The following is a 56584-nucleotide window of genomic DNA, read 5'->3' on the forward strand; positions in this document are numbered from 1 at the left end:
GAATTCTTCAGTGAACGTTTTGACTGACATAAACACTCCTTCATTAGGCCTCCATTATGAGGCAAAAAAGTGTCTACGAAACCCGGGTCTATTCAGTGTGCCCTTTGAAGTACTGAGTATTACAGTCTCCCTGATATCCAGAATACTTTTTGAATACGGTTATTACTACAAGGTAATGAGAACCAAAGCAAACGAGCAAATTAACAATGATGCTCCTCTCCTGTTAGTTTATGAGGAGGCTCATAAATACGTCCCTAAAAGTGACCTTGCCAGGTTCCGGGCATCAAAATTTTCGATCGAGCGTATCGCTAAAGAGGGGCGAAAATACGGAGTCACGCTGTTACTTTCCAGTCAACGACCATCTGAGATATCCGAAACTATCTTCTCACAGTGCAGCAACTTCTTGGCAATGCGCCTAACAAACCCGAGTGACCAAAGCTACGTATCAAGGTTATTGCCCGATACTCTTGGAAATCTTTGCGAGAAGTTGCCAACTTTGGGTGCCGGAGAGGCGCTCCTCATCGGGGAAGCCGTAGTGATGCCATCACTAATCAAAGTCAAGCCCTGTAGTCCAACCCCATCTTCAACAGATATTCCATATTTCCAACTTTGGAAAGAGGAGTGGAAGGATCTTGATTTTGTGGGAATTAAGAAAACCTGGCTCAAAGAGTAGGGTAGTGCCACATTTTATGCAGGTTTAACATGTGCATAAAACGAAAGCAGTATTGACAATGGTCGGGTAATCATTATGCCAATGAGTGTTCATCGTGAGCACGGGTACAACCCCGTCTGGCGTTGTTACCAACGATGATCCAGAAGACTATTAAAAGCAATGCTAGAATGTTTGGTATACGACATTTGATGTTGATCCACTTCAGATAACACCGCTTTATGCTATGTTACAGGGGCATTGCTTCACTTGATAGCGAACTGGTTTACCCAGTGATTTTGGAAAACGGTATGACGATGATAAATCACATTCCCTTCGGACTCAGAATCGAAGATCAGGCATTTTTTGACGTTGCCGATGTGCCAAAAGGAAGGCAATGTGGCTGTATCTGTCCTTCATGCGAAATGCCTTTGATTGCAAGGCAAGGAAAAGCTAATCGCTGGCACTTTGCTCACGCCAGCCGGAACGTTGATGAAGTAGATAAAGAATGCTGGTACTCGTTCTTTGTCTCTGTCAGACAGATGGCGAAACAGATCCTTGAGACCCGAATTCCTATTATGTTACCCGGGTGGTATGAGAGATTGACTGAATTTAAGGGGGAGCGCGTTTTTAGAGGAAATGTCATAATTACGCACGCTAGTGAAATTATCCTGGACAATGTGAAAAAAGAAAGCTTTATTGAAGAGGTAATGGTGGATATCCTCGGTGAAGTGAATGGATACCCGTTTGTCATTTATTTTACGCATCCTGATCGTCCATTACCTTCAGAGTTATATTCACCATCCCAGAAAAACTGTGGAATACTCGAGATTAGACTTAACGAAACAAGTCAACTATTCCTAAGAAAGAATGTGACGGGTGTTAAATTTATTGATGAGTTGAAAGTATTTCTACAGCGTAACGATAGCGCTAAAAATTGGATATACCACCCACGAAAAAACAAAGCTAGCAACCAGGCAAAAGCACAACTGAAAAGGCAAGTGGAGAACTATCGACCCTCGGTAGTACACAATAAAAAGAAAGAAAAATATCACTTGTCTTTCCATGAAGGAAATAAGACCCAAAATTATCTGTGCACTATTTGCCGCATCAGATGGACGATCTTCGCGATAGAAAAGCCAGTATGCCCCGGCTGCAAGAATCATCTTTATGCCATGAAAATTTAAGAAAACAAACAAGAGAATTCAGAGCAGGTCAACGATCGTCTGCTGCACAAAAATAAAAAACGTGCCAATTTACCATTCCAGTTTTTCAGGTACGCTTCGGACTATATGGCGGTACGCCCCAGCTGATTGTACAAGTAGACAATCACAGATCCGGTTTTTACACCGCTGACATAGGCTTACAGATAACCTTTTCGAATTTTGCCACCCCAGTATCAGCAAGGGTGTTCCATTCGTGTGCAGCACGCCTCTCTTTGGCAATTCCAAGCGGATCAATGCAGCCAGTGCCATATTTTTATTGACTACGTTGAGTTTGGGAGAACACCACATGAACACGGTAAGATTTTTTGGCATTGACAATTATGTTATCCCTTTGTGTAAGTGCTTTATTTTTGTTCTTATTTGGTTGGAATATTGACCATTTAATTGGTCAGGGTAATATTGAGATTCAACAAAGGTAATTGTTGCAATGCTGGTGGGTGGCGCTTAGGAGAAAAACACATGTTTTTGAACGATCAGGAAACAGCAACAGACCTTTTATATTACGAAGCAATTGCTCGAACGGTGGTCAAGCTCATCGATCATACCCCTGATGCGCCTATCACTATCGGTGTGCATGGCGATTGGGGGGCAGGTAAGTCCAGTGTTCTGAAAATGCTGGAGGCATCGTACGAAGGAAAAGATAAAACACTTTGTCTTTGGTTTAACGGATGGACGTTTGAAGGGTTTGAGGATGCCAAGACGGTTATCATCGAAACCTTGGTTGAAGAGCTCATGCGGGCCCGTCCGGGATGTACCAAAGTGGCTGATGCAGCAAAAAAAGTGTTGCGACGGGTCGACTGGTTGAAAATGGCACGTAAGGCAGGGGGTTTAGCCTTCACTGCGTTTACCGGTATCCCGACAATGGAGCAACTTAAAAGTGTCTATGAGCTTACCACCGGTATCCTGAATAATCCTCAGGATAATATATCCGTAGACGATATGAAGAAGTTTACGGGCATGGCTGGTGATTTCATAAAAGAAGCGGATGCTGATGCGGAAACACTACCCAAACATATCCATGCGTTTCGCGAAGAATTTAAAGCCCTTCTCGAGGCAGCGAAGGTCGATAAGCTGGTGGTTATTGTCGACGATCTCGACCGCTGTTTGCCAAAAACGGCTATAGCAACACTTGAGGCGATACGTCTATTCCTCTTTGTCGAAAAAACGGCATTCGTTATCGGCGCAGATGAAGCAATGATCGAATATGCGGTGCGCGAGCATTTCCCCGACCTTCCGCAAAGCCCCGGACCTCTGACCTATGCCCGCAACTATCTGGAGAAGCTGATACAGGTACCATTTCGGATACCAGCGCTGGGTAGTGCTGAGACCCGGGTTTATACCACACTTCTTCTTGCCGAGAATGCACTCGGCTCAAAAAATAAGCATTTTGTCAGCCTGCTTGGCAAAGCACGAGAGGAAATGAAAAGACCCTGGATTAGTAGCGGGCTTGACAGGAAAGTGGTACTTGAGGCTCTGGGTGAACAGATACCAGATGAAATTGAGCAGGCCTTACAGATTAGCGCGCACGTAACGCCACTCCTCAGTAAAGGCACGAGAGGTAACCCACGCCAGATAAAACGCTTCCTCAACTCGATGATATTGCGTCAGGCTATCGCGGATGAACGTGGGTTTGGCGAAGACATTAAGCGTCCCGTACTGGCGAAGGTCATGCTGGCTGAGCGCTTCTACCCCACCTTTTATGAGCAAATTGTCAGACAGGCAAGCAGCCACAAGGAGGGTAAGCCGGAGGCGCTGGCACAGTTTGAAAAACGGGTAAGGGGAACAAAGTCAAAACAACAACATGATCCCGTTTCCGCTGGCAAGGAGGCTGTGGCCGAACATTCCGACATAGATGAATGGCTGAAAAATGAGTGGGTAGTGGGATGGGCTGGGATTGAACCGACGTTACCGACGTGGAAAGTTTTGATGCATTAACCGCCGAACAGCTACAGGAAATATTTATCGGCTTCGTGATTCACTCCATTGAGGGGCGGATCATGGCCGACATTGGTAAGAACGGTATCAAGTTACCTGATGATATCGATGCTATCGGGGAAATTCAGGAAACCCTGCACGATTTTGTTGATGGTGCCACCCGTGTTCAGTTGAGAGACGAGCTGAGGGATGTATCAGGGGTATCAGGGCGTGCAATGAACCACAAGGTCGAACAGATTTATGAGCTGGCATTCGAACTGATTGCCCGTGAAGGGGAGAGAGCAGAATGAGCCACCACACTATCATCGCGAGACTGGGCGATGGCGATACCATGCAGCCAGTGCTGAGCCGATTGCAGACCCAGACAACCCAGATTAACTTTCTAAAAGGTAACGGGCGGATGGGTTTTGGTCTCGGGCAGGCACTGAAAGGGTTAAGTGAGCTTGGACTCACTCCGTCGGAAACCTCCGTTGATCTCGCTCTGCTAGCTGCAACAGTCACCGCTGCGGATACGCGAATTTCACGCAACCGAAATGCTCAAGATCTGTGGACCCGGGAAATCGCCTTACACGTCCCCGTAGCTAATCCAGTATTATGGAACAGCCAGACAGGCTTACTCAGCAATCTCTTGGATTTCTTGACTGGCGATCGGTGGTCATTACAGTTCCACGAACGACCAGAAATTGAGGGAGGGCTCGTCAGCGAATCAACCAAAACGCGCACTATTAATCCAACTTCCGTTTGTCTTTTCTCTGGTGGACTGGACAGTTTTATTGGTGCAATTGATCTCCTTTCTCAGGGAAATGCTCCGCTATTTATCAGTCATTACTGGGATTCGATTACCAGTAAATATCAGAGAGCGTGCTCAGACCTTTTGTCTGGCAGGTTTAATCAGGAGTTCGGTCATGTTCGGGCACGCGTAGGATTTCGGAAAGAGACTATTGAAGGAGATAAGGGAGAGAATACATTACGTGGTCGATCGTTTCTCTTTTTCTCCCTTGCGGCCATGGCCGCAGACGCCGTTGGCGGAGCTATAGTGATAAACGTGCCGGAAAACGGCCTTATATCTCTCAACGTACCGCTTGATCCGTTACGTGTAGGTGCGCTAAGCACACGAACAACGCACCCATACTATATGGCCCGCTACAACGAGCTGCTCCATAACTTGGATATAGCAGCGCGTCTGGATAATCCTTATGCCTTTATGACTAAGGGGGAAATGGCTCAGCAGTGCCGCGATCAGACATTCCTTCGTCAACATGCTGAGAACACGATGTCATGTTCATCACCACAAAGTACTCGCTGGAATCCAGATTTAAATGAAGAACAGTCCATACATTGTGGTCGGTGCGTACCTTGCCTGATAAGACGTGCATCGTTATTTGCGGCTTTTGGCTCAGACGGCACATCTTACCGTATTCCGGACCTTAGGACACGAGTGCTCGACTGTAGCAAGGCTGAGGGGGAACATGTCCGGGCCTTCCAGTTCTCCCTGGAGCGGCTAGCGCGTTCGCCTGAACGCGCTAAATTCGATATCCATAAACCGGGGCCGCTAAGTGATTACCCTGAGTGTGCTGCCGACTATGAGGGCGTGTATATTCGGGGGATGGAAGAAGTTTCCCGTCTGCTGGACGGGGTAAGAACGAGACCACTGTCATGAATCCTGCTCAGCAGAAACGCTCCCCACGCTGGGTCGATTTTCACTGCCACCTTGATCTGTATCCCGATCATGAGGCTATCATCGCCGAATGTGAACAGGCTTGCGTGGCTACCCTTGCGGTGACGACAACGCCTAAGGCATGGCCAAGAAACTGTGAACTGACGGTGCGTTCGCAGTTCGTGCGTGTGGGGCTGGGTCTGCATCCGCAATTGGTCTCAGAACGGGAGGGAGAGATTGTACTGCTTGAGCGCTACTTACCTTCAGCGCGTTATGTGGGTGAAGTCGGGCTTGATGCCGGCCCCCGTTTTTACCAAAGCTTCGAAGCACAGGAGCGAGTGTTCACGCGCATTCTTCACGCCTGTGAGGAGCAGGGGGGTAAAATCCTGAGCATTCATAGTGTGCGTACGGCAGCAAAAGTTTTAGGCCATCTTGAGAAAAGCAATATTCTTGAAAGCTGTCAGGCTATTCTCCACTGGTTTACAGGGACTGCGGCAGAGGCCCGGCGGGCCGTTGAGCTTGGATGCTACTTCTCCGTTAATGAAGAGATGCTGCGATCAACTAAACACCGCAAACTCATCGGTAGCCTTCCGCTGAACAGGCTGCTCACAGAAACCGATGGGCCATTTGTCCAGAGTAAAGGCACTGCTGTGCGTCCTTTCGATGTCCATCGCGCTGTCCATGAAATCGCTCTACTCCATAGCATCTCTGACGAGGCTGCTGCATCAGTCATTCTCAGCAATCTCAAAAGTCTGGTAACTGTGGGTGGACCTGCGTAGCGACAGTTTACAGGAAGAGGACTGGGTTCGAGATTGCTGGGAAAATATTGCTTCAGTCAGGATATCTCACGAGGAAAAGTAGATGAATATAAAGCAGGCGGTAACGCTTTCCCTGGTCCAACGGGGTGTTGGCCGTGGACTATTATTCAGCAGTGCACTCTTTTATTTTGTTAGCCTGCTTATGGCAATTTATCGTACTGCACAGAGTGTGAGTGGTTCCGATATATTTTGGCGGTTGGGCTATATAGTCCAAAACTTTATTGCAACTTTATATGAGTTAAGCGCGCCTTACATCGGTTTCGTCTGGCGTAATGTCCCGACTATCAATCAGGCTGACCCATTTACCTACGGGAACCTACTTTTCTTGGGTTTTGTTGGTGTGATGATTGTAGGTAAACAACTGACGCTTGCTGGTCGACGACTTAAAGCTCGTATTCAGCGTCAGATCGAGCATGTTGAGGAAATTCGGTGGCGCGATTCAATGATGAAGAATCGGGCATCAGTTGGCACTGTGATTTCAACCAAGTCGGTTGGGCAGATCAACATTTTTCAGCAACCTATGCCATTGAACTCTGAGAGTAATTGGTGGACTCGCCCGTGGGGAGTCATCGGCCTTTCTATCATCAGCGGATACTTTGTAGCTGTTCTGGCTAAACTGACTGGGATGCTTTGAATGTAGTACAGATCGGATGATGGGTAGATGCCTGCTGTCACCACTTGAAGAAACTCTGCAGCAATATCTGCTAACTGATAGCACGCTTCATGTTGAATTGAATGTCAGGTTAATCAATCGGACATTACCCATAGAGAATTTTACAATAATAGTTTTATAGAATGTGAAATCATGCCTAACGCTTACATCCTGAAATGATGTCTTGCCGGAAGATTAACTTCCGGCTGAGATTATCTTTATGCTTTAGTAACGTTACGTGCCAGTAGCCACTGGTCGATCTCGGCTTCAAGCCAGCCAACAGACTGTTGCCCTAATCGCCGCTGCTTTGGAAAAGTCGCATCGTAGCGCACTGACTTAGGGTTGAGCCAGTCGTATATGGTGGAGCGGGCGATGCCTGTTTTGGCCGCAACTGCAGGTATGCGTAGGATTTTTACCGTTGGTGATGTCATCGTTGAATTTCCTCTAAATCTGGTTTGCTTTGGACGAGAGGAAAGATATTCTGTTGCACCACAATAAACCAGACGGCTGCTTTACATCATTTTTTACACATCTCAGGTTATTGATTTATGGATGATTTTAATCGTAATTCTTTTTTTGATGAGCTAAAAAGGTCATTCAACAATAAGAAAGGCCAACTGGTGTTGGCTCTACATGCGGTTGGCTGGGAAACCGATATTGCCTGGTTGAATGGGGACGATCCTGATATTGATGAAATAGTGGAAGGTGTTGTGCAAAGCGCCGCGAAGCGTCGGGACTTCGAGCAGAAGCAGGATCTGATGCTATTTGAAGAGGCCGATACTATACAGACGTCAGTAAATGATCGGATCTTTCTGGCGGCAATAAACTGGTATGCAGGGCTGCGTTTCTTGGCGTCGGATTGGCGCGATGGGGTCAGATTGTTACTGAAGGCATTTGAACTTCTCGATATGTGCCGTGGCATGATTGAATGTGAACTATGGCAACGGTTAGAAGCAGAGAAAAAAGGACGGGCGATTCATGGAGGTAAAGCAAAAGCTGCCCTGTTTTCCCCGCTCAAGGCCGAAGTTATTCGCTTGCTACTTGGCAAGCAGCCGGAGGGGGGCTGGAAAAGCAAAAATGCGGCTATGGATGCAATTAATGTCGATATACGTGTGTTTATCGAACAGCATGGTTTCCCTGGTTCCTCAGGAGGGCAGAATACGGGAAATGATCAGGCCGAACTGTGTTCCCGAATCCCTCGTCTGGTCTGTGACTGGTCCAGAGATGATGTGGATGTAAAAGCCGCTTTTGCGGCAGTAGTTAAGCAAAAAAAGAAAAGCGCCCCGAAAGGCGCGGAGTAGGTTATTTCACTGCTGAATAGACGTAATCAGCCCATGCCTGCATCATCGGGCGACGCTGTTCCAGCAGATCGGTACGGTGGTAGGCTGCTTCAACTTTATTCTGTACAGTATGAGCCAGTGCTCGCTCTGCAAGATCTCGTGGATATCCATTTTCACTACACCAGTCTCGAAAGCTTGAGCGAAAACCATGTGCAACCGCGCAACGCCCGAGAGTGTCGCTGACGGCATTTTTCTTACGTAAAAACATAGTCAGTACTGTATCGGAAAGAATGGTTTGCTTCCTTGGTGATGGGAAGACCAGTTCATCGTGAAGTCCCTTTATTCGGTCAAGAACCATAACTGCTTCTTCAGACAGGGGAACCCGGTGAATAACGCCAGATTTCATTCTGTTCTCGGGTACAGTCCAAATTTTGTGTTCACGATCGATCTCGGACCAGCGCATAGCCCTTGCTTCCCCGGAGCGACAGGCCGTCAGAACAACGAACAATAACAATGCTCGGGTTACGTTATAGCGTTCTTCACTGTATACGTTTGTTGCGAGAAATGAGGGAATGTCTCTCCATGGCATTGCTGGTTGGTGCTCGACACGTATATTAGCGCTTATCTGTTGAGGGAGCAGGTGTCCAACGACATCGACTGGGTTTGCAGTACAATAGCCATGAGCCCATGCCCACTGCATAACGGTATGAATTCGCTGCTTTACTCGACTGGCTGTTTCAGGGTGTGAAAGCCAGATCGGGCGAAGCATCTCTGCGATAATAGAAGGAGTCATGTTATCGAGAGGGAGTTTTCCTGCTTGCGGGAAAATGTATCGCTCTAGAGTGGAAATCCATTGTTTCCCATGTTTTTCATTTTTCCAGCCCGGCAGTAATTCCGTATGAACTTTTCGTGCAGCCTTTTCAAACGTTGGAATAGCCTCTTTTTCCGACTCTGCTTTTCGGGCGTCTAACGGGTCTATCCCATTAGCTATTTGTTCTCGCATTGGAAGTGCAAGCTTGCCCGCTTGGGCTATCCCAATGTCGGGATAAGCCCCCAAGCCAGCATTACGTCTCTTGCCAGTAATTGGGCTGGTGTAACGAAAAACCCACTTACCCAGGCCTTTTGTTGGAGACGAATGGAGAGTCAACCCTGTAATTCCACCGTGGGGTAAAGGGGGATCTCCGGGATTAATGTGCCGGGCTTTTGTATCTGTAAGAATTGCCATAAGATGATTGACCTACATTTTCAGTATGCCATCCAGTATGCCATGAATGTCAGGTTTACTTGATATTCGGTTATGCTGCATTGGACGGAGTTTATCATAGTTACTTGATAAATATGTAAATATTAATATGTATTGGCTTCGGTTAGATTTGAAATAGGCGGCCCCTCTCTCCGCCATTATTCAAGCACTTAGGTAGAATTCTTTCAACGATCCCCGTCACACATAGCATTTTCAGGTAGACCAGACCCTGGATTAACGCTTTTATCTATTCACACCTTGGGATATTACCTATCGGTTGTTTAACAACAATCCCCGATTGGGATATATTTTAATGTTGTTTATTAAATCGATGAACGAGCGCTAAAGATATCATCAACAATAAAATAGGTGGGGCAAGGGTCGTTAATTGAACGTTGAGGGAAAACAGCAATCCAAGGTTAAGAATTATCTGGTATATAATATACGTAAGCAGTCCAACAATGACACCAATAGCTAAACGACTACCCAACCCTGGCGCACGGGGAATACTGAAGGTGAATGGGATGGCTAATAAAATCATGGCCAAGACTAAAATTGGGCGGCCCAGTTTTTGCCATAAAGCGATCTGATATTCATTACTGGGTTGATCTGAATTTTGCAGATAATGAATGTACTGCTTCAGTTGTTTGATAGAGAAGCTATCAACAGGCAAGGTCAGTTCTTTCAGGTTCATCCCGGAAAACAGAGATTGCCAGGGCAAATCATCATAGGTTTGCACGACTTCTTTTTTGTTTTCCCATTGTTTCTGCATCACTTTATGCAGAGTCCACAGTCCGTTATTGCCGGTGGTGGCTTTTTCAGCGAAAACGTAGGATTCAAGGGCGAGGTCGGATTGGTAGCGAAATATCTCAATCCCGACGGGTTGGTTTTGCTTATCCAGGGATTTTACAGTAACAAATTCATTGCCACTTCTGGCCCACAAGGCATTGCCGGAGTCAGCGGTGTTATTGGTTTTAGCCAGGGCGGTGTCTTTAAGTTCCTGGGCTTGTTGCTGCATCGGTGAGGCTACCCACTCGTCGAGAGCACCTAATGACAGATTGATAAAAAGGCCGGCATAAAGAGTCACCAAAGCAATTTTGAATATTGAAAACCCAGCGGTACGCATTGCCGTCAATTCAAGCGTTTTTGACAGTTGGCCAAGTCCGACGATGCCACCCAGCAAGGCGATAAATGGGCCAAGGTCAACAAGGCTTCTCGGTAGGGTCATTAAGACTACTAGCAGGGCCTGTGTCCAATGGTATCCATTTGGGGTAACGTCCTCGAGTTCGTTGATCAGATTAAAAGTGGTAAATAATGGGATTAATAATCCGGCAGCGGCTGCAAATCCGATGAAGAGATTACGAATCAAATAACGACCGAATATGTTCATCGGGATAACTTCCGTAACAGTGAGAAGTCGCGCGCAATAAAAAACAACATTCCAATCGACATTAATATCGGGACTGACCAGACACCTGGAGTGATGGGGATACTCCCATTAGCTACTAACGTGCGGCAGATATTTCCTCCGTAAAAAATGGCAGCAAATAACAGAGTGAGAGGGAACAGCGTTGTATAACGGCCCTGGCGGGGTTTTATTCGGCTTAATGGAATTGCCAATAACACCATCAGTAGGGTACTGATACCGCGGCTTTCCCGCCATTGTAGCTCCGCCCTGTCTGCAGGGTCAGTGGAGCGTGATAATGCCGCCAAGGATGCTGACTTGCGCTTGACCTCTATGCTTTCGAGCAAGGGTTTAAGCGCTATTTTAAAATTATTATAATTCTGCATATTGTCATCTGTGCCTTTGCGCTCTAACACATAGGCGGTTCCTGACTTCAATATCACTGAGGGATTTGAAGGAGAGGGATCTATCACTTCAACTGAATGAGCCCGATATAAACTGGTATTGTTGGCCGAGCGTGAGTAAATCAATGCGTCTGTAAGATGATTTGACGTTGGGTCAATACGAGAGGCGAGGATCATTCTGCCGCTGCCATTAACGTTAAATTTATTTGCCTGCAGATGGCTAACGTCCAGCACGGATTGTGACTGTTGTTCCAACTGATAGATATTGGCGTACGCCCAGGGTCTGCCGTACATCGAAATAAGTGTTACAAACAGGGCCAGAGGAATGGCAAGTACCAATACCGCTTTGTATAACCGCCACGGGCTGGCGCCAGAGGCGTGAATGGCGGTTATTTCAGAATCGCTGTAGAGCTGCCCCAGCGCAACCGCGACGGAAACATATAGGCCTACCGGCAGCAGCATCTCTAATGCAATCAATATTTTATAACAGACAACGTCAAATACGATTTGCAGAGCCAATGTACCATTGGCAGCTTCTGTGAGATACCGTTGGGCTGAATAGCTGGCAAACATAAAGATGAGAAAACCCACGATGATCATCACTAATCGGCGGATTTCAACCATGATATAGCGCTCAATCAAAGCCATAAGCTAGTTATATCCCTTAATATCAAACGCATGTTTGCCGAGAAAAGGCGCGCTTCCAGTATGTTTTTCTTCGTGATTGGTCGCTGCCAATCAGCTTTTGCAGCAGGGCGATCACCTGATTAACTTCATCCGGGGTCAGAGCTCCATCTTTTGCCCATTGGACGCGCCCTTCTTTATCCAGCACCACAATTGTTGAACTTTCTTCTGGCAGCTTCCAGGCGTTACGGACCAGACCATAACTATCGACAATGAATTGCGCCCAGGGGTAATGCCTTTTGTTTTTCTCGATTTTACTCCGCACGAAAAAGCCTGAGCCCGGGATCGCGTCATCAGTATTGACGATAGTGGTAGGCTGAAAACGGTCGTTCGGAAAATTTGCTTCCTTGACGGCGGTAATCAGCATCGAATTTTTCTTCTTGGCAGAGGTGCGGCCGGCGATGCACTGGATGACTCGAACTTTTCCTGCCAGTTCTGAACTGCCCCATTTCTTATAGCGAAAATTGTCATTTTCAAGAAGTAACTCCCCGCGATCGGCTATGAATACCGGTGCGACAGGTTCACCCTGAACAAAATTATGCGCTGATGTTACCAGTGGGAACAGCAGCAGCGAGATTGTCAGTAATCTACGTAACGTCATGAAAATAACCATAATGTATAAGGATTGTTGCTGCGGAGGAGAGCGGTAATCTCCCCTTGCGGCTAAACTTGCATAGGATATCGCTCGAGAAGTAATTCCAGACGTTGGCGAATATCGACATCCAGCATCGTCGGCTCATCATAGGATTTTCCACCGGCCAGCTTATCCGCCACCATCACATCATGCCGATCTCCCATTAACCCATTAATAGCGGCCAAAAATCTGGAAATCTGACGGGCTTCCCGGTTGCTGGGATCTATAGATCTCAGCGTGTCGTAAAATGAGACTTGCTGGCTAATAATTTTCCGCACATCGTGGAACTGCTTTCCAGTGAGCTGAGGATCAGCAATTAGCCTCTGGAGTTCGCGCATTTGCTCCTGGCGATATGCAATAAAATTGCTCTCGGTTTCTAAGTGAATATGACGTAAAGCGTAATTCACCAGCGACCAAATCGGCTTGCTGAGGAGGATCCGGAGAATATTACCGTAGAGTTTAAGATTCTCTTGGTTGCCGTTGCGAAAAGCATCCTGAAAATGCCCAAGAACTACGGTTGTTAAGTGAAAAAGGTGACTGGAATTGTGCTTTTTGCTGTAAAGTCTCTGAGCAAAACGTAAATGCTTATAACGCGCACGAATATACTTATAGCGCATACGCGTTGCCGCAGATAACTCTACGTCTTTAAGAAAGTCATTGACTAAGCGTAATAGCTCCTGTCGGGTAAAACCGTCCTGCCAAAATTGCAGACACAAGGCATAATTATCTTGAATGCTCTCATCTGAACATTGCAAGTCAATATGCTGAGGTAAATTGATGTCCGCCTCAACGAGGTCATCTGTCTCTACCGCAGTAAACAGTAATTGGGTCGTTTCAGTTGAGAATTTTTTCCTGCTGCTGTTATCAATCATTGATTACTCTCTCTGGATACATTGAATCCCAGTAAATAGCGATTACGGTAAGCACTTATCGTCGGTATTAGCGTCAACAAAACGTCTAAACATTGGCCTGCCAAATAAGCGAACGCCGCGCCTTGGACTCCAAAGACATGAGACATCATGATTAAGAGCCCAATGTACGAGGCTGAGGCAATAGTCTGCACGATCAAGAAAGCCCGTTGTTTACCTGCCATAAACAATAAGGACTCCTGAGGAAAGCCCAGCATGGACACGATAATGGCACCCAGCATGATTTGAATTAAATCATAGGCTTGCAAGTACTGGTAACCGAAAACAACTGAGATTAATGGCTTACCAACGACGATGACGAGAAGGGCCACGGCGAGACCAATACCCCCGGCTAACAATGCCGATCTGAGGCCCAGCAGCCAGGGTTTTGTCGTGCGAGGGTCTAAGCGCATGATTTCAGGATAGAAGCTCTTTTCCAGTAACTTGGCCGGGGTGCCTGTGGCATCAAAGAAAGTCATCGCAATTTTGAACAACCCAGCCGCCGCCGGACCCAAAACGACGCCAACTAAAACGGTGCTGCATGAGTTACGCGTAGCCCAAATCGTATGGGCAAAATTGGTTGTCCATACGAAATTCCAGGCGCCCTCTATGCGGCGTGCGGTCTTAAATAGCCGTGGTTTCAGCGCATTATGAATATCCCTGCGGCGTAATTCACGCGCGGCAAACCACCAAAACAGGGTTCCTCCGATTAAGTTAGAGGCATACCATGTGATAATAAAACCCGGGAATCCCAAGTCAAAATAATAAGACAGGACACTTCCTATCGCCTGCAAAAAGGGTTTTATAGCCTGCTGAACTGCAATCAAATCGAAGCGGTCAAACGCCCGTAAAATCCCCGTAGGGGTTGACGACGTCATGGACGGGATTAATGTGCAGTAAAGAATGGCGAGCCAAAAACTTTCCGCATCCAAACCTAAAGCGTGAGAGAGGAAGGGGAGTAATAACATACCGCCAAGCACGGCAATGGTTCCGCTTGCGATATCCAGGCCGAACGAAAATGAAATGACGTCGCGAAAGCGTTGAATGTTTTGGCGTTCCAATGCGGGGGTGCCGAATTGAACAACGAATTGCCAGGTTTGAAACTTGATAAAATCACTGACCGCTTTCGTATAGGCTTGAATGACGACAAGGACACCGAACATTTCCGGCGACATGCCTTTACCGGCACAAGAAAGCGCAAGTAACCCGAGCAACGCGCTAGCCACACTGCCGGAGCCTAAGTAGGCGGCGTTACGTAAGATGGAACGAAAAGCGCCATCGGAAAACCAATGTTTCATGGTAAAACCAGCCATACTAACCACATGTACCCACACTGACTTGAGAATGAGTAATATTGTAGGGATCCCGGCATAGACGAGTGACTCCGTTATCCGAGAGTGGAATGGGGACGCGAAGGGAGCACGGCAACGGAAGATATTGCATTTAGTGCTTTTCCCAGTACTTCATCGTAGGGGGCTTTGGCATCCAGCTCGATAATTCTGGAGCCATTATACTGTAGCCGAACCATGGCAGAAATTTTGTCCTTCAGCTCTTCATAACTGTGATCGGGTTTACGTGAAAAAGCGGTATCGACATCAATATCAAGACGAATGATAAGTTCTGGGCGGCATAAGGCCATTTGTTGATATAAACGTTGTTCACGCTCCGCTAAACGAGTCATTAGCCAGCCTTTTGCGCGCTCCACGCCAATGCCCGGTCCGTCATAGTAAAAACCTGAAATCTCAGCCTGTGGAAAACGATCGCTGATCACCAACACGCCACTCTTGGCCAGACGCTGTACTTTGCGCAAATTAGCCGCGCGCCACAGTGAAAAACCGAACATAATCAATGCTGCCCAGAGTGCCGGTGGCTTATTGCCCATACGCTGAGTCTTGTCGGATTTTGCCGCCAGACGCCGTTCAAGCCATACGCCAACCAAAGGCAGGCGCTTAATTTTATCGCCATCCTCCCCAGAGATAAGCCCTAAATAACGACGCTCCGTGGCCCGATATTTTTGCAGTTTTTTGACCAGGTCGGCGGTTAGCGTGGACTTTCCGGTGCCATCACTGCCGACAACCGCAATAAGGCCGGCAACGCAAGCCGAGGGTAGATCGTTTTCTGTATTCGATTTATTTTTTTGCATTTTTTTTAGCATGAAAAGGTCATCAAAAGATTAAACCTCTGACGTCGTCAGCGAGGTTAGAATTGCGCGCAGGGACTCATCGAGAATTTTACTTGCCGGTTCTCGCCCATCTAAATCCAATATCTTTGCACCATTAAACGTAAGGTGAGGAATAACGGCAATTTTCTCACGCAGAGCCGAAAGCTTATGATCGGGTTTACGGGAGTACGCGGTTTGTTCATCAATATCGAGACGAATCAATAAAAATGGCGGATAGGATGCCATCCACTGATACAGTTTTTGCTCATGTGTTCTCAACCTTTGTACCCAGCGATTACCGCCGACCGTTTTTGCAAGTTGTGGACCATCGAAACGAAAACCTGCCACTTCCGCCTGAGGGTAACGATCCGTCACCAGCAATTTCCCTCTGCGACTTTTCGCCAACATTCGACGAAACTTATAAACTCGCCAATACGACAATAGAAAGATCACCAGCGTCGTCACATTTCCTGGGGGAGTGGAAGGGTGTTCATGAACATGCTCCGACTTGGTCAGTAAATAACGACCGAAGGGGGCACCAATAATCGGTAGGTCACTGATCCATTCACCTATACGTCCCGAAGACTGACCGAGATAAAGTAATTCTGTCGGCTCTTGTGATGACAGGTGATTGACCAGGCTGGTAGCTAAAGTCGATTTCCCTGAACCATCACAACCCGTTATTGCGATTACGCGTACGGGGGGGTGATTAGCAATAGATATTGTCTTTTGGCTCACAGTAATGGATCCAATATAAAGAAACCATTGTATTATAATCAGCTCTGGGTTCAAGGTTTTTATCGTGCGCTATTTCGATAATAATCAGATTTGTCTTTATTGAGAATTACACTCCGCTATACCCGTCTTGTTTTTTTGTGCTAATTTCTTGCCCGGATTTCCCCTATGGCTCTTATTGCTAATGAGATATCACCGCGCCAGGGAGTGAAACGGGTTCTTCCATTGGTTTCTTAATCATTCGTGTGTAATTGCATTAAGTTATGATATTTATTCATTGTTGAATGGGTAGCGGCTTTAAGCGACTTTTCGCCTCCGAAATGGTACATTTTATCAGGTGTCTTAGAAGAGAATCTTATTATGAATTCAAAACTCCCGCCGCTTATTGCGGTTATTGGCAGCGATGGCTCGGGTAAGTCTACTGTCTGTGAATATCTTATCGATTATGTAAAAAATTATGGTCCAGCAGTAAAGGTCCATCTGGGCAAACAGGCAGGAAATGTCGGACGTGCGGTTTCACAATTCCCGCTCATGGGGAACTCTTTTGGCAAGGCCATTGAACGTAATACTAAAAAAGTCAAATCCGCAAAGGCCAGGCTTGGTCTATTGCCGGCATTGGTGATCATCACTTTCGTTGTGCGCCGATTGATACGTTTTCGCCACATGTTGGCTTTTCGTCGGCAAGGGCTCATCGTATTAACCGACCGTTTTCCACAGGTGCAAATCCCCGGCGGATATGATGGCACCGTATTCCCCGTAAATGTAAAAGGCAGCCGCTTTGTCAAATGGCTGGCGGGACGTGAACGCTTAGCTTTTCAATGGATGGCGGATCATAAACCGGACTTGGTCATAAAGTTAAATGTTGATCTTGATGTCGCTTGTGCGCGCAAGCCCGACCATCAAAAAGAAGCGTTGGAAAAAAAGATTGCCTTAACACCGCTGCTGACTTTTGAAGGGGCGGAAATCGCTGATATCGATGCCAATAAGCCGCTTGATGAAGTGTTATCTTCCGCTGAAAAAGCCATCGCGGATTTTATGCAAGCAAATGGATATAGCACTGTCGAAGCTGATTCTGTCGCAACTCACTAATTATTTATTGCCTTTCTGTTAGAGAATCAAGAAAGGTTTGAGTCCAGTGCCGATAAGGTTATTTCGGCACTGGCAAGAAAGGCCGGTATGATTTTAAACACCAAGTGGAGGGCACCGTCTTTTGAATATTCCCCATGGTTATCCCAGGGAAATATGAAGGCAATTACTTTTTCAGTACGGCAAAAGCCTGAATGATCGTATCAATCTCTTCTTCACTGTGCGCGGCATTAACGCTGCAACGCAGGAGAGTCATTCCTGCCGGTGCCGCCGGCGGTAATACCAGATTGACATAAACACCCTTTGCAATCAGATCGCGCCAGAAACGCAGGCCATCTTCTTTCGAGCCGATCATGACCGGAACGACCGGGCTGATGCGCGGACCCAACTCGTAACCCAGTTTGGCAAGACCATGATAGAGCCGATGCGCGTTGCTCCAGAGTTTTTCCCGTAGCTCAGGATGTTGCGCGATCTTTTGCAAAGAAGAGCGCACTGAAGCAATACTTGATGGTGAAGGTGATGCGGTAAAAATATAGGGGCGGCTGCTGTAGCGCAGCACGTCCATGGCCTTGCTGCCGACGGCAAAGCCACCGATAGAGGCCAGACTTTTACTGAAGGTGCCCAAAATAATATCAACATCTTGTTCAACGCCCAGTGCTTCAGCAAGGCCACGTCCGTTAGCCCCCATCACGCCAAATGAGTGAGCTTCGTCTACCAATAAATAACCGCCAAGACGCCGTTTGATATCGACTATTTCGACCAGCGGAGCAACATCACCCAGCATGCTGTAAATGCCTTCAACGATAATTATTGCTTCTCGCGCGCGCTCACCAAGGCGCACCATGCGGCGTTCCAGATCTTTAGCGTCATTGTGGCGGAAACGAATGATTTCAGCGCCGCCCAAGGCACAGGCATCATAAATACTCGCGTGGCTGTCTGCGTCTATCAATACCACTGAGCCGGGGCCTGCTAGCGTGCTGATTACCCCGAGGTTCGCGGTATATCCCGTGGAAAATACGATGGCGGTAGGGCGGTCAAAGAAAGTCGCCAGCTCCTGCTCTAACATTAAGTGAGCGCCGTAGCTGCCATTGGCCATGCGAGAACCCGTGGTACCGGTGCCCTGGGTGGCTAATGCAGCCTGTCCATCGGCAATTGCCTGGGCATCGAAGGTCAGGCCAAGGTAGTTATTTGTTCCCGCCAGTACAATTTTCTGGTTGCCAATGCGTCCTTCGGTCGCTGAGTAAATCTCATCAATGCAGGTGCCAAAGGGGTTTAGGCCAGATGTCTGGAATTGCTCACGATCGTTCGCCAGCCGGGAAAATTTATCATACAGGCCCATTAGTTTTCTCCAAGCGAGGCAGTAGAGCGGCCAGTAGCTGCTCTGGCGTTCTAACATCAAGTAATATATTGATAGGTATGGAAATATCCAGTTCATCTTCTAACATCATCAGCAGATCCAGGACTCTGATGGATTCCAGGCCAAGATCATTGACGAGATCGCTATCAGGCTTGATTTCTACTCCGCCTTCGACGAGACCTTGTAAACAAGTAAGAATATAATCCATTACAGCGTCGCGATTTAGCATAAGAACTTTGGCAAACCTCTAAGTAAAATAATTAAAACAGACCTTCACGCAGTGCGCGCTCCAAACTAACCTTGGGAAACCAATTAATATTTTCGGATAAGCGTTGATTGCTCGCAGACCAGTCCGGATAGGTTAATTCACGTATTTTGTTGTGCGTCAGCATCGGTTCTTTCTTTGCCAGTCGACTCATAAGAATGCTGATGTCTGCAATGATGCTGAGCAGAGGCAAAGGGATCCCCAGCAGCCGCACGGGGCCATTACGCACTGCGGCACCGATTTCCCGTAAACGCAGCCAGCTATAACCCCCGGCTACCCCATCGCATAATTCATAGGTCTGCGCTTGCGGACGATCGACTAATAACCATTGGCTCACTGCTTGTGCTAAATCGCTTACATGCAGGAAAGTCAGCTTGGCTTCAGGCGAACCCAGTCGGGGGAGTACACCGCGCAGGAGCCAGCTAAATATGGGTTTAAGCTCTTTATCGCCGGGCCCGTAAACGGCGGTTGGACGAAAAATGCCCAGCGAAATGTCCGAGGCCATGGTCATTAGCCGTTGTTCGGCAATATGTTTTGAATTTGCGTACCAAGACAGCTCAGGATGGCGGGCCGCAAGGGAAGAGATAAACAAGAAACGCCTGCAGCTGCCGCTTTGTGTTGCCGCCTGCATCAGGTTTAGGCTGCCGCTAACATTGCAATGGATAAAGGTTTCTTCGGTCTGTCCCCGGACCTGCCCCGCACAATGAACCACGAATTCAGCGCCATGAACCAACTCGGTGAGAGAGCCCTGATCTTCCAGCGCCCCCTGGATCCAAACCAGGTTATCGGTTGAGGTTTTACCTGTGTGCCGGGTTAGGGCCCGTACGGTAAAACCCTGCGAGAGCAGATTCTGGACGACGTGTTGGCCAATAAAACCAGTGGCGCCAGTGACTGCGACGGTACCGTTCATTGCGCAAAACCTGCCAACTGATGCATTGGCGGGCAGATTGACGTAGTCAGCCAACGCTTTTTGGCTTCGGCGCGGGCAGGTTTCCCCGAGGATGTACGAGGAATGCTGTGCGGTGGCAGCAGTTCAATATCCACCGCAATACCGAATTCGCTTTGTATGCGTCCGCTCAGCGTATGGACGATTTGTTCCCGCCGCTCTTCCGCACTGACCCGGCACTGGATTTGCAGAATAATTCTGGCTCCGTCACCGTGCTCTTCCGTGACGAAGGCAATGGCATCCCCAGAGCGGATTTCAGGCTCAGACTCCGCGACATATTCGATATCCTGAGGCCAAATATTACGGCCCCGAATAATGATCAAATCTTTCTTACGGCCGGTGACGTACAGATACCCATCCAGCAAATACCCCAGGTCACCGGTATCCATCCAGCCCGTCGCCTGGATTTTTTGCTGTGATGCATCATCGCGAAAATACCCATTCATCAGGCTGGGGCCGGAAATAAAAATACGGCCGACCTGCCGCTCTGGCAGAGGCTGTCCGGTTTCACTTCGAATTTCGATACGATGGCCAGGGAGTGCCTTGCCGCAATTGACAAACGCCGACGTGACGCGCGTTTTTTTGCCAGGCGCTACCGCTTTACCCTCGTATTCCAAAATGTCGCGGTCGACTGCGTTGATGGGTGCGCCGGAGGTTTCATCATAGAAACTCACCGCAAGGGTATTCTCGGCTAAACCATAGCAGGGCATGAAAGCCTTACTGTCAAAGTTGAGGTGGCTGAAGTGTTCACCGAACTGATGGAGCAACTCTGCCGGGATAGGTTCCGCCCCTACGCCTGCAACGCGCCAGCTGGAAAGATCCAACTCGGTCAGCTCTTTGTTGTTGCTGTAGCGTAAGCATAAATCGTAACCAAACGGGGGGGCGACGGACACGGTACCGCGATTTTTAGCGATCAGTTTTAACCATTGCATCGGGCGCATTGCAAAATCTTGCGTGCGCAGATAGTCAACGGACAACTGGGTTGCCACAGGGGTAAGCAGGAAACCGACCAACCCCATATCGTGATAGAAGGGTAGCCAGGAGACGCAGCGATCGCCGGCTCGTAATTTGATCCCGTCATGACTAATGGCGTGCAGGTTAGCCATAGCGGCACGCTGGGTAATTATGACTCCGCGCGGAAAGCGGGTGCTACCCGAGGTATATTGGAGATAGGCAATGTCGTCGGGTGACGCGGCTTGCAGCTCGACATCCAACTCGGGCAACGCGTTAAAATCTTCGTTGCTGAGAATATGCGTTGGCGGTGTATCAAGGGTTGCAGAGCTAATCAACGGCACCCATTCCTCACTGCTGATGATGGCTGAAGGTTTACAGCTGTTGATCAGACCCTGAAGCTTGATGGTATAGGAATCACGCTGTCCCACACCCATAGGAATGGCCAGGGGCACAGCAACCAGGCCGGCATATTGGCAGGCAAAGAAAGCCTCGACGAAACCCGCGTTGGTTTCCGCGATAAGCGCAACGCGATCGCCTTTATTAAGATTCAGTGATAACAGGCGTCGCGCACCCACCACCGCACGTTGTTTTAGCGTGCGGTATTCCAGTACGGCCACGAGCTGATTACGACGATCGTAAAAGTTCATTCCTGTACTGCCTTGCGCTGCATAATCTAAGGCCTCCACCAACGTGGGGAAATCTGCATACCGCATGGGAAGAGAATGAGTTGAGCTTGTTTCAGACATAGACAAATTGGCCATAGATTAAAAACACCAAAAGAGGAAAACAACTATTGGCGAGAAAGTTAATGTTTTACGATGAAAATGTTTTGAATATATTTGCTATTCAAATATTTCCTTTCATCCCAGAAATAAGCTGTCCGGTGGTTAATAACCACCCTGTCTACTCTGAAATGGAGGTTGATGGATTAGCCTATATTTCACGTCAGGATCATGACCGAGGAACGGTAGATATACAGGCTGTCATCATTGGCTCCGGATATCGCGGCCCTTTGGTCGACAACCTTCATCCAATGCCTGTCGTCGACACATTTTCGGATGGGAATAATCGCCGATTTATATGATCTGACCTTGCGCATGGCTATCTCCGTACTTAAACATATCATAAACAATATCCGGAAGAGGGTGAAAAGTGAAAGCCTCATTTAGCCCTAAGGATAGAAAAAGCATTTAATGGTAAAATATGGCAATGCTTATCCAGACTAGAATTAGTAAACTAAAAACGGTAATTTTTTTCTAAAGAAATAGCACTAAAAAATAAAAGGCATAATTTGCTTAGCCTGTGCACGCCCCTATCTGGCATAACTTCTGATGATAAAGAATAGCAAGCGCCTAGGGGGAATCTGGTCGAATAACATTCTATTTATATTAGGTACTGGTTGATTTTCCTTATCTCTCAAGGTGGATGAGATAGGGGCAATAATGAATCCCCGCTCTGAAAGTATCACGGGTACTATAGTGATTAATTTTTAGTAGGCTATTAAATTTTAAGGTTATTTATGATTCATATCGAGAAAGTCCTGGATAAGCGGGATCTTAAAGAATTTATAGCTTTTCCCTCCTCACTTTATCGCGATGACCCTAGTTGGATTATTCCCTTGTTTTTAGAGCGTGAAGAGCATCTTTCCAAGAAAAATCCTGGCACTGAACATATAGAATGGCAGGCATGGGTAGCCAAAAAAGAGGGGAAGGTAGTCGGGCGAATAACTGCTCAAATTGACTCCTTACACCGCGAACGCTATGGCGAGGATACCGGCCACTTTGGCATGATTGATGCCATCGACGATCCGGCTGTGTTTAGTGCGTTATTTGCTGCAGCAGAAGGTTGGTTGAAGTCTAAAGGCGCATTAAAAATCACCGGCCCCTTTAGCCTTAATATCAATCAGGAAAGTGGCTTATTGGTTGAGGGTTTTGATACTCCGCCGTCAGCCATGATGACGCACGCCAAACCTTACTATGCCGCCAATATGGAGCTCCAGGGATACACACAAGGCATAGATTTACTGGCTTATTGGATGAAGAGGACTGACCTGACTTTCTCGCCTTCATTAACCAAAATGATGGCGCAGGTAGGTAAAAAAGTGACCCTTCGCCGCCTCAATCGCAAACGATTTAACGAGGAAATGCAGGTACTTCGCGAAATTTTCAACTCGGGCTGGCAAGATAACTGGGGCTTTGTCCCCTTTACCGAACATGAGTTTGCCACCATGGGGGACCAACTGAAATTTTTGGTTCCGGACGACATGATTTATATTGCAGAAGTCGATTCAGTTCCCTGTGCCTTCATCGTGGGGTTGCCCAATATCAATGAGGCTATCGCCGATCTGAACGGGCGCCTATTGCCTTTTGGCTGGGCGAAACTGTTGTGGCGACTGAAAGTGAGCGGCGTGCGAACGGCAAGAGTCCCTCTGATGGGGGTTCGCCAAGAGTATCAATTTAGTCGTATAGGGCCAATTATAGCGCTGTTACTTATTGAGGCGTTACGTGACCCCTTTGCGAAGCGCAATATTGATGCGTTAGAGATGTCGTGGATCCTGGAGTCCAATAGCGGTATGCGTACGATTCTGGAGCGAATTGGGGCAGTTCCTTATAAGCGTTATCGTTTATACGAAAAACAACTCTAATCCGTCTGATATAGGGCACCTTTAGATGCCCTAAGGATGATGTAAAACGTGCTTCGCATCAGATGATGCATATGACCGAAATTCCTTTTTGGCTGCTTGTGATTTAACGTTGTCGGATTAACCCTGTTACCAGGGGGAATGTTTAATTCTATTAATTAATTAGACGATAACTAACGGTGCGTTATTTGTTGGTTTTATAAATCACCCTGATTTTTAGAAGAGTAAATGCATGTCGTTTGAAAAGAAAAAAGGAATAAGGCGCTTAACCAGTAGCATAAGAAACTCATTGGAAGGTTTGGTTGATGCCGTTCTCACAGAAGATGCTTTCCGTCAGTTACTCTTTATTAACTCAATCTTACTGATAGTTACATTTCTTTTAGATATTACAAAAATAGAAAGAGTGTTATTGATTTCCAGTTGCTTCCTTTTACTGGTTGTTGAGTTGCTTAACACCGCGATTGAGAGTGTCGTCGATCGCATTTCTCTGGATATACACCCTTTATCTAAACGAGCCAAGGATTTGGGCGGTGCGGCGCAGTTGGTCACTGTCATGATGACCATAACTCTTTGGCTGGTGGTGTTATTTGGATGATTAATCGTGTCGGTAATCCATATTTTCCTGCTCAAAGCGCAAGAATTTGCAAGATCCCTGCAACGATGAAAAGCGATCTTTGTCGTTGAAGCGCTCTGCTCTCTGAGATGCCAGTTATCCGCCGGCTTGCAGTATTGCCAAGCTCGCCTAAGCTGATTTTAACCCTCTTTTATTTAAGGATAATCGCCATGATTAAGGTGTTACGCACTTCAGTTTTGGGCGCTGCGGCATTGTTATTTCTCGCAGGGTGTCAGCAAACGGTGCATAAGCCGCCACCGCCGCTGCAAACGCAACTAGACCAGCTTTCCACTCTGTTGGCGGGCAGCCATTTCCTGCGGCAAAACTGCAACCGTACGGACATTCCTGATGATGTCAAACTGCAACGCACCGCGATGCGCGTGGCGGAGCATCGCGGCTGGGATACTAAGGCGGCGGGCTACCAACAGTTGCCGGCGCTGGCCCAGGCACGCTACCTGGCCGTGCTGGAGGATCGTCAGTTGCTGACGGACAAATGCGCCGTGATGAACAATCGCACCGCAAACTTTATTGCCGCAGCCAAGTCCGATCAGGAAGACTATATGGAATAGTGGCTGACTGATTAAGCTGGGCGCGGCATGCTGCGCCCCCTGTCATTTTCCTAATCTGCAGCGCATTGGCAAAAATTCTTTGCAGGATAAGCATCCGTCGCTCATTATTTGAAATGTTGTTTCACTTCTATCCCATGAGCCAATCTTGAACTTATATGCTGCCCTGCGTCAGCGTGTGGAAAACACGCCCTGGTACCCCAAACGCAAAAGCCACCGCGTCCTGTTTTGGCGTGAGATTACGCCGCTGGCGGTGCCGATCTTTATGGAGAATGCCTGCGTCTTGTTGATGGGGGTGCTGAGTACTTTTCTGGTGAGTTGGATCGGTAAGGAAGCGATGGCCGGAGTGGGGCTGGCAGACAGCTTCAACATGGTAATTATCTCTTTCTTCGCCGCGGTGGATCTGGGCACTACGGTGGTGGTGGCCTTCAGCCTTGGCAAGCGGGATCGCAAAAGAGCACGTTCGGCGGCCCGCCAGTCGCTGGTGTTGATGACGCTGGTGGCTCTGGTGCTGGCAGTGGGTATCCATTTGGCGGGCGAGCAGATTATTGATGTGATCGCCGGTGCCGCCACGCCAGAGGTGAAAGCGCTGGCGCTTTCTTACCTGCAAACCACGGTCTGGAGCTACCCGGCGGCAGCCATTGCATTGATTGGTAGCGGGGCGCTACGGGGGGCCGGGAACACCAAAATCCCGCTGTTGATCAACGGCGGCATGAATATCCTGAATATCATCATCAGCAGCATCCTGATTTACGGCATGTTGGGCTGGCATGGGCTGGGCTTTGTCGGGGCCGGACTGGGGCTGACCATTTCCCGCTATATCGGCGCGATAGCGATCATTTACGTGCTGATGATCGGCTTTAACCCGGCGTTGCACATTACGCTGAAAAGTTACTTTAGCCCGTTAAAACTGTCGATTCTGTGGGAAGTGCTAGGGATAGGCATCCCTGCCAGCATCGAGTCGGTGCTGTTCAACGGCGGCAAGCTGCTGACCCAAATGTTTGTCGCCGGCATGGGTACCAACGTCATCGCCGGCAATTTTATCGCTTTCTCTATCGCCTCCTTGATTAACCTGCCGGGCAACGCCCTGGGGTCGGCGTCGACCATTATTGTCGGCAAACGTCTGGGGAAAGGGCAGATTGCCCAGGCGGAAAGGCAGTTGCGCCATATCTTCTGGCTGGCGACCTTTGGCCTGACGGCGATCGCCTGGGGTACCGCGCCGCTGGCTGGGGTGTTCGCCTCGTTTTATAGCCAACAGGATGACGTGAAGGAGGTAGTTAAGGTGCTGGTCTGGCTCAACGCCGCCTTTATGCCCATTTGGGCGGCTTCCTGGGTGCTGCCCGCCGGTTTGAAAGGCGCGCGCGACGCCCGTTTCGCCATGTGGGTATCGATGTTGGGCATGTGGGGTTGCCGCGTGGTGGCCGGCTATACGCTGGGCATCCTGTTGGGAATGGGCGTGGTCGGCGTCTGGCTGGGCATGTTTATGGATTGGGCGGTGCGCGGGGCGTTGTTCTACTGGCGGATGGTCAGCGGGCGCTGGCTGTGGAAGTACCCGCGGATAAAATCGAAATTCGCTGAGGAAAAGGATCGGGTGAAGTGATCATTCCGCGTCCACCGGCGTTAGCGGGTAGTTCTCCTGCCGCCATTGGGCCGGTGAGACACCGTGGACCTGTTTGAAGGCTTTGGAAAAGTGCAGTTGGTTTTCATAACCGACCGAAATTCCGACCACTTTGATCGCCGTCTGGCTGTTGCGTAACAGGCTGGTGGCGAGAGTCATGCGGAAGTTAAGCAGGTATTCCTTCGGGCCGATGCCGTATGCCCCTTTGAACAAGCGGCACAGATAACTACGGTTGATATTGCAGTAAGCGGCCAGGCGCTCAATGGTCAGGTGTTCGTGATAACGGTTTTCAATCAGTTTGACCGCTTTGTGCAGATGCTGCTCCTTGTCACTGGAGTGTGCGTCGCTGCCCTGTAATCTATGGTCGATCAGTGCCGAAAAAAACAGGTAGCTCAGGCCAAGCGTTTTCAGGCGGTGTTCATCGTCATGAGTGACCAGTCGCCGCAGGTAGCGCAGGGCCTGGGGCGTCTCATCCGAGGGGCGGGCGCGATAAATCGGGAACTGGCGACTCAGGTGGCACTCTTCGAAAAGCTTGCCGGCCATCAGCCCGTCGACTTCCAGCCACATGTAATGCCAGGGATCTTTTTTATCGGCGCGATAGGTGGTCACGTCGTGTGGATGGATCAAAAAGCCTTCTCCGGCCACCACCGGGAAATCGCCGTATTCGCTGTGCAGCACACCGGTTCCGCTTATCACATAATGAAATAAATAGTGCTGACGTACCGCGGGGCCAAAGCTATGCCCTTTGTCACAGTTCTCCTCACCATATTGGTACAGGTTCAGCTCAATATTGTCGGTGCGGCTTAGGGTAAAACTCTTGTGCATCAGTTGCTGTCCTGGTTTTATTACCCACTGTAGCAGTGTCGCTGTCGTAAGGGGGGCTGGGTGACACCAAATCCAGACCTGGCTCACAGTTTTTGTGCTGCGTCATTTTTCGCCATAATGAGGTCACATTCATCCATATCTCGCTTCGCCGTTGCAGGGTAATTTCAGCCTATCGAAAACCAGTGCAGCGGAGAAATACGATGATTAAAGTAACTTTTATGGGCGCGGGCAGCACCATCTTCGCCAAGAACGTCCTCGGCGATATCATGGCGACCCCGGCATTGAAAGAAGTGGATATCGCGCTGTACGACATAGACAGCGCCCGTCTCAACGAATCTTTCGCCATGCTGAGCAATATCAACCGCAATATTAACGCCGGCAGGGCGAAGATTACCCCCTATCTTGGGGTTGAAAATCGCCGTGCTGCATTGAAAAATGCTAATTATGTGGTGAATGCCATCCAGGTCGGCGGTTACGATCCTTGCACCATCACCGATTTCACCATTGCCAAAAAGTACGGTCTGCAGCAGACCATTGCCGATACCCTGGGAATAGGCGGGATCTTCCGCGCACTGCGCACCCTGCCGGTGATGTTTGATTTCGCCCGGGATATTGAAGCGGTATGCCCGGACGCCTGGTTGCTGAACTACACCAACCCGATGGCGGCCTTAACCGGCGGCATGCTGCGTCATACCGGCGTGAAAACCGTGGGGCTGTGTCACAGCGTTCAGGTTTGCGCGGAGACGCTGCTGAAAAGCGTGGATATGCCTACCGATGACGTGCAGTTCCATATTGCGGGCATCAATCATATGGCCTGGTTGCTGGACGTTCGCCGCCATGGCGAGGATCTGTACCCGGAAATCAAGCGCCGCGCCAACGCACTGCAGGGCAAGCATGATGATATGGTGCGCCATGAAATCATGAAAACCTTTGGCTATTACGTCACTGAGTCTTCCGAGCATAACGCCGAGTACATGCCTTACTGGATTAAGCGCAATTATCCGGAGCTGATTGAGCGCTTTAACATCCCGCTGGATGAGTATCCGCGCCGCTGCATTGAACAGATCGACCAATGGCAACAGCGCAAGCTGGCGTTGACGAATGACGCCAACCTGACGCATACCCGCACGCACGAGTATGCGTCCTACATTATCGAAGCGATGGAAACCGATCGTCCGTACAAGATTGGCGGCAATGTACTCAACACCGGTTTAATTACCAACTTGCCTGCCGAGGCCTGCGTTGAAGTGCCTTGTCTGGTGGATGGGCAGGGCATCTCGCCATGCTATGTCGGGCATTTACCTGAGCAACTGGCGGCGCTCAACCGCACCAATATCAATACCCAACTGCTGACCATTGAAGCGGCGGTAACCCATAAACGTGAGGCCATATACCATGCGGCGCTGTTGGATCCGCATACGTCTGCCGAGCTTTCGATTGATGATATCCGTAAACTCTGCGATGAACTGATTGAGGCTCACGGTAACTGGCTTCCCGCCTACCATTAATCGCCAAACTGACTGTATTACCTCCTCAAAACGCACAAGGCGCGGGGCATCCTGCGCCGTCATAAATGGGATGGTGAGCCATGTTTTATTTAAGAAACAAGAACTTTTGGATCTTCGGTGCCTTCTGTTTTTTCTATTTCTTTATCATGGGTGCGGTGCTGCCGTTCTTTCCGATTTGGTTGCATGACGTTAACCAGCTCGATCAGCAGCAAACCGGCCTGGTATTCGCCTGTATGGCGCTGTTTGCCCTGGTGTTCCAGCCGATCTTTGGTTTTGTCACCGATAAGTTTGGCCTGAAGAAACACCTGCTGTGGATGATCATTTTCCTGCTGCTGTTTCTGGCGCCGCTGTTTATTTATGTGTTCTCGCCGCTGCTGAAAACCAACTTTGTGCTCGGGGCGCTGCTGTGCGGTATTTATCTGGGACTGGTGTGCAGCGGAGGTTCGCCGGCGATTGAAGCTTATATCGAGAAGGTGAGCCGCCGCAGCCAATTTGAGTATGGCCGGGCACGTCTGTTTGGCTGTATCGGCTGGGCAATTTGCGCCTCGATCGTCGGTTATATGTTCACGATTAACAACCAGTTCGCCTTTTGGCTGGCGTCAAGCTTCGCGCTGGTGTTGGCCGGTCTGCTGTATATGTTCAAACCGGAGCAAAATAATACGCTGGCGGTAGCGGACGGATTAGCGCTGAACCATAAACCCGTCAAGTTGAAAGCTGCGCTGAGCCTGCTGAAAATGCGCAAATTTTGGTGTCTGGTGATGTATATCGTTGGGGTGGCCTGCGTATACGACGTGTTCGATCAGCAGTTTGCCAACTTCTTCACTTCGTTTTTCAGCGACCGACATGCGGGGACTCAGGCGTTTGGTTATGTGACTACGCTGGGTGAGTTTCTTAACGCTTTTATCATGTTTTTTGCGCCGTTGATCATCAACCGCATTGGCGGCAAGAACGCGCTGCTGATTGCCGGGGTGATCATGTCGGTGCGGATTATCGGTTCGTCCCAGGCAGACTCAGTGACGGCGGTCATTTTCCTCAAAACCCTGCATATGTTTGAAGTGCCGTTCCTGCTGGTGGGCATTTTCAAATACATTACCACCCAGTTTAACGTTAACCTCTCGGCATCAATCTACCTCTGGGGCTTCTGCTTCTTCAAGCAGCTATCAGCCATCGGCATGTCTTATGCGGCGGGCCTGATGTACGTCAACTACGGCTTCAAAACCTCGTACCTGATCCTCGGCTGCATTGCCTTGCTGTTTACCCTGATCTCGGCCTTCGCGCTGAGCGGCAAGGTTGCGGTGGTAAAACAGGAAGCCGTGCTGCCAGTGGCGGCGAGTTAATCAATACAATAACGTCATGAGGCCGAAGAACAGCAGGGTCAGGGTAATGATAAACCCGGTTTGCAGCGTTTTGCGAACCAGGCGGCCCTGGCCCCAGCGGGTGGTGCTCAGGCGGTTATCGATAGCGAACAATGCCGGTACCATCAGCAGCACATAAACCAGCATCAACATGGCGGTCAGGGGTTGTTGGCTCATATGAGATCCTCCGTACCGGTGTGGATAACTGGGGTGATAGGGGTTGTTTGCCTGCTGCGCTGTTTGGTCATGTGCCTCCGAATAGGGCCGCCCGAAGGCGGCCGCCAGTTTACTGCCTGTGATATTGAGATGATTGTCGGCCACTGCCGGGGCCAACGCAGTTATAATATTGCGAATGATAATCATTATCAATATGTAATGTGAAATTTATTGTGGGTGGTGCGATCTGGCAGGAAAGGGTCTGACGGGTATTTTGTGGTGACAGAGCACGCCGGGTGGCGTGCTCTGTGATAGGGCTATCCTCGACGATTATTTCTCATCTGGCAAGGCGTAAGCGACGATATAGTCGCCCAGCTTGGTGCCGAATGAGCCATGACCGCCGGCGGAAATGACCACGTACTGCTTGCCATTAACCTCATAGGTCATTGGCGTCGCCTGGCCACCGGCAGGCAACCGCGCTTCCCACAGTTTTTCACCGTTGGTCACGCTGAAGGCACGCAGATAGTTGTCCGCCGTTGCGCCAATGAAGAACACATTACCGGCGGTAGAGACCGGTCCGCCCAACATCGGCATACCCATTTTGAACGGTAACGGCAGCGGAGAGCTGTCGCGCACGGTACCGATGCGTTTTTTCCACACGATATCGTTGGTTTTCAGATCCACCGCGGAAATGTAACCCCAGGCCGGCTGTTTGCACGGCAGGCCAAGCGGTGACAGGAACGGGTTCAGGGTCACGCCGAACGGCACACCGTACTGTGGTTGCACACCGGCTTCGGTACCGCTGCCGCCTTTGTCATCGGCTGGCGGTTCAATCGGGTTGCCCGGGCCGCGTGGGATCAGTTTTGACACAAACGGCAGCGCGATAGGGTTGGCGATAGCCACCTGACGGTCAGTATCGACAGACAGACCGCCCCATTCGAACATGCCGAGGTTACCCGGGAATACCAACGTACCCTGTTCGGAAGGCGGGGTGAAAGTGCCTTCATAACGCAGGCTGTGGAACATCACCCGGCAAACCAGTTGGTCGTAAATGGTGGCGCCCCACATATCCGCGCCGGTCAGTTTTTTCTCCGGACGGAAAGTCAGCTCCGAGAAGGGCTGAGTGGGTGACAGGCGGTCGCCCTTGGCCGGGCCCTGCGGAACCGGTTTTTCCGGAGCCGGTACCACCAGCTCGCCGTTGGTACGGTTCAGTACAAAAATGTTACCGGTCTTGGTCGGCACATAAATCACCGGCACCTTGTTGCCACTCTTGTCGGTAATGTCCGCCAGCGTTGGCTGGGCCGGTACGTCCATATCCCACAGGTCATGGTGCACCGTTTGATAGAACCACACCAACTTGCCGGTAGAAGCGTTCAGCGCCAACAGGCCGCTGGCGTAGCGCTCCATATCTGGCGTACGGTTACCGCCCCAGATATCCGGTGTTGCCACGCCCATCGGCAGGTAGACAATGTCCAGCTTGGCGTCGTAAGCAGCAGGCGCCCAGGAGTTAGGCGAGTTCGGGGTAAAGTGATGCTCATCCGCCGGGATGGCGTTAGGGTCTTTGGCACCCGGATCAAACGCCCACAGCAGTTTGCCACTGTTGACATCAAATCCGCGGATCACACCGGACGGCTCGCGGGTTGAATAGTTGTCGGTTACCGCACCGCTGACCACGATCACATTGTCGGTAATCACTGGCGGAGACGTCGGCTCATAATGGCCAGGGGTGGCATACGGCATATTGCTTTGCAGGTTGAGTTCGCCGTTATTGGCGAAGTCGGCACAAGGCTTGCCGGTCTCGGCATCCAAAGCAAACAGACGGCCATCATTCACCGGCAGGATAATGCGGCGTGCGCACTGTGCCGGAGAGGCGTCGGTGGCGGTGCCTGCGGCGGCAGGAGTCTCATGATAAGAGACGCCACGGCAGGTGATATGTTGGAACGTTGGGTTGAAATTCAACTGAGGATCGAATTTCCATTTCTGTTTACCGGTGGCGGCATCCAGCGCGAACAGCTTCTGGTGTGGGGTACACAGATAGAGCGTGTCGCGGATTTTAATCGGGGTCACTTCGTTGGTGATTTCCCCCGGATCGTTAGCGGTTTTCAGATCGCCGGTCTGGAAGCTCCAGGCTTCCTTGAGCTGGCCGACGTTTTTGTCATTGATCTGGCTCAGTGGGGAATAGCGCGTGCCTTCCTGAGTACGGCCATAGGCCGGCCAGTCAGCGTCCGACGCCTGAGGAGCGACCTTCGCCTGTGCCGGTTCAAGGGTGCCGTTGATCTCTTGCGGATCGTTAAACACCGCGTAGGCCAGTGCCACCACGGTGACAACCAGTGCCAGGCTCAGTGCGCTATAGGCCAGCTTGCCATTGGCGTTAAGCTTGCGATAGATAAAGGGCAACACCAGCCACAGGCCGAAGAAGAAGGTGACATCCAGCCGCGGCGTCAGCGCCCAGAAGTCCGGGCCGACTTCCCATAGCGCCCACACCGTGGTGCCGAGTAAAAATACCGCGTACAGCAACAGCGCGGTAGCACGGCGGCGAACCAGCAGCCAGGCCGTCACTAACAGCACCAGACCGGCAATGATGTAATACAGTGAACCGCCGAGCTTGGCCAGCCAGATGCCGCCCCCCAGCAGATAGAGTCCGCTCAACGCGGCAAACAGCGCCGTGATGATGATGAGCGGCGACGATGATGCTTTATTTTGCATAGTATTATCCTTACCAAAATGAAAAGTCCCCGATTTAGAGATTAAGCCATATCCAAAAAAACACGCGGTTTCTCCCTAAAAATCCATCCCCTGTGTTCGGCAAAGCCTCGCTATCGCCAGGGCTAAAAGGCCGTGGCCGCTAAAAGTGGCGAGGTTGGTTTTGGGCTATTGAATAATCTCTGTCATTGGGGCGAAAGCAAAAAGGACTGAGTCAGACCTGGCTTTCTGCGCCGTCGTTGAAATGAACGCCAACGGGCGAGACAGCGCCGGCTGAAGCGCGGGCAGGTTACTCTAATTGTTATTATTTTATTACGTAGCTTGCGCTGTTTTTTCGATTATTTGTTGGTTTTATGAGTGTGACGCAACCGTTCAGGTTTGACGCGGGTAGCGCAATGCTTCAACAAACAGCGCGAAGGCGGTGGTGTGCTGCCTGCGGCTGGGATAATAGAGGTAATAGCCGGGGAAGCGCGGACACCATTCGTCAAGCACCTGCACTAAACGGCCGTCGGCCAGCTCCTGGGTGACGGTATCTTCCGGGACAAAGGCGACACCAAAGCCCAGCAGCGCTGCGTCAATGCGTTGGCGCAGGCTGTTAAAGGTTAGCTGACCCTCGACGCGCACCTTGATCTCGCGGCCGTCTTTTTCAAACTCCCAGGCGTAGAGACCGCCCATGGTCGGTAAGCGCATGTTGATGCAGCGATGGTTTTGCAATTCCTGCGGGGTGTTCGGCGTGCCGTATTGTTCAAAATAGGCGGGGGAGGCGATGGGCACCATGCGCATGTCCGGCGCAATGCGCACCGCAATCATGTCCTTGGCGACCTGTTCACCCAGACGGATTCCGGCATCAAAACGGCCGGCGACAATGTCGGTCAGGATATTATCCACCGTGATTTCGACCTTGATATCCGGGTAGTCCGCCAGAAATGACTTCAACACCGGCCACAGCACCGAATCGACGGCATGTTCACCGGCGGTGATGCGGATATTACCCGCCGGTCGCTCCCGCATTTCACTTAAGGCATCCAGTTCATTTTCAATTTCGGCAAAGCGCGGACCGATGCTGTTTAACAGTCTTTCACCGGCCTCGGTAGGTGCCACGCTGCGGGTGGTGCGGGTCAATAAACGCAGCTCCAGCCGTTCTTCCAGCCCCCTGATGGCATGGCTCAACGCCGATTGGGAAACGCCAAGTTTCGCCGCCGCTTTGGTAAAGCTGCGTTCGCGCGCCACCATCAGAAACGAAATCAAATCGTTAAAGTTTTCTTTTAACATCCCGGCCTCGCCGCAGGGCTGAATAATGGCGATATTCTAGCCGCTTACCACGACCACCGACAATTAATGAATTCAGTTCATAGCTCCTTGCGCATTTTACTATCTAGTCCTTATGCGGGTGTGACGCTATCTTTTGCCTATCACGTCACCATTATCGGGAGATAGATGAATGAATCACTTTGCAGCAACGGCCCTTTCTTTGTCGATGGCGATATCCGGCAGCGCCGGGGCAGAAACCCCGGAGTCGGAAGAGCGGCTGAAAAGCGTCTCACCGGCCTTGGCGAAATTTCAACGCGACACTTTACAGGGCGATCTTTGGTTGCGTCCGGCGCTTTCACCGCGCGACCGCAGCGTGATCACCGTCGCCGCAGTCATCGCCCGCAACCAAACGGCGCTGATGGCTGAGCAATTTAACCTGGCATTAGACCATGGCGTAACCGCCGCCGAGCTGTCGGAGATCATCACCCATCTGGCTTTCTATACCGGTTGGGGCAACGCCATGGCGGCGGTGGTGGCAGCGCGAGAGGTTTATCAACAGCGTGGCATCAGCGCTGCCGAATTGCCTGCGGCAGAGCCCCAACGGCTGCCGCTGGACGAGGTGGCGGAAGGGTTACGGGTCAGTGCGGTGGAAAACGCGGTCGGCAGTGAGCAATTCCCCGGGCTGGTGGCCTATACCACCGACGTGTTGTTTCACGACCTTTGGTTACGGCCGGCACTGGCACCCCGCGATCGCAGTTTGGTCACGGTGAGTGCGTTGGTGGCTAACGGGCAGGTGGCTCAAATCACCTTCCATCTCAACAAGGCAATGGACAACGGCCTGACCCAGCAACAGGCCGGCGAGGTGATGGCTCATTTGGCGTTCTATGTCGGTTGGCCCAACGCCATGTCCGCCGTTCCGGTGGCCAAAGAGGTGTTTGCCAAGCGTTCCTCTGCCTCCTCCGTCACCCGTTAGGAGTTATCCGGTGAAATTACTCGCAGCCTCTACAATTATTCTGTCCATGTTAGCCCCGGTCGCTTTGGCCGAAACGGAGAAACAAGTGAAAATTCAACGCAGCGGTTCCCAGCCTTCCCGTCCGGGCCCAGAAGACTATTTTACCGGTAAGGTGCGGATTGATGCGCCTTTTGCCGGCAGCGAACCGGCCCGCGTGGGCGGTGCTACCGTGACCTTTGAGCCCGGTGCCCGTACTGCCTGGCATACCCATCCGCTTGGCCAGACGTTGATCGTCACCCAGGGGCGCGGTTGGATCCAGGTGTGGGGCGATGAGATCCAGGAAATGAACCAGGGCGATATTGTCTGGATCCCGGAAGACGTCAAACACTGGCATGGTGCGACGCCGGACACCGCCATGACTCACATCGCTATCGCCGAGTCATTGAACGGCAGCCCGGTGGACTGGATGGAACAGGTCAGCGACGCGCAGTACCAAAAGTAATGCCTGCGTGGTTAACGCCTTAGAACGTCAGGCGTTGCCAATTTGCTGGCAAAAACGCAGCCGATTACCGAAGGGATCGGCAATGTTCAGCTCTTTTCCCCAGTCGACAGTGGTAACCCCCGGCCTGGCGTAGCGATACTGCTTGGCCGACAGCTCCTGGTGCAGTGCGTCGATGTTCTGGGTGGGAATGAAGACCGTAGAACCCGGCGTACTGTCACCGTGGTGCTCGCTGAGGTGCAAGGTCAGGCCTGAGCGAGTGACCTGCGCGTACAGCGGCAAATCCTCGCTGAAGCGGTGCTCCCAATCCAGCGTGAAACCGAGAAAATCCAGATAAAACTCCTTGGCCTTTTCAACCGAGAAGATGCGAAGAATGGGGATAGCGGGGGAGAACTCCATTGTGACCTCATTTAAGCGACTGTCGGAAGAGTCACTATAATGTCAGAGACATCGCGATAGATAATCGTTTTTCGGCTACAGACGGTTCAGCGCGTCGCGGTTTATCATTCAACCACATTATTGATAACAGGGAAGGGAATGACATGGCCGATTGGTTGGCAGTGACAAGGAAAAATGTACGTAACTATCGGGCGGCGCTGTTCGCCGGTTTTGTCGGCGGTAATGTTGCCAGCTTTGTGAAGTGGGGCACCGAAAACCCGTTGCCGCCGCGCACGGCAGACAGAGCCATTCCGCCCATGGAGATGTTGAACGATTTGGGCATCAAAACCGGCGATCTGGTCTATCAGTATTCCGGACATGCGGTCAATTGGGGCGTGGCCGGGGTTCATCATCTGTTTTCCATCTTTTTCGCCATGGCGTACTGTTTCCTGGCGGAGATTTTCCCCAAAATAAAACTCTGGCAAGGCGTGGCGTTCGGCCTGCTGGTTACGCTGATGTTCCATGGCGTGGTGCTGCCGTTAGGTGGTTGGGCGCCACCGGCCTGGGATCTGCCGGCGGATGAGATTTTTTCCGAGACGTTGGGCCATATCCTGTGGATGTGGACCATTGAAATCTTCCGCCGCGATATCCGCAACCGCATCACCGGCAAACCCGATCCTGAATTCCAATAACGCTTTACCGGCCCGCGCAGCGCGGGCCGTCTCCTGGGGCCTGGCGGTTAGCTCCCGAGCCCGCCAAGGCACAGGTACTTAATCTCAAGATAATCTTCGATACCGTACTTCGACCCTTCACGGCCCAACCCGGAGTTTTTAACCCCACCGAACGGGGCAACCTCGGTGGAGATTAGCCCTTCATTAATGCCGACGATGCCATATTCCAGCGCTTCGGCGACGCGCATCACCCGGCCGATATCCCGGCTGTAGAAGTACGAGGCCAGGCCAAACGGCGTATCATTGGCCAGCTCAATGGCTTCGGCTTCGCTGTTGAAACGGATCAGCGGCGCTACCGGGCCAAAGGTTTCCTCATGGAAGATTTTGGCCTGCCGTGGTACGTCGGTCAGAATGGTCGGCGTGAAGAAGTTATTGCCCAAGGCATGAGGTTTGCCTCCCAGCAGAATTGATGCGCCGCGTTGCACCGCGTCGGCGATATGCTCGCTGACTTTTTCCACCGCGGCCGGGTTAATCAACGGGCCGATAGTCACGCCGTCGTCCAGGCCGTTGCCCACTTTCAATTTCTCCACCGCCGCTTTCAGCTTTTCGGCAAAGGCGTCGTAGATGCCGTCCTGTACCAGAAAACGGTTGGTGCACACGCAGGTCTGGCCCGCGTTGCGGTATTTGGAGGCCACGGCACCGATCACCGCGGCGTCCAGATCGGCATCGTCAAACACGATAAACGGCGCATTGCCGCCCAGTTCCATACTGGTCTTTTTGATGGTCGGGGCACATTGCGCCAGCAGTTGCGCGCCCACCTCGGTGCTGCCGGTAAACGACAGCTTGCGTACGTCCGGGTTGGCGGTCAGTTCTGCGCCTATGGCCTGGCTCGGGCCGGTAATCACGTTGCAAACACCGGCTGGTAAGCCCGCCCGCTCGGCCAGCACGGCGAGCGCCAATGCTGAGAACGGCGTCTGGCTGGCGGGGCGGATCACCCCGGTGCAGCCCGCCGCCCAGCCGGGGCCGGCTTTGCGGGTGATCATTGCCGCCGGGAAATTCCACGGCGTAATGGCGGCGAAAACCCCAATCGGCTCTTTTTGCACGATGATGCGCCGACCGGCCTGGGGTTGCGGAATGGTATCGCCGTAGACACGTTTGCCTTCTTCGGCAAACCACTCGATAAAGGACGCCGCGTAGGCAATCTCACCCCGGCTTTCAGCCAGTGGTTTGCCCTGTTCTGCGGTCATGATCAGCGCCAGATCGTCCTGGTTTTCCATCATCAACTCGAACAGGCGGCGCAGTTTGCCGGCGCGCTCTTTGGCGGTCAGTGCACGCCAGGCCGGCTGGGCTTGCTTGGCGGCGGCAATCGCCTGGGCGGTTTCTTTGCTACCCAAGGCTGGTACCTGGCCGACCAACTCGCCGGTGGCGGGATTGTGGACTTTGATGCTCTGGTCGCCTTTGATCGGCAGCCATTGCCCATTGATGTAGTTGGCCTCGCGGAACAACGCAGGGTCTTTGAGGGTGGCAGAGAAGTGATTGCTCATCGGTTATCTTCCTTTTTCAGAATTCAACAGAGGGTGACCTATCCCAAACGGCACCCCTTTACCCTAGCAAACTTTTCCGCCTTGATTTGTCCGATCCATGGCAACAAATCAATTTGCTGCCATGAGCACCTTCTGTACAAAAAACGCCCGCAGTCGGGACGATACTGAAGTCAGCAGGCATATGACCCTTTTCGATGCGATTAAAAGGAGTGTGCAAATGATGAAATCAGTGGACAGACATCTTTATGGCGGTGAAATGGATTTTCTGGCGTCGAGCATTGCGCTGATGGAATGGCAGGGAAGGGAGGTTGACGCAGGCAAAGTGGCCGGCAATATGTCGGAGTCCCAAAGCCGCTTGTTCTTTGAACGCCTGAGCTATTTCCGCCAGCTTTATCAGGCGGCCACCACGGTGGAACACAGCGTATAAAACCCAATCAACTGACCCCGCCAACGCGGGGTTTTTTATACTGTCCACACGCCGGTGTTCAGCGTTGCCGGGGAGAACTCAAGATTGCGGCCGCGCCACGGCAGGGTCTGTGAAAAGCGCCATGCGCTGTGTATATCGAAGCGCCAGTAACGTTCCGCACCCGCCACCCCTTGACCCACCTCCGCTTGCCAGAGGATCTGCGTTTCCCCCTGCAGGTGCAAAATACTCCCGTTTTCAAAATCAATAAACAGCAACGCCGCACGCGGCTCCGCCAGCAAGTTACCCAGGGTATTCATATAACGGTTACCGCGAAAATCCGGTATCCACAGGCTGTTGCCCTGCAAATGGATAAACCCCGGTTTTCCGCCCCGGTGCGAAATATCCACGCCGCCTTGCGCCAACTGGGTATGGGCAGCACTGGCGACGAAACAGGTATCCGCGTTGCGAATCAACGCCTGCGCCGCCGCATCCAGCGTAGTGAGATGCTCAATCGGTGTGGGGTTGGCGGGGGCCGGGTACAGCTCGCGCCGCTGAATATACTGCGGACAGTTGCCAAAGCTTTGCCTGACGTCGATCTCAATGCGATTTTTGTCGGTACGCCCGATCACACCGTTGGCACGGTTACGCCGCCGATTGCTGAAGTCCAGCCCCAATGCTCCCACCGGCTTGCCGGATTGCAAGGCTGCCTGTGCCGGATCATCGCTACGGCGGGGCGTGCTGATACGCAGGTGTGTGCTGTCCGGCGTGCGCAAAAATCCGGGCGGGCCGCTGAACAGGGTCGCTACCGGCCAGCCTTGCTCGTCCAGCGTGGCGACAAACAGGTAAGGCAGTGCCTCGAAAAATTTGCGGTGCTGGTCGGGCATGTTGGGGAAAATACCGCCGCCGACCTGGTCAAATCCGGCCAGGGTCTGGGCACGCAGTTCATCGGGGTGGAATATCTGCGGGATCATCGGATTTACCTCCCGGTGGGGTACGGCAGCGACGGCATGGCAAAGAAGCCAGGCAGTGCCGCGATGCGTGCCACCCAACGTTGGATTGCCGGGTAGGGTGCCAGCGAAATGCCCCCTTCCGGAACTACCGCCACATAGCTGTAGCAGGCCAGATCGCCAATGGTGGCCTGTTGCGTTGCCAGAAACGAACGGTCGGTCAGATGTTGCTCCAGCTGCGGCAAGAAGCGGGCGCTTATCGCCAGCGCGGCCTGATAATCCTCCGCCACCCCAAACTGGGCGATCAAACGAGCGGAAGCCGGCCCATAGCGGACTTCTCCCGCCGCCTTGGACAGCCATGCTTGCACCTGGGCCGCCGCCGCTGGGTCTTCGGGTAGCCAGTGGCTATCTGGCGCATAGCGTTTGACCAGATACACCAAAATGGCGTTACTGTCGGCCAGCGTCAGCTCACCATCGACCAGCAACGGGATCTGACCAAAAGGGTTCAGCGCCAGAAAGGCTTCGCTTTGGCGCACTTCGGCAGGCGCTTCGATAAATTCATACGGCAACTCGAGCATCCGCAACAGCAACGCCACGCGGTGGACGTGGCCGGAAAGCGGGGTACCGTACAGTTTTAGCTTTTGCATGCTCATACTCCTGAAGGATTTGCATTAGCATACTCTTGCAGTCAGTAGGCGAAATCCGGCAATCTGGAAATTGATAATTTCACTTTATGGAACAGTCTATGGATCGGTTGGACGAACTGGAGATTTTTGTGACGGTGATCCAGCACGGCAGTCTGGCCGCCGCCGGTCGCAAACTGCGGCGTTCCGCCCCGGCAGTGACCCGGGCCATCGCCTCGCTGGAACAGCGTTTTGGTGCCCGACTGGTTGAACGTACCACCCGGAGGTTAGCTCCGACCGAGGCCGGGCTGCGGTTGGCGGAGCGTGCGCACCTGTTGCTGCATGAATACCAGTCGGCGGTGCTGGACACGGCGGATACCCAGCTCAGTGGCCTGCTGCGTATCACCTCGCCGGTGCAGTTCGGGCGCAAGCACGTGGCACCGGTGGTGATGGCGTTTCTCGATCTCTATCCGCAGATGCAAATTGAAATGGTGCTCAACGATCGCAACCTGGATTTGATTGACGAGGGGCTGGACGTGGCGGTGCGTATCGGTCATTTGCAGGACTCTTCCCGCGTGGCGCGGCGGTTGGGGCTGGTCTCGCGGGTGACGGTCGCCAGCCCGGCCTATCTGGCACGGCGCGGCGAGCCAAAACAACCGGCGCAACTGGCCGATCATGACACCATTGTCGGCACCCAGCGGGCGTCGTTGCGTGAATGGCGTTTTGGCCCGCAGGAGAACGGTGACAGGGTAAGGCTGACACCGCGCTTGCTGCTTAATGAAGTCGAAACCCAGCTGCTGGCGGCGCGAGCAGGTAAGGGCATCGCTCGGCTGCTGTCATATCAGGTAGCAGAGGATTTGGCTGCGGGGACGCTGGTGCGCCTGCTCCCGGCGTTTGAGCCTTTGCCAATGCCGGTGCAACTGGTGGCGCAGAACATCCAACGCATGCCGCTAAAGGTAAGGATCTTTTGGGATTATGCCTGGCAAGAATTAAGTCAATTAGCGCAAATTCAGCCGGGACTAAAATAGTCATTAAGGCGCAATAAGTTTCACTGGTTAAACTTATTGCGCCGCAGAAAAGAATTATATTACCCTGCACGCATTGCTGTTGTTCCCTTCTTGACAATATTATTCCCGGTGCTAATAGTTAACGCATATCTTAAATAATAAACGAAGTTTAATATATGAAACTTTTGGCGGGGAGTTACGATAACGGCTCGACGGTGGACAATGAGGAGCAAATCCTGACCTCATTCCAAACCCGCAGTCAGGCCGTTTATCAGCAAGTTCGCAGCGAACGCAATATTCCCTATGGCGATTCTCCCCGGGAAGTTTTTGATTGGTTATATTCTGACGGCCAACCCAAAGGCACGTTAATATTTATTCACGGCGGCTATTGGCAATTTTGCAGTAAGGACGATTTTGCCTTTATTGCCGCCGTGCCTTTGTCATTGGGTTTTGACGTGGTGTTGCTGGAATATACGCTGGCACCACAGGCCAATCTGGACGATATATGCCGGCAAACCGGCGCGGCGCTGAGCGCCATTCAACAACGGCTTGCGCCGAACAAGTCTGCGCCGGTATATCTGTGTGGCCATTCCGCCGGTGGGCATTTGGCCAGTTATTGGCAGCATCATGCGGTGGTCGACGCGGTGTTACCGATCAGCGGTATTTTCGAACTGGAGCCCTTGTTAACCAGCTACGTTAACCGGCAATTACAGCTGACCCCACGGCAAATGACCCAATTGAGTCCGGTGCGAAATATCCCTGAAAGCATCAAACCGATGACGCTATTTTACGGTGATGCCGAGCTGCCGGAGCTGATTGGCCAGTCGCAGCACTATTATGCCGCGCTTAAAGCCAAACACCTGCCCGTCAGCCTGGTCGCGGTCGACGGTGCCAACCATTACAACGTGCTGGATTCGCTGTTCGCCAGAGGCGGAGCGCTGATCCGCCAGTTAACCACTACGGGGAAGTAAACCATGCGCACCATCATCGATACCGGCCTGCCGGAAATTGGCCAACCCTTTTCCTGGGCAACTAAAGGCGGCGGTATGTTATTCACTGCCCATGGCCCGGTCAGACCCGACGGCAGCATTGAAACCGGCGCGCCGGAAAAGCAGATTACCCTGACCTTTGATAATCTGGCCCAGACGTTAAAAGCGGCAAATAGCCATAGCGACAATGTCTTGCAGGTTATTATTTATCTCACCGATGTGAATGACGTTAAATTACTCGATGAAATTTACAAAAAATACTTTAATTATCCTTACCCCAATCGTTCAACGGTGATCGTTGATAAATTGGTAGTGCCGGGAATGAAAATAGAGATTACCGTCAGCGCCACGGCCTAAAGCTTTATATAACCAGAACGCCCACCTGCAAATTCATTAAATAATGAATTAAGGAATCGCTATGTTTAATCACATTGGCCGCTCGGCGGCCGATCCTATTATGTCGTTGATGGAAGCTTATTTACAGGATGAAAATACGCAGAAAGTGAATCTGGGTATTGGTCTTTATTACGATCAGCAGGGCCGGATCCCACTGATGCAGGCAGTTGAGGCGGCCGAGCGGCAGTTGCTCGAGCAACGTCGTCCGCACGGTTATCCGCCTATCGAAGGGTCGGCACTGTTCGCTCAACAGGTACAGACTTTGTTGTTCGGCGCGGCGGCGTTACCGTCCATTTGCACGGTACAGACCGTCGGCGGTTCCGGTGCCCTGAAGCTGGCAGCCGATTTTATCCATCACTACCTGTCCCGCCGTGACATCTGGGTGTCTGATCCGACCTGGGCCAACCATTGGGCGATCTTTGAAGGCGCCGGGCTGAACGTCCATACCTATCCGTATTTTGATGAGGCCAGCGGCGGTCTGCGATTTGACGCCATGCTGGATACGCTGGACAACCTGCCGGAAGGCAGCGTAGTGCTGCTGCACCCTTGCTGTCATAACCCGACCGGTACCGATCTCAGCCAGGCACAGTGGCGTGCCATCCTTGAGGTGGTCCAGCGTCGTCGCCTGCTGCCGCTGTTCGATATCGCCTATCAGGGCTTTGGCGACGGTTTGGACGAGGACTGTTTCGTACTGCGTGAGGCGCTGAAAACCGATGTGGAATTTTTGGTCGCCAATTCGTTTTCGAAAAATGTCGCGTTATATGGCCAGCGACTGGGTGGGCTTTCGGTACGCGGCGCCAACCCGGAGAGTGCGGTAAACGTCAAAGGTGCGTTGAAAACATTGATCCGCCGCAGCTACTCCTGCCCGCCGACCCACGGCAGCCAGATTGTGGAAACCCTGTTGGCAGACGCCGGCTTGCGGCAGCAGTGGGAAAGCGAACTGGCCGGCATGCGTCAACGTATCAAACAGATGCGTCAAGTCCTGGCTAACGGGCTGGAAAAGGGCGGTTCGCCGTTGGACTACCGTCGCATTAGCGACCAGAAGGGCATGTTCAGTTACACCGGACTGAACCCACAACAGCTCGAGCGGCTGCGGCAAGATTACGCCATCTATCTGGTGGCCCCCGGCCGCATGTGTCTGCCTGGCCTGAATCAAAATAATGTCGACTACGTTACTGCCGCCATCCTGGATGTCACCCGTACTGCGTGAATAAGGTAGGACTGCCATGAAACAGATGAAAGGTTTTGAAGAGATAGCGCGACGGCAGGGTGGGTTGAAGAAACAGCTTACCGCCGGGCAGATGACGATGCTGGCAATCGGTGGGGCGATTGGGACCGGACTGTTTCTCGGCAGTGCCTATGCCATTCAGATGGCTGGCCCCAGCGTCCTGTTGAGCTATTTTATCGGCGGCGTGGTGGCGCTGTTGCTGATGGGATGCCTGGCGGAGATGACTTCCGAGCACCCAACGCCGGGCTCTTTCGGTGACTATGCCGAGTTTTACATCAGCCCGCTATTCGGTTTTTTGGTGCGTTACTCTTACTGGTCCTGCGTAGTATTGGCGGTGGGTACCGAGGTGACCGCCATCGGTATGTATATGCAGTTCTGGTTCCCGACCACGCCGATTTGGCCGTGGGTGCTGCTGTTCTCCGCCGCGGTGATTTTCATCAACGTGATTGGCGTCAAGTCCTTCGGCCAGGTGGAGTATGCGTTGTCGACTATCAAGGTGGTTGCCATCGCGGCCTTTATCGCCATTGGTATCGGTATTCTGCTGTTTTCTGCTAACCCGGCCTTCGGTATTCACAACTTTACTGCCAACGGTGGCTTCTTCCCGTTTGGCGTCAAGGGTATGTGGTTCGCGGTGATCGTGTCGATTTTCAGCTACCTGAGCATTGAGATGATCGCGGTGGCCGCCGGTGAAGCCAAAAACCCGGTGATTGCGGTTAAAACCGCCTTCAAGGGCACCATTTTACGGCTGTTTATTTTCTACATGCTGTCGATTGCGCTGATGCTGGCGATCGTTCCCTGGCGGCAGTCCGGTACCGGCGAAAGCCCGTTCCTGATGGCGATGAACGTGATCCACTTGCCCGCCGCCGCCGGTATCTTCAACTTTATCGTGCTGGTGGCCGCGCTGTCGGCGATGAACAGCCAGTTGTATATCACTACTCGCATGATGTTCTCGCTATCTCGCGCCGGGCAAGCACCGGCTGCGTTGGGGCGGGTCAGTAAACGCGGCATCCCGGTAAGCGCACTGGCGATGTCGTGCATTGGCATTGTGGTGTCGATTGTGTTGAGCCTGGTTTATCCGGAGAAATCCTTTGCCGCGATGATGTCGATCTCGGTGTACGGCGCCTGTTTCACCTGGCTGATGATCTTTGTCACTCACCTGTTTTTCCGCCGTCAGCACCGCCAAACCCACCTGAAATTCCGCATGTGGGGGTTCCCGTACACTACGCTGGCCGGTGCCGGTTTGATGGCAGCATTGTTGATCTCGACGGCGTTCACCGAGTTTTTCAAGATGACGCTGTGGTTTGGCATTCCGTTTACCCTGCTGTTGGTGGCGATCTACTTCTTCTATAGCCGCCATCAGCCGGTGCCTGCCGCGATGGAAACCTCGGGGGTGGAATAAAGTGGTTCGCTAAAAATGTGATTATCTGGCTCTGGCAACAAGCCACTTTAACCGGAGAATAGGGGATCTTTCGCCGATGTAGAGTGGTGTTGCCATGAGCAGTGAAACAGAAAAAAACCAGGTTATCGGCGGTAGCCGTCATTCGATGCAGGGTTGGGTCAACGGCTTTTTGGGCATGTTAATTTTTAGCGGTTCTTTGCCCGCTACGCGCCTGGCAGTGCAGGAGTTTGATCCGCTGTTCCTGACCGCGATGCGAGCGGTGCTGGCAGCCTTATTGGCCCTTTGTGCCTTGGGGTTGATGCGTCAACGCTGGCCACGGCGTCAGGATCTTGTGCCGCTGGTGATGGTGGCGATCGGGGTGGTGATCGGCTTTCCTTTGCTGACGGCATTGGCCTTGCAGCACACCACTTCGGCGCATGCGCTGGTGTATATCGGGCTGTTACCCTTGGCGACCGCCTGTTTTGGTGTACTGCGTGGGGGGGAACGGCCTAAAGCGGCGTTCTGGTTGTTCTCGGTGTTGGGCAGCCTGCTGGTGGGGGCTTTCGCGCTGAGTCAGGGGGCGGGTGCTTCCTGGGCCGGTGACCTGCTGATGGTGGCTGCGGTACTGCTTTGTGGTTTGGGCTACGCGGAAGGCGCAATGTTGACGCGTAAGCTCGGTGGCTGGCAGGTGATCTCCTGGGCGTTGGTGGTGGCTTTGCCGCTGACGGCCGGGGTTGCAGTTTGGGCCGCACCAGCAACCTGGCCGCAGGTCAGCGTCGGGGCCTGGCTATCTCTGGGCTATATTTCGCTGTTCAGCATGTGGATTGGCTTTATCTTCTGGTATCGCGGTTTGGCGCTGGGCGGCATTGCCGCGGTGGGGCAACTGCAATTACTACAGCCCTTTTTTGGTCTGGCGCTGGCCGGGCTGGTGCTGCATGAAACCATCCAGCCTTCGATGCTGGCCGTCATGGCCGGGGTGTTGGTCTGCGTGTACGGCGCGAAGCGGTTTTCACGTTAAACCGGGCAAGATAATGCCTGAGACCCCTTCACTTAAACACGATATTAGGGGAAACCGGGGATGGGGTTCCCGCAGGGACGCCCCACCCCTGGGTCGCCCCGGGTATCTCAATCTCGTCGCTTTACCCTGCCTCGGCCAACGTCACCAGCACCTGATTCAGTTGTTGGGCAGCGCGGTGGATCTGCAGCTCATCGTAGCCACCCAATCCGAGTATCAAGCCGCTTTTCCCGCTGCCGACGGCATACATCGGCGAAAGTGCGCTTACCGCCACCCCGGCTTCGGCGGCACGGCGAGCGACCTGTTGGTCATCCAGTCCCGCCTTCAACCACAACACCAGATGCATGCCCTGATCGCTGGGGTGCAGGGCGGCCAGCTCGGCAGAAACATGGGCATTGATGGCTTCGGTTAATACCCGCCGTTTTTCCGCATACACGCTGCGCATGCGGCGGATATGACGATCCAGATGCCCCTGCGCTATAAAACTGGCCAGTACGTGTTGATCGGCGCTGGGTGGGTGGCGATCCATCAGCACTCGTGCACCGCAGAAGGCATCTACCAAGGATCTGGGCAGGATGGCATAACCCAGGCGCAATGAAGGGAAAAGGATCTTGCTGAAGGTACCCAGATAGACAACTCTGGCCGGATCCAGCCCCTGCAAAGAGGGAAACGGATGGCCGGAATAACGCATTTCACTGTCGTAGTCGTCTTCGACAATCCAGGCCCGCTGCTGTTTGGCCCACGCCAGCAGTTCGAGCCGACGCGACATGCTCATCGGCATGCACAGCGGGTATTGGTGAGAAGGGGTAACAAAAACGGCTTTGGCCTGCGGCGCGATTTTGTTGCCTGCCGCCACGTCAATCCCTTCGGCATCGACCGGGACTCTGGCCATTAGCCGGTCGCGGAATACGCTCTTGAAGATGGCGGTAATGCCGTGATAGGCCGGATCTTCCACCCAGGCGGTGTCACCGGCATCCAGCAGGATTTGCGTGGCCAGATACAACCCTTGTTGAGTGCCGGAAGTGATAATCACCTGTTCCGGCGTACAGATCACCGAACGGGACTTGCGGACATATTCACAGACGGCCTTGCGTAACGGCAACGCACCCAACGGCTCGCCATAACCGGCGGGGGCACCGGGCCCGCGTGCGCGGATACGGTTACCGAGGCGACGCCAGACGTCATCGGGCGCGGTATCATTGATCGGTACCGAGACGGTAAAGGGGACCGGCGGCAGTGGCCGTAGCTGGCTGGCAAATTGCGCCAATGCCTGCGCCTGACTGGAAAGCGGGATGTCACAAATTTCAGCGCTATGGCTTGCTGCAGGGGGCTGGAGGTGAAGTGACAGGGCGACATGGGTGCCCGAACCGGGTTGCGCTTCCAGAAACCCTTCCGCCGTCAGCTGTTCGAAGGCGGCCAGCACTGTGCCTCTGGCCAGCCGTAACGCGCCCGCCAGCACGCGGGTTGAGGGCAAGGGATCGCCGGGCTTCAGTTCGCCCTTATTGATAGCGGCCCGCAGCGCCTGGGCAAGTTGCAGACTCAACTGCCCCGCGTGGCGATCAAGCTCACCGATAGCGGGGACTTCCACCGTTTTAGCCGTTCTGGGCATCAATTCCGGTCCAGATAAAAGAAGTTAAACAGGGGTTTCACTGTAAACCACTTTGGGTTGAAACGGCGCTTTTTACCCGGCTTAAAGCTGACTTTTTGGTATCAGGTGGTCGCCAAAGCTCAACCGCTGACGGCCCGGTTCGATTTCGGTCAGTGGAGCCACTTCCCGCAGCGAGGAGCGACAGCGCAACACCAGGTCATGATATTCACGCGTACCGGCCACTTTCCACGCCAGCTCCTGCTCGGTCAGGTCGCGCAACACCCGTGCAGGGCTACCGATTACCAGCTTGTTGGGCTCAATCACCGCAGCGGCTTTGACGAACGCCATGGCACCGACGATGCTGTTTTCACCGATCTCCGCACCGTCCATGATCACCGCATTCATACCGACCATGGCGTTACGACGGATGCGGCAGCCGTGTAGGATCGCGCCGTGGCCGATATGACCGTCCTGTTCCACCACGGTGTCCTGCTGCGGAAAGCCGTGCATCACGCAGTTGTCCTGAATATTGGCACCATCGCCGATCACCAGTCGACCAAAGTCGCCGCGCAGGCTGGCATTGGGGCCGATATACACCCGTTTGCCGACGATCACATCGCCAATCAGCACCGCGGTCGGGTGCACATAGCTGCTGGGGTCTACCACTGGCGTCAGGCCGTCAATCTGATACACAGGCATAGCAAAAGCTCCTTAAAGTGAAGGATCGCGCGGCAGGCCGCCAAAGCGTCGGTAATAACCGGCCGCCGGGGCGGGCAGAGCGCCGATAGTGGTTTCCGCCAGCGTGCTGACATACTCGGTCGCGGCACGGTCCACCCGCTGATAAATATTGATGCACAGGTTACGGGCGATCTGCCCCTCCCACTGGACAGGCAATAAAGCATCCGGCAGCAGGGGATCTTTCAGCACCACGCGGCGGAAGAAGTGGATCAATAATAGCTTAATCTGGAAACAGCGCTGGGGCGTCAGCAGCGCATCGTCGGTTTCACGCAGCAGTGTCATTAGCGGGCGGAAAGAGACGATAAACTCATGATAATCGGCGGCCACGTCGCCCAAAGCCCAGCAGTTGGCCACCAGCTGTTGCAGGGTTTGCTCGGAACGGTTGTAGGGGTAGTCGGCGCGAAAGTAGATCACCTGTTCGCTGGCGTTAAGCTCGCCAAGCAGGGCGGTGACGTCGGTTTGTGCATGGGTGGGGGCCGCCATCAGGTTATTGGCGATCTGGCCGAAGCCCAACCAGCCCAGCTCTTTTTTCAGCCGTGCCCGCTCGCTTTTTTCCGCGCTTTCCAGCAACAGCAGATCCCATTTACCGTCCCAGGCCGGTGGCTCGCTAAGGTAGATTTTCGACTCGGCGTGGCGGAACTGGCGCATGCCCTGATCGGTCACCCGATAGAAGCTGCGGCGGCCGATTTTTTCGACTGCCAGCCAGCCCTCTTTTTGCAGGCGAAATACCGAAGTGCGCACAAAGCGGTCACCAAAACCCAGTGCTTCCAGCAGCGCGCTCAGGCTGCCGAGCCACACCTCGCCGCCGCGATGGCTAAGCGCATCGCCGTACAGGGAGATAATCAGTGAGGTACCGCTGATCGGCTGCGCGTCTATAGCATGGCGGATAAACTCATCCAGTTTATGTTCCATATTTTTCCATGGGTTAGCCGACGATGAGACACAACATTACCACAAATTATTGTGGCGTCATCCGTGACGCCGGCAGGATCAGCGTGGTCGCAGATCGACCACCCGCTGGGCCTTGCCTTCCGAACGGGGAATATCACCGCAGTTGGCAATGCTGACGTCAGTGCTGACGCCGATAATCGACTTGATATGGTGGCGCAGCTGGTGGCAAATCTCACAGCGCTGCTGGTGACTGAGGCTGAGCGCCGCCTCTTTCAATTCAACGCGTACCGCCAGGGTATCCAGGTGTCCGCTGCGGCTGACCTGCAGCTGGTAGTGCGGTGACAGCTGTTCGAACTGCATGATTTGTTCTTCCACCTGCGATGGGAACACATTGACGCCACGGATGATCAGCATGTCGTCAGAGCGGCCGGTGATTTTCCCCATGCGGCGCATCTGGCGGGCATCGCCGGGCAGCAGACGGGTGAGATCGCGGGTGCGATAACGGATCACCGGCAGCGCCTCTTTGGTCAGGGTGGTGAACACCAGTTCGCCGTGCTGGCCGTCCGGCAGGGCAAGGCCGGTTTCCGGGCAGATGATTTCCGGCAGGAAGTGGTCTTCCCAGATGGTCGGGCCGCCACCGCTTTCGGCACATTCCATCGCTACCCCTGGCCCCATCACTTCTGACAGGCCATAAATATCCAGCGCCTTGATGCCCATGCGGCTTTCAATTTCGTGCCGCAGCGCTTCGGTCCAGGGTTCTGCGCCAAACACCCCCAGACGCAATGAGCAACCACGGGCATCGCCGCCCATTTTTCGTTCCAGTTCGTCAATCAGCGTTAAACAGTAGGACGGCGTTACCATGATCACATCGGGTTTGAAATCCAGGATCAGTTGCGCCTGTCTTTCGGTTTGGCCGCCGGACATCGGGATCACCGTCGCCCCGAGTCGTTCCGCGCCATAGTGAGCGCCGAGCCCACCGGTAAACAGGCCATAACCATAGGCCACATGCACCTTGTCTTTGGCGGTGGCCCCGGCGGCGCGCAGGCTGCGGGCGACGATATCGGCCCAGTTATCGATATCCCGCTGGGTATAACCGACCACCGTTGGTCGGCCGGTGGTGCCCGACGAGGCGTGAATGCGCACCACCTGTTCCATTGGCACCGCAAAGGTGTCGAACGGATAGTTGTCGCGCAAGTCCTGTTTGGTGGTGTAGGGGAAGCGGGTCAGGTCGCTCAGTTGTTTGAGATCGTCGGGATGCACGCCCGCCTGATCGAACTTGCGTTTGTACATCGGCACATTGTTATAGGCATGGTGCAGCGTCCATTTCAGACGTTCCAGCTGCAGCGCTTCAATCTCATCACGCGAGGCGAACTCAATGGCGTCGAGTGGCGGTGGATTGGTAGTCATCATTATTAGCCTCGGGGTCAAACTCGCTCAATGATCATGGCGATGCCTTGGCCGACGCCGATGCACATGGTGCAAAGCGCGTAGCGACCGGAACGCCGTTCCAGTTCAAACAGGGCGGCCAGCGCAAGACGTGCACCGCTCATCCCCAACGGATGGCCCAGGGCAATAGCGCCGCCGTTGGGATTCACCTGCGGGGCGTCATCCGGCAGACCAAGCTGGCGTAGCACCGCCAGCGCCTGGGCGGCAAACGCCTCATTCAGTTCGATCACGTCCATTTGCGCCAGGCTCAGCCCGGCCAATTCCAGCACCTTGCGGGTGGCAGGCAGCGGGCCGATGCCCATCAAACCGGGTTCGACACCGCAGGTGGCGGTGGCGACGATGCGTGCACGTGGCGTTAAGCCCTGGCTGGCAGCCATCGCCTCGGAGGCGACGATCAGCGCCGCGGCACCGTCGTTCAAGCCGGAAGCGTTACCGGCGGTCACAGTACCGGGTTGGCGGAACGGCGTTTTCAGCGCTTGTAGCTGTTCCAGTCGGGTATCTGCACGCGGGTGTTCGTCTTGACTGAACAGCGTCACCGCGCCTTTTTTACCGCTGAGGCTGACCGGCACGATCTCCTGCGCCAGTAAACCCAACTCCTGAGCCCGGGCCGCGCGCTGCTGGCTGCGCAACGCGAAAGCATCTTGATCGGCGCGACTGATATTGAACTGTGCCGCCACGTTTTCGGCGGTTTCCGGCATTGAGTCGGTGCCGTACTGCGTCTGCATCAGCGGGTTGATAAAGCGCCAACCCAGGGTGGTGTCATACAGCTGCGCCTGGCGACTGAAGGCCGTGTCGGCCTTACCCATCACCATTGGGGCGCGGGTCATGGATTCCGCACCGCCGGCCAGCACCAACCCGGCTTCCCCGGCCTTGATGCTGCGTGCCGCCATGGCCAGCGCGTCCAACCCTGAACCGCACAGACGGTTGACGGTGGTGCCGGAAACGTTCACCGGCAGGCCCGCCAGCAATGCCGCCATGCGCGCCAGATTACGGTTATCTTCCCCGGCCTGATTGGCGCAGCCGAGGATCACGTCATCCACCAACGACCAGTCCACCTGAGGGTGGCGTGCTAAAAGGGCACGCAGCGGCAGCGCGGCCAAATCATCGGCACGCACGTGGGCCAATGCGCCACCGTAACGGCCAATCGGCGTACGGACGCCATCGCAGATAAACGCCTGACTCATGGTTGCTCCCCTAAAATGGCATGGCCGAGGCGATGCGCACGCCCGCGAAACCAGGCGACGGTTTTGCCCAGTTGGTTGACGATCTCCACGTCGTACAGCCCGGTGGTTTTGCCCTGATGACGGACTTCCGCACTGGCGGTCAGGCGATCGCCGGCCAACGCCGGGCGGATAAACTCGATGTTGCAGCCGGACGCCACCGCCGCCAGCCCCTGGCTGTTGCAGGCATAGGCGAAGGCGGTGTCCGCCAGGCTGAACAGTTGGCCGCCGTGGCAGGTCTGGTGGCCGTTGAGCATCTGCGGGCCGACGGTCATGCTGACCCGGGCGAAACCGGCATCGACCGCATCCACCCGCATACCCATCGCCTGGGCGCAGGTATCCTGCTGGAACATCTGTTCGGCGCAGCGTTGTGCCAGCGCGTGGGGCGTATTGGCGTTCATTGTTGGGCTCCTGAAGAGAGGGATGCGTAATGGCGCAACAGCGGCATTGGGCGGTAGCGGGGCTCGCCGTAGTGGTGTTGCAGATTTTCCAGCGTGGTCAGGATTTGTCGCCAGCCCAGGGCGGCGGCCCATTCCAGCGGACCGCGTGGGTAGTTGACGCCGAAGCGCATGGCCTGGTCGGTATCCTCGGCACTGGCGACGCCCTTGTTCACCACGTCGAGCGCTTCATTGGCCAGCATGGCGAGGGTGCGCATCACCAACAGGCCGGGGTAGTCCGGCAAGGCGATCACCTTCTTGCCGAGAGATTGCAGCAGGCGAACCACGCTGGCGTTGTGACGGGCATCGTTTTGCGCTGCGCAGCTGATAGCAACGGTGGAGGCCTGCGAGTAGTTGGCGGACAGATCAAACAGCACCACGGGGGTTCCGGTTTCATCGGCGACTTGGCTGGCTGTTTTACCATTCGTTAACATAAATGTAACTTCATCGATCCGGGCAAAGGTGCTGGTCAGGCCAGATTGTTTGATCGACTCCGCATTTCCGGCCAGTAACTCGCTCAGCACGGCCATACCCTGCGGATCCCCATGCAGCGTGATGCTATGTGGCAATGCTGCCGTGGAAGGGGGCAGAATGGCGACAGCCGGCGGCTGATGATCGCCATAGCGATAAAACCCCCGGCCGCTTTTGCGACCAAGACGCCCGGCCGCCACCAGTTCCTGCTGCACCAGCGACGGGGTAAAGCGGGGATCCTGGAAGAAAGCCTGAAATACCGATTCGGTCACGGCGTAATTGATGTCCTGACCAATCATATCGGTCAGTTGCAGCGGCCCCATGGCGAAGCCGCCTGCGTCGCGCATCACCGCATCCAGCGTGGCGGCGTCGGCGACCTGTTCTTCCAGTGCGCGCAGGGTTTCGGCATAAAACGGTCGTGCCACCCGATTGACGATAAACCCCGGCGTGGAGCGGCACAGCACGCTTTGTTTTCCCCATTGCCGGGTTAGCGCTTGCAGCGTGGCGAGGGTTTCGGCACTGGTGTCCAGCCCGCTGACGATCTCTACCAGTTTCATCAGCGGTGCCGGGTTGAAGAAGTGCAGCCCGGCCAGCCGCTGTGGATGCTGCAACGCACCGGCGATCGCGGTTATCGACAGCGACGAGGTGTTGCTGGCAAACAGCGTGGCGGGCGAGCACAGGGCTTCCAGATCGCGGAACAGGCTTTGTTTGATCGCCAGCTTTTCCGCTACAGCCTCTATCACCAGCGCACTGTCGGCCAGCGGGTTAAGCGAATCTACTGGCTGAATGCGTGCCAGCAAGGCTTCGGTGGTCGCGGCATCGGCCTTACCGGCAGCCACCCGTTGACGCAGTCGCTGGGCGAGCGCGTTGAGCGCCTGCCGGGCAGCGGAGGCGTTGATATCAAACAGCTGCACGGGATGCCCGGCTGCGGCGGCCACCTGGGCGATGCCGATGCCCATGGTACCGGCACCTATCACCGCGACCCTGGCATTGAAGTTCGGCTGGCTCATGGTCATTTCCCGCTGAAAGAAGGAGGGCGCTTGGCGAAGAAGGCGCTGACCCCTTCACGGTAATCATCGCTGCGGCCGCCGAGACGCTGCAGGTCGCGTTCTAAATCGAGCTGCTGATCGAGGGTGTTGCTGGCCGAACTGTAGAGGGCTTTTTTAATCAGCCCCAGTCCGTAGGTCGGTTGAGTTGCCAGATGCTGCGCCAGCGTTTGGCTGGTGGCAGCCAGTTCATCTGCAGGCACCACCTGCCAGATCATCCCCCAGGCCAGTGCCTGTTGTGCGCTGACTTTGTCCCCCAACATCGCCATGCCCATGGCGCGGGCGTGGCCTGCCAGGCGCGGCAGGAACCAACTGCCACCGGAGTCCGGCACCAGCCCCAGACGGCAGAATGACTGGATAAAGTTGGCATTGTCGGCGGCGATCACGATATCGCAGGCCAGCGCCAGAGCGGCCCCGGCTCCCGCTGCCACGCCGTTGACCGCGCAGACTACCGGCTTCGGCAAGGCGGTCAGGCGGCGTATCAGCGGGTTGTAGAAGCGTTCTACCGACAGGCCAAGATCCGGTGCCTGTTGTTCAACGCTGACGTTGCGATCGTTCAGATCCTGCCCGGCGCAAAATCCGCGCCCGGCACCGGTGATCAGCAGACAGCGCACGCTGTCGTCGCGTTCGGCGAGGGTCAACGCTTCGCTAAGCTGGCGGTGCATCTCGTCGTTAAAGCTGTTGAGCCGGTCCGGCCGGTTGAGAGTCAGTGTCAGCACCCCGGCTTCCAGATGGGTGAGAATCAATGCGTTATCCATAAATCAGCGCCCCTGATAGTTTGGCGTACGTTTTTCGAAGAAGGCGGCGATGCCTTCACGGCGATCGTCGGTGGCGGCCAGGGTGACAAACTGCTGGCGCTCGATGGCCAGCCCCTGGCTAAGGCCGGTTTCCTCAGCCTGTTTCAATGCTTGTTTGGCGGCGCGTAATGCCAGCGGGGCCTGCAGGCTGATGCGTTCGGCGATCTGCTGCGTGCGTTCCAGCGTCAGCGCATCGACACAGACTTCGCTGACCAGGCCGCTTTGCAGTGCACAGCTGGCGTTGATGGCTTCACCGGTCAGTACCATCTGGCTGGCGCGCGACTTGCCGACGCAGCGGATCAGCCGCTGGGTGCCACCGGCCCCTGGCATCAGGCCGAGGGTGATTTCCGGCAGGCCGAAGCGGGCGCTTTCACCGCAGATAATGATGTCGCAGGCCAGCGCCAGTTCGCAGCCGGCGCCCAGCGCATAGCCGTTTACCGCCGCCAGCAGCGGTTTGCTGAACTGGGCCAGCCGCTGCCACAGCAGTGGGCGGCGATCCGTCAGCGCGGCAGGCAGATCTTGTTTTTGCAGCTCATGCAGATCGGCACCGGCGGCAAAGAAGCGGGGCGCACCGGCAATCACCACGGCACCGACGCTGACATCGGCGTCGGCCTGTTCCAGCCAATAAACCAGCTGTTCCAGGCAGGGGGTATTCAGGGCGTTGCGGGCCTCTGGACGCTGTAACGTCAGGGTCATCACGCGCTGTTGGCGTTGTTGCAGGATCAACGGGGTTTCCATGGTCGGTTCCTATACGTCAAAGTCCAGGACCACGCCGTCGCCGCGTGGCCACGACTGGCAGCTTAATACGTACCCGGCGGCCAACTGATCCGGCTCCAGGCTGTAGTTGACGGCCATATCTACCTGACCGGCCTTCAATCGGCATTTACAGGTGGCGCACACGCCGCCTTTGCAGGCGTAGGGCAGATCGGCGCCCTGACGCAGCGCCGCATCCAGAATGCTGTCATCCTGCGCACTCACTTCGATATTCAACCGGCGGCCATCAAGCAAAATCTCAACCCGGGTGGCGTTGCGGTTAGCGTCATTGACCGGGCGGGCGACTATGCCACTGGTGTTAAAACGCTCGCTGTGAATGTGTCCGGCAGGCACGCCGGCCTGTTCAAGTACGCTCTGGGCGTCGTCCATCATGTTTTCAGGCCCACAGATAAAAGCGTGGTCATAGTCGCGGTAATCCAGCAGGGTGTCGCCTATCGCCAGCAGGTGTTCTCGGTCGATACGGCCGCTGAGCAGCGGGCTGTCGAGGCTCTCCTGGCTGAACATGTACAGTGGCTGAAAGCGCTGCGGGTAGCGGTTCTTCAGATCGCACAGCGCCTCTTTGAACATCACCGAACGGCTGCTGCGGTTGCCGTAAATCAGCGTGAAGCTGCTGAGGGGTTCGAGTTGCAGCGTGGCTTTGATGATCGACAGCATCGGCGTAATACCCGAACCGGCGGCAATCGCCAGATAGTTACCGCAGTTTTCTGCCTGTGGCTGATAGCCGAAACGCCCCTGCGGCACCATCACCTCCAGCGCGTCACCGACTTTCAGCAGGCGATTAACGAACGAGGAGAAGCGGCCCTGATGAATGGCTTTAACGCCGATCTGCAGCAACCCTTCCTGCGGCGAGCTGCAAATGGAGTAGCAGCGGCGCAGTTCTTCGCCGTCGACCAGCGCCTTCAACGTCA

57 protein-coding genes (1 of these 57 cut by a window edge) are annotated in these 56584 nt (G+C 53.3%); 26 read left to right on the forward strand and 31 right to left on the reverse strand.

The window, feature by feature from the left end; all coding sequences use genetic code 11:
* The 7 genes from OC597_RS06545 to OC597_RS06575 form a co-directional block, all read left to right on the forward strand.
* A partial coding sequence (locus OC597_RS06545) for an ATP-binding protein (RefSeq protein ID WP_262208094.1) occupies nt 1-673 on the forward strand: 673 nt, incomplete at its 5' end.
* A 287-nt stretch (nt 674-960) separates the two neighbouring features.
* Nucleotides 961-1836: a competence protein CoiA family protein gene (locus OC597_RS06550; protein ID WP_262208095.1), complete on the forward strand. Its 876-nt coding sequence runs from the start codon at nt 961-963 to the stop codon at nt 1834-1836.
* Between the two features lie 498 nt (nt 1837-2334).
* A complete protein-coding gene (gene qatA, locus OC597_RS06555; RefSeq protein WP_262208096.1) occupies nt 2335-3810 on the forward strand; it encodes a Qat anti-phage system ATPase QatA in 1476 nt (491 codons plus the stop codon).
* A complete protein-coding gene (locus tag OC597_RS06560; RefSeq protein ID WP_262208098.1) occupies nt 3789-4100 on the forward strand; it encodes a Qat anti-phage system associated protein QatB in 312 nt (103 codons plus the stop codon). Before qatA ends, OC597_RS06560 begins: the two co-directional genes overlap by 22 nt.
* Nucleotides 4097-5470, forward strand: a complete 1374-nt coding sequence (gene qatC, locus OC597_RS06565) for a Qat anti-phage system QueC-like protein QatC (protein ID WP_262208099.1) — start codon at nt 4097-4099, stop codon at nt 5468-5470. The genes OC597_RS06560 and qatC overlap by 4 nt, the downstream gene beginning before the upstream one ends.
* Nucleotides 5467-6246, forward strand: a complete 780-nt coding sequence (gene qatD / locus OC597_RS06570) for a Qat anti-phage system TatD family nuclease QatD (protein ID WP_262208101.1) — start codon at nt 5467-5469, stop codon at nt 6244-6246. The genes qatC and qatD overlap by 4 nt, the downstream gene beginning before the upstream one ends.
* Nucleotides 6247-6328: 82 nt before the next feature.
* Nucleotides 6329-6919, forward strand: a complete 591-nt coding sequence (locus OC597_RS06575) for a hypothetical protein (protein WP_262208102.1) — start codon at nt 6329-6331, stop codon at nt 6917-6919.
* 236 nt (nt 6920-7155) lie between these two features.
* Here the strand turns inward: OC597_RS06575 and OC597_RS06580 are convergent, their stop codons facing one another.
* On the reverse strand, nt 7156-7368 hold the full coding sequence (locus OC597_RS06580) for an AlpA family transcriptional regulator (protein ID WP_262208103.1): 213 nt from the start codon (nt 7366-7368) through the stop codon (nt 7156-7158).
* Between the two features lie 117 nt (nt 7369-7485).
* On the opposite strand from OC597_RS06580, the gene OC597_RS06585 reads away from it, so the two are divergent.
* Nucleotides 7486-8238 (forward strand): hypothetical protein, encoded by a 753-nt coding sequence (locus OC597_RS06585; protein WP_262208104.1) that lies wholly within the window; start codon nt 7486-7488, stop codon nt 8236-8238.
* A 1-nt stretch (nt 8239) separates the two neighbouring features.
* On the opposite strand, the gene OC597_RS06590 is transcribed toward OC597_RS06585, so the two are convergent.
* From OC597_RS06590 to OC597_RS06625, 8 genes are all read right to left on the reverse strand, one after another.
* A complete protein-coding gene (locus tag OC597_RS06590) occupies nt 8240-9442 on the reverse strand; it encodes a tyrosine-type recombinase/integrase (protein WP_262208105.1) in 1203 nt (400 codons plus the stop codon).
* Nucleotides 9443-9770: 328 nt separating this feature from the next.
* Nucleotides 9771-10850: an LPS export ABC transporter permease LptG gene (lptG, locus tag OC597_RS06595; protein ID WP_262208106.1), complete on the reverse strand. Its 1080-nt coding sequence runs from the start codon at nt 10848-10850 to the stop codon at nt 9771-9773.
* A complete protein-coding gene (lptF, locus tag OC597_RS06600) occupies nt 10847-11917 on the reverse strand; it encodes an LPS export ABC transporter permease LptF (protein WP_262208107.1) in 1071 nt (356 codons plus the stop codon). Before lptF ends, lptG begins: the two co-directional genes overlap by 4 nt.
* A gap of 22 nt (nt 11918-11939) precedes the next feature.
* The gene (locus tag OC597_RS06605) at nt 11940-12554 is read right to left on the reverse strand and encodes a YtfJ family protein (protein WP_262208108.1); all 615 of its coding nucleotides are present in this window, start codon (nt 12552-12554) and stop codon (nt 11940-11942) included.
* Nucleotides 12555-12616: 62 nt separating this feature from the next.
* On the reverse strand, nt 12617-13459 hold the full coding sequence (locus OC597_RS06610) for a hypothetical protein (protein WP_262208109.1): 843 nt from the start codon (nt 13457-13459) through the stop codon (nt 12617-12619).
* Nucleotides 13456-14793 (reverse strand): lipopolysaccharide biosynthesis protein, encoded by a 1338-nt coding sequence (locus tag OC597_RS06615; RefSeq protein ID WP_261256784.1) that lies wholly within the window; start codon nt 14791-14793, stop codon nt 13456-13458. The genes OC597_RS06610 and OC597_RS06615 overlap by 4 nt, the downstream gene beginning before the upstream one ends.
* An 89-nt stretch (nt 14794-14882) precedes the next feature.
* Nucleotides 14883-15638 (reverse strand): nucleoside/nucleotide kinase family protein, encoded by a 756-nt coding sequence (locus tag OC597_RS06620; protein WP_261462927.1) that lies wholly within the window; start codon nt 15636-15638, stop codon nt 14883-14885.
* Nucleotides 15639-15668: 30 nt separating this feature from the next.
* Nucleotides 15669-16394, reverse strand: coding sequence for a nucleoside/nucleotide kinase family protein (locus OC597_RS06625; RefSeq protein WP_262208110.1), 726 nt, complete (start codon nt 16392-16394; stop codon nt 15669-15671).
* 357 nt (nt 16395-16751) lie between these two features.
* On the opposite strand from OC597_RS06625, the gene OC597_RS06630 reads away from it, so the two are divergent.
* Complete coding sequence (locus OC597_RS06630) at nt 16752-17480, forward strand: dTMP kinase (protein ID WP_262208111.1); 729 nt, start codon at nt 16752-16754, stop codon at nt 17478-17480.
* A gap of 163 nt (nt 17481-17643) precedes the next feature.
* On the opposite strand, the gene spt is transcribed toward OC597_RS06630, so the two are convergent.
* Genes spt through OC597_RS06650 form a run of 4 tightly spaced genes read right to left on the reverse strand, consistent with a single transcriptional unit; the run spans nt 17644 to nt 21745 of the window.
* Nucleotides 17644-18816 (reverse strand): serine palmitoyltransferase, encoded by a 1173-nt coding sequence (gene spt, locus OC597_RS06635; RefSeq protein ID WP_261424324.1) that lies wholly within the window; start codon nt 18814-18816, stop codon nt 17644-17646.
* The gene (locus OC597_RS06640) at nt 18803-19063 is read right to left on the reverse strand and encodes an acyl carrier protein (RefSeq protein WP_261256130.1); all 261 of its coding nucleotides are present in this window, start codon (nt 19061-19063) and stop codon (nt 18803-18805) included. The genes spt and OC597_RS06640 overlap by 14 nt, the downstream gene beginning before the upstream one ends.
* Nucleotides 19064-19094: 31 nt before the next feature.
* Entirely contained in the window at nt 19095-20009 is a 915-nt protein-coding gene (locus OC597_RS06645) for an NAD-dependent epimerase/dehydratase family protein (protein ID WP_261284914.1), read from the reverse strand.
* On the reverse strand, nt 20006-21745 hold the full coding sequence (locus tag OC597_RS06650) for a fatty acyl-AMP ligase (RefSeq protein ID WP_409977220.1): 1740 nt from the start codon (nt 21743-21745) through the stop codon (nt 20006-20008). The genes OC597_RS06645 and OC597_RS06650 overlap by 4 nt, the downstream gene beginning before the upstream one ends.
* A 47-nt stretch (nt 21746-21792) precedes the next feature.
* Here OC597_RS06650 and OC597_RS06655 point away from each other — a divergent pair, with 47 nt between their 5' ends.
* The 5 genes from OC597_RS06655 to OC597_RS06675 all read left to right on the forward strand — a co-directional run bounded on the left by OC597_RS06655 (nt 21793) and on the right by OC597_RS06675 (nt 26419).
* Nucleotides 21793-22083, forward strand: coding sequence for a hypothetical protein (locus OC597_RS06655; RefSeq protein ID WP_262208112.1), 291 nt, complete (start codon nt 21793-21795; stop codon nt 22081-22083).
* 435 nt (nt 22084-22518) lie between these two features.
* Nucleotides 22519-23643, forward strand: a complete 1125-nt coding sequence (locus OC597_RS06660) for an N-acetyltransferase (RefSeq protein WP_261284911.1) — start codon at nt 22519-22521, stop codon at nt 23641-23643.
* 229 nt (nt 23644-23872) lie between these two features.
* A complete protein-coding gene (locus OC597_RS06665) occupies nt 23873-24235 on the forward strand; it encodes a diacylglycerol kinase (protein WP_262208113.1) in 363 nt (120 codons plus the stop codon).
* Between the two features lie 188 nt (nt 24236-24423).
* Nucleotides 24424-24822 (forward strand): type II secretion system pilot lipoprotein GspS, encoded by a 399-nt coding sequence (gene gspS, locus OC597_RS06670; RefSeq protein WP_262208114.1) that lies wholly within the window; start codon nt 24424-24426, stop codon nt 24820-24822.
* Nucleotides 24823-24967: 145 nt separating this feature from the next.
* Nucleotides 24968-26419, forward strand: a complete 1452-nt coding sequence (locus tag OC597_RS06675) for an EmmdR/YeeO family multidrug/toxin efflux MATE transporter (RefSeq protein ID WP_262208115.1) — start codon at nt 24968-24970, stop codon at nt 26417-26419.
* Here OC597_RS06675 and OC597_RS06680 read toward each other — a convergent pair whose 3' ends face one another.
* Nucleotides 26420-27262: an AraC family transcriptional regulator gene (locus tag OC597_RS06680; protein ID WP_261256141.1), complete on the reverse strand. Its 843-nt coding sequence runs from the start codon at nt 27260-27262 to the stop codon at nt 26420-26422.
* Nucleotides 27263-27462: 200 nt separating this feature from the next.
* Between OC597_RS06680 and OC597_RS06685 the strand changes: the two genes are divergently transcribed.
* Together OC597_RS06685 and OC597_RS06690 are read left to right on the forward strand one after the other, a co-directional pair.
* Entirely contained in the window at nt 27463-28770 is a 1308-nt protein-coding gene (locus OC597_RS06685) for an alpha-glucosidase/alpha-galactosidase (RefSeq protein ID WP_261256143.1), read from the forward strand.
* An 80-nt stretch (nt 28771-28850) separates the two neighbouring features.
* On the forward strand, nt 28851-30107 hold the full coding sequence (locus OC597_RS06690) for an MFS transporter (protein ID WP_262208117.1): 1257 nt from the start codon (nt 28851-28853) through the stop codon (nt 30105-30107).
* Here the strand turns inward: OC597_RS06690 and OC597_RS06695 are convergent, their stop codons facing one another.
* The 3 genes from OC597_RS06695 to OC597_RS06705 form a co-directional block, all read right to left on the reverse strand.
* Nucleotides 30108-30302: a hypothetical protein gene (locus OC597_RS06695; RefSeq protein WP_261256147.1), complete on the reverse strand. Its 195-nt coding sequence runs from the start codon at nt 30300-30302 to the stop codon at nt 30108-30110.
* A 309-nt stretch (nt 30303-30611) separates the two neighbouring features.
* On the reverse strand, nt 30612-32987 hold the full coding sequence (locus tag OC597_RS06700; RefSeq protein ID WP_261424319.1) for a glucose/quinate/shikimate family membrane-bound PQQ-dependent dehydrogenase: 2376 nt from the start codon (nt 32985-32987) through the stop codon (nt 30612-30614).
* Between the two features lie 369 nt (nt 32988-33356).
* Nucleotides 33357-34256 carry a LysR family transcriptional regulator gene (locus OC597_RS06705; protein WP_261256149.1) on the reverse strand — a complete coding sequence of 300 codons (900 nt, stop codon included), beginning with the start codon at nt 34254-34256 and terminating at the stop codon, nt 33357-33359.
* A 169-nt stretch (nt 34257-34425) separates the two neighbouring features.
* Here OC597_RS06705 and OC597_RS06710 point away from each other — a divergent pair, with 169 nt between their 5' ends.
* Nucleotides 34426-35208, forward strand: coding sequence for a carboxymuconolactone decarboxylase family protein (locus tag OC597_RS06710; protein ID WP_410071704.1), 783 nt, complete (start codon nt 34426-34428; stop codon nt 35206-35208).
* 85 nt (nt 35209-35293) lie between these two features.
* Complete coding sequence (locus tag OC597_RS06715; protein ID WP_085117480.1) at nt 35294-35689, forward strand: (R)-mandelonitrile lyase; 396 nt, start codon at nt 35294-35296, stop codon at nt 35687-35689.
* 27 nt (nt 35690-35716) lie between these two features.
* Here OC597_RS06715 and OC597_RS06720 read toward each other — a convergent pair whose 3' ends face one another.
* Nucleotides 35717-36085 (reverse strand): glyoxalase superfamily protein, encoded by a 369-nt coding sequence (locus tag OC597_RS06720; protein ID WP_261284904.1) that lies wholly within the window; start codon nt 36083-36085, stop codon nt 35717-35719.
* A gap of 143 nt (nt 36086-36228) precedes the next feature.
* On the opposite strand from OC597_RS06720, the gene OC597_RS06725 reads away from it, so the two are divergent.
* On the forward strand, nt 36229-36756 hold the full coding sequence (locus tag OC597_RS06725; protein WP_261256152.1) for a YagU family protein: 528 nt from the start codon (nt 36229-36231) through the stop codon (nt 36754-36756).
* A gap of 47 nt (nt 36757-36803) precedes the next feature.
* On the opposite strand, the gene gabD is transcribed toward OC597_RS06725, so the two are convergent.
* The gene (gabD, locus tag OC597_RS06730; protein ID WP_262208119.1) at nt 36804-38279 is read right to left on the reverse strand and encodes an NADP-dependent succinate-semialdehyde dehydrogenase; all 1476 of its coding nucleotides are present in this window, start codon (nt 38277-38279) and stop codon (nt 36804-36806) included.
* A 217-nt stretch (nt 38280-38496) separates the two neighbouring features.
* Here gabD and OC597_RS06735 point away from each other — a divergent pair, with 217 nt between their 5' ends.
* On the forward strand, nt 38497-38706 hold the full coding sequence (locus OC597_RS06735) for a glycogen synthesis protein (protein WP_261284902.1): 210 nt from the start codon (nt 38497-38499) through the stop codon (nt 38704-38706).
* A 35-nt stretch (nt 38707-38741) separates the two neighbouring features.
* Here OC597_RS06735 and OC597_RS06740 read toward each other — a convergent pair whose 3' ends face one another.
* Both OC597_RS06740 and OC597_RS06745 read right to left on the reverse strand, forming a co-directional pair.
* Nucleotides 38742-39656 (reverse strand): pyridoxamine 5'-phosphate oxidase family protein, encoded by a 915-nt coding sequence (locus OC597_RS06740; RefSeq protein ID WP_262208121.1) that lies wholly within the window; start codon nt 39654-39656, stop codon nt 38742-38744.
* Nucleotides 39657-39661: 5 nt separating this feature from the next.
* Nucleotides 39662-40279 (reverse strand): glutathione S-transferase, encoded by a 618-nt coding sequence (locus OC597_RS06745; RefSeq protein ID WP_262208122.1) that lies wholly within the window; start codon nt 40277-40279, stop codon nt 39662-39664.
* Nucleotides 40280-40377: 98 nt separating this feature from the next.
* Between OC597_RS06745 and OC597_RS06750 the strand changes: the two genes are divergently transcribed.
* From OC597_RS06750 to OC597_RS06775, 6 genes are all read left to right on the forward strand, one after another.
* Entirely contained in the window at nt 40378-41283 is a 906-nt protein-coding gene (locus OC597_RS06750) for a LysR family transcriptional regulator (RefSeq protein ID WP_262208124.1), read from the forward strand.
* Between the two features lie 155 nt (nt 41284-41438).
* The gene (locus OC597_RS06755) at nt 41439-42233 is read left to right on the forward strand and encodes an alpha/beta hydrolase (RefSeq protein ID WP_261424314.1); all 795 of its coding nucleotides are present in this window, start codon (nt 41439-41441) and stop codon (nt 42231-42233) included.
* A gap of 3 nt (nt 42234-42236) precedes the next feature.
* Nucleotides 42237-42608, forward strand: a complete 372-nt coding sequence (locus tag OC597_RS06760; protein ID WP_085117432.1) for a RidA family protein — start codon at nt 42237-42239, stop codon at nt 42606-42608.
* A gap of 61 nt (nt 42609-42669) precedes the next feature.
* Entirely contained in the window at nt 42670-43857 is a 1188-nt protein-coding gene (locus OC597_RS06765) for an amino acid aminotransferase (protein ID WP_262208126.1), read from the forward strand.
* A gap of 16 nt (nt 43858-43873) precedes the next feature.
* A complete protein-coding gene (locus tag OC597_RS06770; RefSeq protein ID WP_099064754.1) occupies nt 43874-45274 on the forward strand; it encodes an amino acid permease in 1401 nt (466 codons plus the stop codon).
* A 94-nt stretch (nt 45275-45368) separates the two neighbouring features.
* Nucleotides 45369-46271, forward strand: coding sequence for a DMT family transporter (locus tag OC597_RS06775; protein ID WP_261462795.1), 903 nt, complete (start codon nt 45369-45371; stop codon nt 46269-46271).
* A 121-nt stretch (nt 46272-46392) separates the two neighbouring features.
* On the opposite strand, the gene pdxR is transcribed toward OC597_RS06775, so the two are convergent.
* From pdxR to paaE, 10 genes are all read right to left on the reverse strand, one after another.
* A complete protein-coding gene (gene pdxR / locus OC597_RS06780) occupies nt 46393-47877 on the reverse strand; it encodes a MocR-like pyridoxine biosynthesis transcription factor PdxR (RefSeq protein WP_262208128.1) in 1485 nt (494 codons plus the stop codon).
* 81 nt (nt 47878-47958) lie between these two features.
* Nucleotides 47959-48555 carry a phenylacetic acid degradation protein PaaY gene (paaY, locus tag OC597_RS06785; protein ID WP_261424310.1) on the reverse strand — a complete coding sequence of 199 codons (597 nt, stop codon included), beginning with the start codon at nt 48553-48555 and terminating at the stop codon, nt 47959-47961.
* Nucleotides 48556-48567: 12 nt separating this feature from the next.
* Complete coding sequence (paaX, locus tag OC597_RS06790) at nt 48568-49506, reverse strand: phenylacetic acid degradation operon negative regulatory protein PaaX (protein ID WP_129936802.1); 939 nt, start codon at nt 49504-49506, stop codon at nt 48568-48570.
* A 78-nt stretch (nt 49507-49584) separates the two neighbouring features.
* Nucleotides 49585-50892, reverse strand: a complete 1308-nt coding sequence (paaK, locus tag OC597_RS06795; RefSeq protein WP_261256787.1) for a phenylacetate--CoA ligase PaaK — start codon at nt 50890-50892, stop codon at nt 49585-49587.
* 17 nt (nt 50893-50909) lie between these two features.
* Nucleotides 50910-52115, reverse strand: coding sequence for a 3-oxoadipyl-CoA thiolase (gene pcaF / locus OC597_RS06800; RefSeq protein ID WP_261462798.1), 1206 nt, complete (start codon nt 52113-52115; stop codon nt 50910-50912).
* Nucleotides 52112-52552, reverse strand: coding sequence for a hydroxyphenylacetyl-CoA thioesterase PaaI (paaI, locus tag OC597_RS06805; protein WP_099064748.1), 441 nt, complete (start codon nt 52550-52552; stop codon nt 52112-52114). The genes pcaF and paaI overlap by 4 nt, the downstream gene beginning before the upstream one ends.
* Complete coding sequence (locus tag OC597_RS06810) at nt 52549-54069, reverse strand: 3-hydroxyacyl-CoA dehydrogenase (protein ID WP_262208129.1); 1521 nt, start codon at nt 54067-54069, stop codon at nt 52549-52551. Before OC597_RS06810 ends, paaI begins: the two co-directional genes overlap by 4 nt.
* A gap of 2 nt (nt 54070-54071) precedes the next feature.
* On the reverse strand, nt 54072-54863 hold the full coding sequence (gene paaG, locus OC597_RS06815; RefSeq protein WP_261256170.1) for a 2-(1,2-epoxy-1,2-dihydrophenyl)acetyl-CoA isomerase PaaG: 792 nt from the start codon (nt 54861-54863) through the stop codon (nt 54072-54074).
* 3 nt (nt 54864-54866) lie between these two features.
* The gene (gene paaF, locus OC597_RS06820; protein ID WP_261256171.1) at nt 54867-55640 is read right to left on the reverse strand and encodes a 2,3-dehydroadipyl-CoA hydratase PaaF; all 774 of its coding nucleotides are present in this window, start codon (nt 55638-55640) and stop codon (nt 54867-54869) included.
* A 9-nt stretch (nt 55641-55649) separates the two neighbouring features.
* A protein-coding gene (paaE, locus tag OC597_RS06825) for a 1,2-phenylacetyl-CoA epoxidase subunit PaaE (protein ID WP_262208131.1) crosses the window boundary here: on the reverse strand, nt 55650-56584 show its 3' portion. Its footprint extends 124 nt past the window's final position; only the last 935 of its 1059 coding nucleotides appear in the window; its start codon lies beyond the right edge, outside the window; its stop codon occupies nt 55650-55652.

The sequence above is a fragment of the Serratia proteamaculans genome (assembly GCF_946227095.1).
GTDB lineage: Bacteria > Pseudomonadota > Gammaproteobacteria > Enterobacterales > Enterobacteriaceae > Serratia > Serratia proteamaculans_E.

Excerpts from the sequence above, each read along its gene's own strand:
- OC597_RS06775 (WP_261462795.1), top strand. The coding sequence starts at position 45,369 with ATGAGCAGTGAAACAGAAAAAAACCAGGTTATCGGCGGTAGCCGTCAT.
- OC597_RS06810 (WP_262208129.1), bottom strand. The coding sequence starts at position 54,069 with ATGAGCCAGCCGAACTTCAATGCCAGGGTCGCGGTGATAGGTGCCGGT.
- OC597_RS06770 (WP_099064754.1), top strand. The coding sequence starts at position 43,874 with ATGAAACAGATGAAAGGTTTTGAAGAGATAGCGCGACGGCAGGGTGGG.
- OC597_RS06620 (WP_261462927.1), bottom strand. The coding sequence starts at position 15,638 with ATGCAAAAAAATAAATCGAATACAGAAAACGATCTACCCTCGGCTTGC.
- OC597_RS06575 (WP_262208102.1), top strand. The coding sequence starts at position 6,329 with ATGAATATAAAGCAGGCGGTAACGCTTTCCCTGGTCCAACGGGGTGTT.
- OC597_RS06735 (WP_261284902.1), top strand. The coding sequence starts at position 38,497 with ATGATGAAATCAGTGGACAGACATCTTTATGGCGGTGAAATGGATTTT.
- OC597_RS06720 (WP_261284904.1), bottom strand. The coding sequence starts at position 36,085 with ATGGAGTTCTCCCCCGCTATCCCCATTCTTCGCATCTTCTCGGTTGAA.
- OC597_RS06695 (WP_261256147.1), bottom strand. The coding sequence starts at position 30,302 with ATGAGCCAACAACCCCTGACCGCCATGTTGATGCTGGTTTATGTGCTG.
- OC597_RS06650 (WP_409977220.1), bottom strand. The coding sequence starts at position 21,745 with ATGTCTGAAACAAGCTCAACTCATTCTCTTCCCATGCGGTATGCAGAT.
- OC597_RS06765 (WP_262208126.1), top strand. The coding sequence starts at position 42,670 with ATGTTTAATCACATTGGCCGCTCGGCGGCCGATCCTATTATGTCGTTG.
- lptG (WP_262208106.1), bottom strand. The coding sequence starts at position 10,850 with ATGAACATATTCGGTCGTTATTTGATTCGTAATCTCTTCATCGGATTT.
- OC597_RS06755 (WP_261424314.1), top strand. The coding sequence starts at position 41,439 with ATGAAACTTTTGGCGGGGAGTTACGATAACGGCTCGACGGTGGACAAT.
- OC597_RS06580 (WP_262208103.1), bottom strand. The coding sequence starts at position 7,368 with ATGACATCACCAACGGTAAAAATCCTACGCATACCTGCAGTTGCGGCC.
- OC597_RS06700 (WP_261424319.1), bottom strand. The coding sequence starts at position 32,987 with ATGCAAAATAAAGCATCATCGTCGCCGCTCATCATCATCACGGCGCTG.
- OC597_RS06705 (WP_261256149.1), bottom strand. The coding sequence starts at position 34,256 with ATGTTAAAAGAAAACTTTAACGATTTGATTTCGTTTCTGATGGTGGCG.
- OC597_RS06630 (WP_262208111.1), top strand. The coding sequence starts at position 16,752 with ATGAATTCAAAACTCCCGCCGCTTATTGCGGTTATTGGCAGCGATGGC.
- paaX (WP_129936802.1), bottom strand. The coding sequence starts at position 49,506 with ATGGAACATAAACTGGATGAGTTTATCCGCCATGCTATAGACGCGCAG.
- OC597_RS06605 (WP_262208108.1), bottom strand. The coding sequence starts at position 12,554 with ATGACGTTACGTAGATTACTGACAATCTCGCTGCTGCTGTTCCCACTG.
- paaY (WP_261424310.1), bottom strand. The coding sequence starts at position 48,555 with ATGCCTGTGTATCAGATTGACGGCCTGACGCCAGTGGTAGACCCCAGC.
- paaF (WP_261256171.1), bottom strand. The coding sequence starts at position 55,640 with ATGGAAACCCCGTTGATCCTGCAACAACGCCAACAGCGCGTGATGACC.
- OC597_RS06660 (WP_261284911.1), top strand. The coding sequence starts at position 22,519 with ATGATTCATATCGAGAAAGTCCTGGATAAGCGGGATCTTAAAGAATTT.
- gspS (WP_262208114.1), top strand. The coding sequence starts at position 24,424 with ATGATTAAGGTGTTACGCACTTCAGTTTTGGGCGCTGCGGCATTGTTA.
- paaG (WP_261256170.1), bottom strand. The coding sequence starts at position 54,863 with ATGGATAACGCATTGATTCTCACCCATCTGGAAGCCGGGGTGCTGACA.
- OC597_RS06680 (WP_261256141.1), bottom strand. The coding sequence starts at position 27,262 with ATGCACAAGAGTTTTACCCTAAGCCGCACCGACAATATTGAGCTGAAC.
- spt (WP_261424324.1), bottom strand. The coding sequence starts at position 18,816 with ATGGGCCTGTATGATAAATTTTCCCGGCTGGCGAACGATCGTGAGCAA.
- paaK (WP_261256787.1), bottom strand. The coding sequence starts at position 50,892 with ATGACTACCAATCCACCGCCACTCGACGCCATTGAGTTCGCCTCGCGT.
- OC597_RS06760 (WP_085117432.1), top strand. The coding sequence starts at position 42,237 with ATGCGCACCATCATCGATACCGGCCTGCCGGAAATTGGCCAACCCTTT.
- OC597_RS06745 (WP_262208122.1), bottom strand. The coding sequence starts at position 40,279 with ATGCAAAAGCTAAAACTGTACGGTACCCCGCTTTCCGGCCACGTCCAC.
- OC597_RS06740 (WP_262208121.1), bottom strand. The coding sequence starts at position 39,656 with ATGATCCCGCAGATATTCCACCCCGATGAACTGCGTGCCCAGACCCTG.
- paaI (WP_099064748.1), bottom strand. The coding sequence starts at position 52,552 with ATGAACGCCAATACGCCCCACGCGCTGGCACAACGCTGCGCCGAACAG.
- OC597_RS06615 (WP_261256784.1), bottom strand. The coding sequence starts at position 14,793 with ATGAAACATTGGTTTTCCGATGGCGCTTTTCGTTCCATCTTACGTAAC.
- OC597_RS06640 (WP_261256130.1), bottom strand. The coding sequence starts at position 19,063 with ATGCTAAATCGCGACGCTGTAATGGATTATATTCTTACTTGTTTACAA.
- pdxR (WP_262208128.1), bottom strand. The coding sequence starts at position 47,877 with ATGCCCAGAACGGCTAAAACGGTGGAAGTCCCCGCTATCGGTGAGCTT.
- qatD (WP_262208101.1), top strand. The coding sequence starts at position 5,467 with ATGAATCCTGCTCAGCAGAAACGCTCCCCACGCTGGGTCGATTTTCAC.
- lptF (WP_262208107.1), bottom strand. The coding sequence starts at position 11,917 with ATGGCTTTGATTGAGCGCTATATCATGGTTGAAATCCGCCGATTAGTG.
- OC597_RS06645 (WP_261284914.1), bottom strand. The coding sequence starts at position 20,009 with ATGAACGGTACCGTCGCAGTCACTGGCGCCACTGGTTTTATTGGCCAA.
- OC597_RS06590 (WP_262208105.1), bottom strand. The coding sequence starts at position 9,442 with ATGGCAATTCTTACAGATACAAAAGCCCGGCACATTAATCCCGGAGAT.
- OC597_RS06710 (WP_410071704.1), top strand. The coding sequence starts at position 34,426 with ATGAATCACTTTGCAGCAACGGCCCTTTCTTTGTCGATGGCGATATCC.
- qatC (WP_262208099.1), top strand. The coding sequence starts at position 4,097 with ATGAGCCACCACACTATCATCGCGAGACTGGGCGATGGCGATACCATG.
- pcaF (WP_261462798.1), bottom strand. The coding sequence starts at position 52,115 with ATGAGTCAGGCGTTTATCTGCGATGGCGTCCGTACGCCGATTGGCCGT.
- OC597_RS06550 (WP_262208095.1), top strand. The coding sequence starts at position 961 with ATGACGATGATAAATCACATTCCCTTCGGACTCAGAATCGAAGATCAG.
- OC597_RS06750 (WP_262208124.1), top strand. The coding sequence starts at position 40,378 with ATGGATCGGTTGGACGAACTGGAGATTTTTGTGACGGTGATCCAGCAC.
- OC597_RS06685 (WP_261256143.1), top strand. The coding sequence starts at position 27,463 with ATGATTAAAGTAACTTTTATGGGCGCGGGCAGCACCATCTTCGCCAAG.
- OC597_RS06725 (WP_261256152.1), top strand. The coding sequence starts at position 36,229 with ATGGCCGATTGGTTGGCAGTGACAAGGAAAAATGTACGTAACTATCGG.
- gabD (WP_262208119.1), bottom strand. The coding sequence starts at position 38,279 with ATGAGCAATCACTTCTCTGCCACCCTCAAAGACCCTGCGTTGTTCCGC.
- OC597_RS06610 (WP_262208109.1), bottom strand. The coding sequence starts at position 13,459 with ATGATTGATAACAGCAGCAGGAAAAAATTCTCAACTGAAACGACCCAA.
- qatA (WP_262208096.1), top strand. The coding sequence starts at position 2,335 with ATGTTTTTGAACGATCAGGAAACAGCAACAGACCTTTTATATTACGAA.
- OC597_RS06585 (WP_262208104.1), top strand. The coding sequence starts at position 7,486 with ATGGATGATTTTAATCGTAATTCTTTTTTTGATGAGCTAAAAAGGTCA.
- OC597_RS06665 (WP_262208113.1), top strand. The coding sequence starts at position 23,873 with ATGTCGTTTGAAAAGAAAAAAGGAATAAGGCGCTTAACCAGTAGCATA.
- OC597_RS06690 (WP_262208117.1), top strand. The coding sequence starts at position 28,851 with ATGTTTTATTTAAGAAACAAGAACTTTTGGATCTTCGGTGCCTTCTGT.